The organism is Mycobacterium sp. IEC1808 (genome assembly GCF_002101935.1).
GTDB lineage: Bacteria > Actinomycetota > Actinomycetes > Mycobacteriales > Mycobacteriaceae > Mycobacterium.
Map to the genome: position 1 here is coordinate 55654 of NZ_LQPV01000015.1, position 57113 is coordinate 112766.

Genomic DNA, 57113 nt, shown 5'->3' on the forward strand with positions numbered 1-57113 from the left:
GCACGCTATGAGGATCTCGCCGCAGCCGTCACCGCCCAAGCCCGATCGTTCGGCGAGGACGGCGTTTCGGTCGAGCACGCCGCCAAAGTGATCGTAAAGGCCGCGACTGCGTCGCGCCCGCGGACTCGCTACACGATCGGCCGGGACGCCGCGGTCCTGCTGCGGATCAGCCGTGTCGTATCGGACCGGGTTCTGGATCGCATTGTGCGCCTGAACCTTCGGTCCTTCGCGAAAAGCTCAGCCCCCCACGGCCGCCGCGCGGCGATTGGCGCCTGAGCCCGTGTTGACCCCGAAGAACTGGTATTCCTCCGGCTTCACCGCGCGGGTCGCTCGCCAGTACTCCCAGGTGTAGCCACCCCAGAGCACCGTGTTCTTGCCGTGCTCGTCGAGGTACCAGCTGCTGCAGCCGCCGCTGTTCCACACCGACTGCGAAAGCCTTTGCTGCAGTTCGTCGTTGAACTGGTCCTGCGCGGCGCGGGTCGGGGCCAGCGCCTGGGCGCCCAGCTTGTCGCATTTCGCGATCGCGTCGGCGACGTAGTGGATCTGGGATTCGATCATGAACACCACGGAGTTGTGGCCGAGCCCCGTGTTGGGCCCCAGCAGGAAGAACAGGTTCGGCACGTCGGCGACGGTGATGCCCCGGTGCGCGCCGATGCCCTCCCGGTTCCAGCGGTCGACCAGGTCCTCGCCGTTCCGCCCCTTGATCTGGACGTAGGTGTAGGAGTCGGTGACGTGGAAGCCGGTGCCGTAGACGATCACGTCCACCTTGCGCTCTTTGCCGTCCGCCGTGACGATGCCGTCGCGCGTGATCCGGGTGATGCCGTCGGTGACCAGTTCGGTCTTGGGGTCGGCGACGGCGCCGTAGTACGTGGAGGAGTTCAGGATTCGCTTGCAACCGATGCGGTAGTGCGGGGTCAGCTTACGGCGCAGCTCGCGGTCCTTGACCGAGCGCCGGATGTTGTATTTCGCGTAGGCCTCGATGATCTTCAGCGCGTTCGGCCGCTTGGTCATGCCGAAGGCCAGCGCCTCCTGGCCCCAGTAGATCGCCAGGCGTACCGCCGCGCGCAGGCCGGGAACATTCTCCATGGCCCGGCGCAGCGCCACGGGCAGCTCGGGGTTGGACCGCGGCACCACCCACGGCGGGGTGCGTTGGTAGAGCTGAAGTTCGGCGACCTTCCCGACGATCTCGGGCACGATCTGGATCGCGCTGGCGCCGGTGCCGATCACGGCCACCCGCTTGCCGGTCAGGTCGACGCTGTGGTCCCACTCCGCGGAATGGAAAGCGGGACCGGCGAATTCGTCGCGGCCCTCGATGTCGGGGAACGACGGAATGTGCAGCGCGCCGGCCCCGGAGATCAGGAACTGCGCGACGTACTCGCGCCCGTCGGTGGTGAAGACGTGCCAGCGGTTCTCGTCGTCGTCCCAGTGGCCCCGGTCGACCAGCGAGTTGAACACGATGTGGCGGCGCAGCCCGTATTTCTCGGTGACCCCCTTGAGGTAGTCCCAGATCTCGGGCTGATACGAGAACGGGTTCTTCCAGTCGGGCTTGGGCTCGAAGGAGAAGGAGTACAGGTGCGAGGGGATGTCGCAGGCACAGCCGGGATAGCTGTTGTCGCGCCACGTGCCGCCGACGTCGTCGGCCTTCTCCAGGATGACGAAGTCAACGCCCTGCTGTTGCAGCTTGATGCCCATGCCCAGGCCGGAGAATCCGGTCCCGATGATCAGGGCGCGGGTGTGCACCGGCTCCTGCGCCTGTTGTGTCGGATCGGCTTGTGTCATGGCATCGGTCACGGCGGATCGGTCTTCCTGTTGGTTAGCGCAAATACCCAGTACCCAGGGTATCGAATAGGGCGAGTTTTGACGATCGCCGGGACGATGTCAACGTGCCGAAGGTCCTCAGCTGGCGGCGGGGTTGCTGGGCACCACGCTGTGAATCGGCTGGTCGGGGTCCATCGCGATGCCCAGCGCGTCGGCCGTGCCGACGAGGACGCCCATCATGATGGTCGTCAGGTGGGCGACGAACTGCTCGCGAGGCATGCGCCGCGGGCTGTCGGCTTCGGGGCCCAGCCACCACTCGGTGGCCGACGCGGCCGATCCGAAGGCCGCGTGCCCGGCCAGTTCGATCGCCGCGTGGTCCAGCTCCATCTCCCGCAGCTCGTTGTCGAACATGTCGGCCACGGCCAGGGTGATCCCGCGGCCCTCCTCCAGGATCTTGGGGCTCGCCGCGGAACGGCCCTGGATGAAGACCCGAAGCACGTTGGGGTGCTGGTCGACCAGGTTGACGTACTCCTCGACGGCGCGGCGGATCACCTCGCGGGCCGAATCGGTCTTGAGGTCGATCGACGGGAAGATCGCCGCCCACAGCATGTCGCGCAGCCGCTCGCCGATCGCCTGAAACAGGTCGGATTTGTCGTGGAAGTGCCGGTAGATCTTGGGCTTGGCGGTGCCGGCCTCCTCGGCGATCTCCCGCACGCTCAGCTCGGGGCCCAGGCGGTCAATGGCGCGGAACGCGGCATCCACGATTTCGCCGCGCACCTTCTTGCGGTGTTCGCGCCACCGTTCGCTGCGCGCGTCGACCTTGACCCCGGGCTTCACGCTGGGATGGGGCCTGGACGGTCGAGCGATTCTCACCACGTCAAGCACTTTACCCCCGTGGGCCGCTGACCTGGGCAGACCGGAAATGCCGCGCGTCGGAGCTGGCTCAGCCGGCCATCGCGCGGCGCTTGACGGCGTCGGCGAGGCGGTCCGGCAACCGCGTGAAGACCGCGACCAGTCCCTTGGCGCCGATCGGCACCACGTATCTGGTGCGCGGGCGGCGCGCTTCGGCCGCGTTGGCGATCGTGCGGCCGAGCGCCGACGCCGGCATGGCCTGCTTCATTTGCTTGGCCAGGAACCTGTCGGCCCCTTCGATCAGCGGTCCGTATCCCTCGGCGGCGCCATCGGTAGACACCGCGACGTCCCCGCGTTCGCGCGTCGACGCGTCGACGATGTCTGTCGCGACAAAGCCCGGTTCGACGAGGACAACCTCGATGCCGATCGGAGCCAATTCCATGCGCAGGGAATCGGACAGCGCCTCGACCGCATACTTGGTTGCCCCGTAGACGCCCATGGCGGGAAAACTCGTGCGCCCGACGATCGAGCTGATGTTGATGATGCGGCCGGCGCGACGCGCCCGCATGCCGGGCAGGACCGCGCGGGTCACCGCGAGCAAGCCGAACACGTTGGTGTCGAATTGCCGTTTCACTTCCCGGCCAGGCAGCGTCTCGATCGGACCCGTCAGCGCGTAACCCGCCGCGTTGACCAGGACGTCGACGCCCGCGCCCCGAGTCGCCGAATCGATCAGCGACCGCGCGGTCGCGATCGACTCCTCGTCGGTGACGTCCAACGGCACGGCCACCAGGCCGCGGTGGGCGGCGGCGAGATCATCGAGGGCGGCCTTCCGGCGCGCCGCGCAGAACACCGTGTGCCCGCGCCGGGCCAGCTCGATCGCGACCGCGCGACCGATCCCGGAACTCGCTCCCGTGACAAGGATGTTGAAGTGGTCAGCCATCGGCCCGCGCTCCATCGTAAACAGGTCTGTGTACCATGACGTACCGGTGATGGTACACAGACCTGTTTCCTTTGGCTAGACTCGAATCATGCCCGCTTTACCGACCGCTCGACGCAAGCTGCTGGACACCGCGGCCGACCTGTTCTACCGAGAGGGCATCGGTGCGATCGGCGTCGACCGCATCAGCGCGGACGCCGGAGTCTCCAAGCGCAGCCTGTACCAGCATTTCGGCGGCAAGGACGCCTTGGTGGCGGCGGCGCTGGCCGATCAGGGTCCGGCCATCCTCGAGCGCTACATTCCCGTCGGCGACGGCGCGGCGCCGCCCCGCCAGAAGATCCTTGACGTTTTCGACGCGCTGACCCGATGGTCGAAGGCGCCGGACTTCCGCGGCTGCCCGTTCGTCAACGTGGCTACCGAGCTTGCCGATCCGCACCATCCGGCACGCGACGTGGCGCGTGATCACAAGCTGCGCCTCAACCGGTATTTCGCTCGCCAGGCTCGGGCCGGGGGGGCGAAGAAGCCGAACGTGCTCGCCGAGCAGCTGCTGATGCTTTTCGACGGCGCGATCTGCCAGGCGGTGATGAAGTCGGCGCCGGTCCCTCCCAGTACCCGCGCCGCGGCCGAGATCCTGCTGGACGCGCACGGCCTCACCGCGCACTGAGCGGGTCGGGCCCTGGCGTCACAGCATGCAGGAGACGCAGCCCTCGACTTCTGTTCCTTCCAGCGCCATCTGGCGCAGCCGGATGTAGTACAGCGTCTTGATTCCCTTGCGCCAGGCGTAGATCTGCGCCTTGTTCACGTCGCGGGTGGTGGCGGTGTCCTTGAAGAACAGGGTCAGCGACAGCCCCTGGTCCACGTGCTGGGTGGCCGCGGCGTAGGTGTCGATGATCTTCTCGTAGCCGATCTCGTAGGCGTCCTGGTAGTACTCCAGGTTGTCGTTGGTCATGTAGGGCGCCGGGTAGTAGACCCGCCCGATCTTGCCCTCCTTGCGGATCTCGACCTTCGACACGATCGGGTGGATCGACGACGTGGAGTGGTTGATGTAGGAGATGGACCCGGTGGGCGGCACCGCCTGCAGGTTCTGGTTGTAGATGCCGTGCGCTTGGACCGATTCCTTCAGCCGCTTCCAGTCGTCCTGGGTGGGGATGCGGATCTCGGCGTCGGCGAACAGCTGGCGCACCTTGTCGGTCGCCGGCTCCCACACCTGCTCGGTGTACTTGTCGAAAAACTCGCCGCTCGCATACTTCGACTTCTCGAAACCCTTGAAATGCGTGCCGCGTTCGATCGCGATGCGGTTCGAGGCCCGCAGCGCGTGGTAGAGCACCGTGTAGAAGTAGATGTTGGTGAAGTCGATGCCTTCCTCGGAGCCGTAGAAAATGCCCTCGCGGGCCAGGTAGCCGTGCAGGTTCATCTGCCCGAGGCCGATCGCGTGGGAATCGTTGTTGCCCTGCTCGATTGAGGGCACCGAAGTGATGTGCGTCTGGTCGCTGACGGCGGTGAGCGCACGGATCGCCACCTCGATCGTCTGGGCGAAGTCCGGTGAGTCCATCGTCTTGGCGATGTTCAGCGACCCCAGGTTGCACGAAATGTCCTTGCCCACCTTGGCATACGACAGGTCGTCGTTGAACAACGACGGCGTGGACACCTGCAGGATCTCCGAGCACAGGTTCGAATGCGTGATCTTGCCCTCGATGGGGTTGGCCCGGTTCACCGTGTCCTCGAACATGATGTAGGGGTAGCCCGATTCGAACTGCAGCTCGGCCAGCGTCTGGAAGAACTCGCGCGCCTTGATCTTGGTCTTGCGGATGCGCGCGTCGTCGACCATCTCGTAGTACTTCTCGGTCACCGAGATGTCGGCGAACGGCACCCCGTACACGCGCTCGACGTCGTACGGCGAGAACAGGTACATGTCCTCGTTCTTCTTGGCCAGCTCGAAGGTGATGTCGGGGATCACCACGCCGAGGCTCAGCGTCTTGATCCGGATCTTCTCGTCGGCGTTCTCCCGCTTGGTGTCCAGGAAGCGGTAGATGTCGGGGTGATGCGCCTGCAGGTACACCGCGCCGGCGCCCTGGCGCGCGCCCAGCTGATTGGCGTAGGAGAACGAGTCCTCGAGCAGCTTCATGATGGGGATGACGCCCGAGGACTGGTTCTCGATGTTCTTGATCGGCGCGCCGTGCTCGCGAATGTTGGAGAGCAGCAACGCAACTCCCCCGCCGCGCTTGGACAGCTGCAGGGCGGAGTTGATCGATCGCCCGATCGACTCCATGTTGTCCTCGATGCGCAGCAGAAAGCAGCTGACCGGCTCGCCGCGCTGCTTCTTGCCCGAGTTCAGGAACGTCGGAGTGGCCGGCTGGAACCGCCCGTCGATGATCTCGTCGACCAGCTTCTCGGCCAGCCCGGTGTCGCCGGACGCCAACGTCAGCGCCACCATGACGACGCGGTCCTCGAAGCGCTCCAGGTAACGCTTCCCGTCGAACGTCTTCAGCGTGTAGGAGGTGTAGTACTTGAACGCGCCCAAAAACGTCGGGAAGCGGAACTTCTTGGCATAGGCGCGGTCCAGCAGCGACTTGACGAAGTTGCGCGAGTACTGGTCGAGAACCTCACGCTCGTAATAGTTTTCGCGGATCAGGTAGTCGAGCTTCTCGTCCTGATTGTGGAAGAACACGGTGTTCTGGTTGACGTGCTGCAGGAAGTACTGGCGCGCCGCGAGAACGTCCTTGTCGAACTGAATCTTGCCGTCCGCGTCGTACAGATTCAGCATCGCGTTCAGCGCGTGGTAGTCCGTCTCCGGCGGGCACCCCGGAAGGGAGGGGCGAGCGGCGGCGGTTACAGGCTCTGCAGTGACGGTTGGTGGCACGTCTGTTCCTTCCAGAAGTCGGCGAGACCGGCGCGGACGGCATCCACGTCGTCCGGGGTCCCCATCAGTTCGAAGCGGTAAAGGTAGGGAACGCCGCACTTGCGGGAGATGACGTTTCCCGCGTAGGCGAATTCGGTACCAAAGTTGTTGTTGCCCGCAGCGATGACGCCGCGGATCAGCGACCGGTTGTGCTCGTCGTTCAAAAAGGCGATGACCTGTTTAGGGACATACCCCCCGCGCTCCATGTCAGCGATGCTCGGGTTGCGCAGGCCGCCGCCGTACGTCGGCACTATCAGCACATACGGCTCATCGACCTCGATGCGCCCGTGCAGCGGTATCCGCGTGGCGGGAACACCCAGCTTCTGCACGAAGCGGTGGGTGTTCTCCGACACGGAAGAGAAATAGACCAGTGACGATCGCAAGCTCGGCGCAGCCGGGCGAAGCGGGTCGTCACTCATCCAACCGAGGTTGGGCCCAGTGATCCCCATGGCACCGCAACCTTCCTTACCTAACGTCTGCCGCTATTGCTCAGGCGCTCAGCGCCGACTCCGCGAGCGCCTTGATGCGGTCGGGGCGGAAACCCGACCAGTGGTCGTTCCCGGCAACCACGACGGGAGCCTGCAGGTAGCCCAGCGCCATCACGTAGTCCCGCGACTCAGCGTCCAGCGTGATGTCGACCTTCTGGTAGGCGATGCCCTGCTTGTCCATGGCCTTGAAGGTGGCGCTGCACTGCACGCACGCGGGCTTGGTATAGACGGTGATGCTCATGGATGCCGCTCCTTTGCGGAAGGGGAGAACCTGTAACGGACTGGCAACTACTCGGGTACTGCAACGAACTGCGTCTTCGCTGTGTTTCAGCGGCCCGCCAGGGCCCCAGATTCCCGTCTTGCGGCGCTGGAAGCCGAAGGCGCTGCTTCGACCTCTTCGAGCCGATTCGGGGAGGTCCCCAAGCCCGGCCAGCGTGGGGATCCTGGGATCTGCCGGTGCCTCGAAACACTACACCTAGTGGCCGACAAGTTGTCTAGATACAAGATGTTCTGAATAACAATTTTGAAATTCCCTGGTCGTAAGGCTCCACACGACATCCGCTCGGCGTGTCGCAGATCACAGATCGGTCTCGGGAAGCCCACGCCATCCGGTATATCAGCGGCCACCGACAACGAGCGGGTGAAGGCGGCACGAGCGGCGACCCCGCCTATCCCCGTCCGATCACCAGCAAAGCCGCCAGCGCGGGCTGGCGGCTTTGGCTATTCGGTTAGCGAAACGTCGCTGGTGGCCGGCGAGCGGCTTGTGGGTTCTCGCTAAATTCAGCCGACTTCGGCCGCCAGTTTGCCGACGACGTCGCGCACGTTCTCCGAGAGCTCGGCGTGTTCGCCGGGCGCCTTGCCGTCCAGGGTCTTGAACGGCACCGAGAGCTTGAGATCCTCGATCACCCGGGCACCGGCGATCCCGAACGACTTGCGGGTCGCGTCGTGCGCCCACACCCCGCCGTACTGGCCGAAGGACCCCCCGATGACTGCCAGCGGCTTGCCCTTCAGCGCGCCGTCGCCGAAGGGGCGCGACAGCCAGTCGATCGCGTTCTTGACGACCGCCGGGAAGCTGCCGTTGTACTCCGGGGTGACCACCAGCGCCGCATCGGCGTCGGCCGCCGCAGCGCGCAGCGCGCTCACCGCGGCCAGCGGCGGGGCGTCGGGGTTCATCGCGTCGTCGATCTCCTCGTTGTAGAAGGGCACCTCAGCCAGCCCCTCGAAGATCGTGACGTTGACGCCGTCGGGAGCGACCGCCCCCGCCAGCTCGGCGATCTGGCGGTTGATCGATGCCGCGCGCAAACTACCCACGAACGCCACGATTTGGATCTCTGCCACCTTAGTTCCCTTCGGCCGTTGGTCTACCATCCTTGCACGCCCCAACCGGACTATGGTCCGGTTTATTCCGGCAGCGTTAAAGTGCGGATGTGAGCAGTGTCGAGCGGTCGCGCGAGTTGCCCGTGTCGGTTCCCCAGGAACGGGGCGATGCGGCGCGCAACCGCACGCTCCTGCTTCAGGCCGCCCGCAGGCTGGTCGCCGAGCGCGGCGCTGACGCCGTCACAATGGACGACGTCGCCGCCGCCGCGGGGGTCGGCAAGGGCACGCTGTTCCGCCGCTTCGGCAGCCGCGCGGGCCTGATGATGGTGCTGCTCGACGAGGACGAGCGGGCCAGCCAGCAGGCGTTTCTGTTCGGCCCGCCGCCGCTGGGACCCGACGCGCCACCGATGGACCGGCTGGTCGCCTTCGGCCGGGAGCGGATTCGCTTTGCCCATGCCCACCACGAGCTGCTGTCGGCGGCCAACCGCGATCCGCAGCTGCGCCACGCCGGGGCGGGCGCCGTGCAGCGCACGCACGTGCGGGTGCTGCTGGCCTCGGCGGGCACCACCGGTGATATCGACGTCCAGACCGACGCCCTGCTGGCGCTGCTCGACGCCGATTACGTGGAGCACCAACTCAATGGCGGTGGGCACACCATGGACACGCTGTGCGACGCGTGGGAAAGCCTGGCGCGCAAGCTCTGCGGGCGGTGAGGACCGGATGAGCTGGGTCCTGCACGTCGACCTCGACCAGTTTCTGGCATCGGTCGAACTGCGCCGCCACCCCGAGCTGGCCGGGCTGCCGGTCATCGTCGGCGGCAGCGGTGATCCGACCGAACCGCGCAAGGTGGTCACCTGCGCCTCGTACGAGGCCCGGGAATTCGGTGTGCACGCCGGCATGCCGTTGCGCACCGCCGCCCGCCGGTGCCCCGACGCCACCTTCCTGCCGTCCGACCCGGCCGCCTACGACGCGGCCTCCGATCAGGTGATGGGCCTGCTGCGCGACCTGGGGCACCCGGTCGAGGTGTGGGGCTGGGACGAGGCGTACATCGGCGTGCGGGGCGGGGACCCGGCCGAGGTGGCCGAACAGATCCGAACGGTCGTCGCCTCCGAAACGGGACTGTCCTGCTCGGTCGGCATCAGCGACAACAAACAGCGGGCCAAGGTCGCCACCGGCTTCGCGAAACCGGCCGGCATCTTCGCGCTCACCGACGCGAACTGGATGACGGTGATGGCGGACCGCCCGGTCGACGCGCTGTGGGGCGTCGGCCCCAAGACGGCGAAAAAGCTTGCGGCCCTTGATATCACCACGGTGCGTGACCTTGCGAACGCCGACGCGGAACTGCTGACGTCCACGTTCGGCCCGCGCACCGGCCTGTGGCTGCTGCTGCTGGCCAAGGGCGGCGGGGACGCGGAAGTCAGCGCCGAGCCGTGGATACCGCGCTCGCGCAGTCACGTCGTCACCTTTCCGCGCGACCTCACCGACAGGGCCGAAATGGATTCGGCCATAACGCGATTGGCGCGCCAGGCATTGGACGACGTGCTGGCGGGGGGCCGGATCGTCACCCGCGTGGCCGTCACCGTGCGGACCGCGACGTTCTACACCCGCACCAAAATCCGCAAGCTGCCCGCTCCCACCACAGACGCGGACACCATCACGCAAGCCGCCCTGCGCCTCCTGGACCTGTTCGAACTGGACCGGCCCATTCGCCTACTCGGCGTGCGACTCGAGCTGGCCATGCCGGACTAGCGGCGCCGGGGCGGGACGCAGCGCGCGCGTGAAGATCACGTTGACCTGACGCATCGCCACGCTGTACGGCCACCAGGCCAGCCGTTTGAACGCGTACAGCGCACGGATGTCGCCCGACGTGTAGATCAGGTAGCGGTTCTTCGCGACGCCGGCCAGGATCTTCTCGGCCGCCCGTTCCGGCGACACCGCGTGACCGCTGAAGCGGTCCACCCAGCGGGCGACCCGCGGGTCTTCGCGGTCCACCCCGGCGATCTCGACCGTGTCCACCAGCGGGGTCTTCACCGCGCCCGGCACCACGACCGACACCCCGATACGGTGGCGCGCCAGGTCGAAGCGCAACACCTCGGACAGGCCGCGCAACCCGAACTTGCTCGCGCTGTAGGCCGCGTGCCACGGCAGCGCCACCAGCCCCGCCGCCGACGACACGTTGACCACGTGCCCGCCCCGGCCGGCCGCCAACATCGGGGGAACGAACGCCTCGATGACGTGGATCGGACCCATCAGGTTGATCGCGATCATCTTGCTCCACTGCTCGTGGCTCAGCCGGTCGACGGTGCCCCAGGCCGACACGCCGGCGATGTTCAGCACGACATCCATCGTCGAATGCTCGGCGTGGATGTCGGCGGCGAAGGCAGCCACCTGGTCATGGTCGGCGATGTCCAGTGCGCGGTGGGCGGGCACCGCAGCGCCGAGGGCGCGGGCGTCGGCCACGGTCAGTTCGAGGCCGTCGGCGTTGCGATCGGTCAGGTACAGCTCGGCGCCCTGCGCGGCCAACCGCAGGGCGGTCGCGCGCCCGATCCCGCTCGCCGCGCCGGTGACCAGGCACCGCTTCCCCGCGAAATACCGCCCCGACGTCCTCGGAAGCCTTGGCCCCATGGCCGTGACCCTACCGCGTTACTTCGGGCCGCCACCCCAGAGCGAATTCAGCCACAGCTGCTCGAGCACGCGCACCCGGCGCTCCAGGTCGTCTTGGTGACCCTGGCGTCCGGCGAGCAGCGGGTCGCCGCTCAGCGTCAGGGAGGTGGTGCCCGCCAGGGTGCGCACCAACGCCGGGATGTCGTCGCTGATCGGGTTCGCCGTCCCCGCCTTCATCTCCGCCTCGACGATCGCGGTGATCTGGCCCAGCACCACCTCGAACTGCCGCTCCAGGAGCTCTTGAATCTGAACGTCGGTGTGGCGGGCCACCTCACAAGCCGCCATCACGGGGTCGTTGTGCGCGTAGACCGCGGCGGCGCTACGGACCATCCGCTTGGCGAACTGTTCCGGCGACTCGCCCGGCTGGCGGGGGGCGAAGTACTGCGTGAGCTCTTCGAGTTCCTCGGCGGCGTCAGCCATGATCTGGGCGAGCACCGCGTACTTGGAGTCGAAGTAGAAGTAGAAGCCCGAGCGGGCCACCCCGGCCCGCAGGCTGATGGTGCTCACCGACAGCTCCGAGAAGGGCTGTTCCTCGAGCAGGTCGCGCACCGCCTGCATGATCGCCTGCCGATGCTTGTCGCCCCGGCGGCGAATGGCCGGTTCGCCCGGGTCCGAGTCGGCATGGCTGCTCACGCCATCGACCTTGCACCACGCCACAGGAAAAGCAAACTTGACAGCCGTCAAGTTTTTCCCGAAGGTATGAATCAGTGACCGCTGTCACCCGCCCCGGGCCCGCAAAGGAGCGCGAAGGAGTTTCATGGCCGCCACTATCAGCACCCCCAACTACCTGCTCGATCAGGCGCGCAGGCGGCTGACGCCGTCGTTCAACAACTTCCCCGGCATGGGCCTGGTCGAACGCAGGCTGTTGAACACGCAGTTTCCGGAGCACAAGCTCGCCGACCCGCCGCCGGGCAGCGGACTCAAGCCGGTCCTCGGCGACGCGGGGCTGCCGGTCCTCGGGCACATCATCGAGATGCTGCGCGGCGGACCCGACTATCTGTTGTTCCTCTACCAGACCAAGGGCCCGGTCGTGTTCGGAGACTCGCCGGTCCTGCCGGGGGTCGCGGCGTTGGGCCCTGACGCGGCACAGGTCATTTACTCCAACCGCAACAAGGACTACTCCCAGCAGGGCTGGGTGCCGGTGATCGGGCCGTTCTTCCACCGCGGGCTGATGCTGCTCGACTTCGAAGAGCACATGTTCCACCGGCGCATCATGCAGGAGGCGTTCGTCCGGTCCCGGCTCGTCTCCTACGTCGAGCAGATGGACAAGGTCATCACCAAAACGGTCGCGAACGACTGGGTGGTCAACGACGCGCGATTCCTTCTCTATCCGGCGATGAAGGAGCTGACCCTCGACATCGCCTCGATGGTGTTTATGGGCCACGAGCCGGGCACCGACCGCGAGCTGGTGACCAAGGTGAACAAGGCGTTCACGGTCACCACCCGCGCCGGGAACGCGATCATCCGCACGGGTGTCCCGCCGTTCACCTGGTGGCGCGGCCTGAAGGCGCGCGAACTGCTGGAGAACTATTTCCGCGAGCGCGTCAAGGAACAGCGCGGGAAGGACGGCAACGACCTGCTGTCGGTGTTGTGCCAGACCGAGGACGAGGACGGCAACAAGTTCTCCGACGAGGACATCGTCAACCACATGATCTTCCTGATGATGGCCGCGCATGACACGTCGACGTCGACCGCCACCACGATGGTCTACCAGCTGGCCGCCCACCCGGAGTGGCAGGAGCGCTGCCGCGACGAGTCGGACCGCCTGATCGGCGACGGGCCGCTCGACATCGACTCCCTCGAGAAGCTCGAGTCGCTGGACCTGGTGATGAACGAGTCGATCCGGCTGGTGACACCGGTGCAGTGGGCGATGCGTCAGACCGTGCGCGACACGGACCTGCTGGGCTACTACATTCCCAAGGGCACCAACGTGATCGCCTATCCGGGGATGAATCACCGGCTGCCGGAACTCTGGACGGACCCGCTGAAATTCGACCCGGACCGGTTCACCGAGCCGCGCAGCGAGCACAAGCGGCACCGCTACGGGTGGACTCCGTTCGGCGGCGGCGCGCACAAGTGCATCGGAATGGTGTTCGGGCAGTTGGAGATCAAGTCGATCCTGCACCGCCTGCTGCGCCGCTACCGACTTGAGCTGCCCCGCCCGGGCTACCAGGCCGAGTGGGACTACGGCGGCATGCCGGTGCCCAAGGACGGCATGCCGATCGTGCTGCGCCCGCTCTAGTCCCCTCGCCACCAGACGCAAAAGTCCCCATTTGAGGCGGCGGATTCCAGTGAACGCCGAAACTCGGGGCTTTTGCGTCTGCTCGGCACCGTCAGGCGATCAGCCGGTTGGCGCACGCGATCACCGCGCGCAACGCCGACTGGGTCGGATCCTCCGACAGGCCCATCGCCCACTCGGCGCGAATCCCGTTGCTGCCGCGGATAAACGTGGCCGTGGCCGCGCCGCAACGGATCTGGTGAAACCGCAGCATCTCCACCGTGATCCCGCGCTCGTGCAACATCGCGGTGAGGGCGGCGATCGGACCGCTGGCGGCGGCGGTCGACGTGCTGATGTGGTCACCGACGGCGATCATCGCCCGAAAGTTGCGGGCCTGGGGCCCGAGCCGCCCGGCGGGCCGCTCGGTGTCGGTGCAGGCCCAGTGCCCCAGTCGCAGCGGGCCGGCCGTGCGGCCGTAGGTGGCGACGAAGGCCTCCCACGACATCGCGCCGGCCTCCTCGCGCAGCCCGCGCGGCAGGGCGGCGCCGAAGTGCTCGCTTAAAGAAGGAAGGGATTTGGTAAGAGCCACGGTCTCGGTCTTCTCTGATCAGCAGGAGCGACCGACGGTAGTAGCTTCCGACCCACAGCGGGGGGTCGGTCTGGGATCAGACCCCGCTGCGGGTGCTGGCTACTACGGCACGCTGAAGAAGACGCACGAGCGCCGAGATTAGACGTCGCGGGCCGGCAATGCAAATCCGTTTCGCGCGGCCCGGTAACTCACTGCCGGACAAGCGCTTTCGTGATGATGCCCTATCCGTTAGGCCCGGGCGCCGCGTCGAACCGCAGGTAGGCCTGGATCGTCGTCCCGGCCGGCGTGGTGTGCGTGCGGACCAGGTCAGATATGGCGTTGACCAGATACAGACCGCGACTGGCCGGGCCGCTCGGGCCGGGGTCCAGGCGGCCCACCAGCGGGTTGCCCAGCCGTCCGGTGTCGCGCGCCTCACAAACCAGGTGCTCGTCTTCGCGCCAGAACGCCAGCCGGCAGGCTCCGTCGGTGTACATCAGGCTGTTGCTGGCCAGCTCCGTCGCGATCAGTTGCAGATCCTCGATGCCCTCCTGGGACATTCCCACCCAGCCGGCGTAGTCGACGGCGAACGAGCGGGCGGGCCGCAGGTCCGCCGACTTCCTGACCATGTACGTGACGGCGCCCGGCTTGGCGACGAGCGGTTGGTTGCAGCGATCCAAGACCTCGTCGGGCGCGTATTCGGCGCTGCGGTGCAGCGCGCCACGGCTCCACAGCAGCGGGTGCGTCGCGCGGGCATCCGCCAGCACCGAGTCACCGAGCTCGCTCGCGTCGTAAAGACACAACACGGTCGCCGGGTATCCGTCGAGGGCCGAGTTCACCAGCGCCTCGTGCTCGGAGCAGGCGACGATTTCCTCGTCGGTGCGTTCGGGCCAGGCGAGCTCGCTCACAATTCGCACCCGCTTGCCCTGGTGTTCGTCGATGAAGGAACCCTCCATGGCCATGAAGCGGCTCGGGTTGCGGCCGATCTCGGCAATGTCGACCATCCGCAGTTGCGTCGGGAATCCGCCGCCGGGACCGGCCAGCGCGTCCCGCAGCCCGCCCAGCTTGGCGCCGGGCACCGCCACCAAAACGTCCTCGCCCCGCGCCAACCCGTCGGCGACGAAGCGAACCGCAAAGTCCAGATACTCCGCCTGCGAACTGTAAAGAAGCCCGGAATGAACGAAACCCGAGTGGTCGGTGTACGTCCCCCCGAAGCCTCCCGTCACCGGTGCGCGCTCGCTTTCGATCACAAGTGCCAACCCCCTGCTGGACCGGCCATTCGTTACTTCCCTTGCCAGTACCCAAGACGGGCTTTCGCTATGCCGCCGAACGCGTCACATCCGAAAAACGGCTAGAGCCACCACGAGGCCGCCGCGTCGAGGTGGCGACGGATGCGGTAGCGGGCGAGGCTGTCGTCGCCGGCTTCGATCGCCTGCAGGATCCGCAGATGCGCGTGCTCGACGGCGACGACGTCGGCCCAGTTCGGCTCCGTCTGCGCGGTGCTGGACCAGTGCCGGCGAAACAGCTCGATGATGATGCGAAGGAACAAATCCAGCAGTGCGTTGCCGGCCAGCTGGGCCAATCCGAGGTGGAAGCGGGCCTCCTCGGCGACGGCCTTGCGCACGTCGCCCGCGTGGCTGTCCGGACGGGTCGCCAGAAACGCCGCCACCTCGGACTCGCTGCGCCGCTTGACGATTCTGGCGACGTTGTCGATCTCGATGGCGTCGCGAACACAGCGCAGGTCTTCCCGCGTCGGCCTGCGGTACTGCAGGTACAGCGCGATGGTGTCGATGCTGGCCTCGGCGTGCGGCGTGGCGACGATCAGGCCGCCGCCCGGTCCGCGCCGCATCCGCGCGACCGAGTGATATTCGAGCAGCCGCACCGCCTCCCGGAACACCGCGCGGCTGACCCGGTAGCGCTCCAGCAGGGCCGTCTCCGTCCCGAACACCGAGCCGACCTGCCAGCCGTCGGCGGCGATGTCGTCGCCGACGGTGACGGCCAGCATCTCGGCGAGCTTGCCGGAAGGCGCGTCACCTTCGAGGGACAGGCCCGCCGCCCGCAGCCGGCGCGCCCCGCGCGGCGGGGTGCCCTCGCCGGGGTAATGCCGCTGCAGCCAGGAGGTCACCGCTTCGACATGCCGTTCGGAAAGCGTCTTGGCCCGGGCCGCGTCGCCGGAGGTGACGGCGGCGACGAGTCGCGAGTGGTCGCGGTGCATGTGCTCGACCGCCTCGATCGCCTCGGTCGACGAGTCGGCCCGCGACTGCAGGGCGTAGCGCGTGGTGAGCCGCATCAAGATGTCGATGAACAATTGCAGGACGGGGCTTTTCGATTGCTCCGCCAACGCGATGTGGAACTCGTCGCGCGGCGCCGGCAGGCCCGGTCGCCACTGCTCCTCCGCCCGCAACACCGACCGCAACCGGTCGATGCCGGCTTCGTCGATGCGCTCCGCCGCAAGCGAGGCCGCCAGCGGCTCGAGGACCAGGCGCGCGTTGAGCAGGTCGACCAGCGTCGTGCCCAGATACTCGAGGTAGATCACCACGGCTCGGGTGGCCGGGCCGGCGTCCGGCCGGCAGATCAGCAGCCCGCCGCCCGGTCCGCGGCGCATCCGGGCGACCTGGTGGTGTTCGACCAGGCGAACGGCCTCCCGCAGCACCGATCGACTCACGCCGTACCGCTGTTGCAGGGCGTGTTCGGAGCCCAGCGATTCGCCGACGGTCCAGCCGCGGCGGACTATGTCCGCCTCGATGCGGCGGGCAATTTGCGCGGCGAGTTTGTCCGCGGGACTCCAATCGCGCTGTGCCACAAGCTATCTCAACAGGTGAGCAACATGCATCCGGCGACGGGGCCACCGCCCACGGAAACCACGCCGACCTCGGGGCGTTTCGACACCTGGCGCTTCCCCGCATCGCCGCGCAGCTGCAGGCACCCTTCGTGCAAGGCCCAGTAGCCGTGCATGCGCCCCGCCGACAGCTGGCCGCCGTAGGTGTTCAGCGGCAGTTGGCCGTCGCGGGCGATGCGCGCGCCGCCCTCGACGAACGGCCCCGCCTCGCCGTCGCCGCATACCCCCAGCGCCTCGAGCCACGCGAGGGTGAGAAACGTGAAACCGTCGTACAACTCGGCCAGTTCCAGGTCGGCGGGCGTCAACTGGGTGCGCGACCACATCTGCGCGGTCGCGTCCGACATCGCCATCTTCGGGTAGTCGTCGCGGTGGAACCAGCCGCCCGCACCGTCGGATCCGCCGATCGCCTCCACCGCCACCGCGCGGTGCGGACAGTCGCGGGCGTACTCGGCGTGCGACACCACCACCGCGATCGAACCGTCGATGGGGACGTCGCAGTCCAGCAGGCCGAACGGCGTCGAGACCGGCCGCGCCGCAAGGTAGTCGGCCATGGTCATCGGTTCGCGGTAGACCGCAAGGGGATTCAGCGCGGCGTTGCGTCTGCCGTTGAGCGCCAGCCAGCCCAGCTGTTCCTTGGTGGTTCCGTACAGCTCCATGTGGCGGCGGCAGTTCAGCGCCAGCCAGTTCGCGGCGGAATAGGCGTGGGCCGCGACCAGGTCGTTGACGTCGTCCATCGCGCCGACCGCCGGCTTCGGCGCGCCTTCGGGCGTCTCGAACATTCGCGCCAGTGCAGGCGCGGGCGCGTTTTCCTCCCGCTTGACCGGGACCGTCCCGCCGAGCATTTGTATCGTCCGGTAGATCGCCACGTGGTGCGCGCGTCGTTCGGCGACCGCGCGACACGCCGACATCACCGGGCTCAGCAGGCCGCCGGTGCCGAAGCCGGCCCCGCAGTCGGCCGCCTCGATGCGCAGTTCGGCGTTGACGTCCGCGGCGGGGGTGTCGCCGAGGGTGGCGATCCCGTCGATGTCGGCCGGCGACAGGCCGGCGTCGGCGATGGCACCGCGCACCGCCTCCATGGTCAGTTCCAGGCCCGGGATCCCGGTGCGACGGCCGATGCGCGAGATGCCGAGGCCGGAGATGATCGCGTCTTTTTCGAAGTAGGTCATGTGCACCATCCGTCCAAGCAACCCGCCGCCCACACCAAACCAATAGAGTGTACTGTATTGGCCGTGTCAGGCGAGTTGCTCATCGAACACTGCGACGCGTGCGCGCGCTGGGTGCACCCGGCGGCCGGCGAATGCCGGGACTGCGGCGGCCCGCTGGTGGCGCGGCCGGTGTCGGGACGGGGCACCGTGTTCACCTACACCGTGAACCACCACGCGTACAACCCGGACATCCCGAGGCCCTACGTGATCGCCATCGTCGAGCTCGCCGAACAGAGCGGGCTGCGGGTTGCCGCCAACATCGTTGGCTGCGAACCGGATTCGGTCACGTGCGGGATGCCGGTCGCGATTCACCCGGAGAAGGGCAGCGGCGGCGCGCCGCAATTCGCGCCGGCCTAACCCGCGCGAGCAGACGCAAAATCGCACGAATTTTTCGATTCCGGTGCGATTTTTGCGTCTGCTCGCCGAAAGAAAGCTAGTTGATCAGGGGGTCGCGCGGCATCCCGAGGATCCGCTCGGCGATCTGGTTGCGGGTCACCTCGGAGGTGCCGCCGGCGATCGACATGCCGCGCGCGCCCATGATCATGCGGGCCGCCAGCGCGGCCGGCCCGTCGGCCAGCGCGACCTCGGGACCCAGCAAGGCGGCCGAGATCGCGGCGCCCTCGACCATGTGCTCGGCCAGCTTCAGCTTGGTGACGTTGCCCTCCGGGCCCGGGCCCGACCCTTCGACGCTGCGGGCGACGCGGCGCAGGTTCAACAGCCGCAGCGCGTGATCGTCGGCCAGGAAGTTGCCCACGCGAATCTTGGCCCCCGCCAACTGATCCGGCCGCTGCTTGGCCAGGTCGATGAGCATTTCCGCCAGGCCCTCGTAGAACGACCCGCTGCCGCCGATGCTGACGCGTTCGTTGCCGAGCGTGGCCCGCGCGACGGTCCATCCGGTGTTGGGCTCGCCGACCACGTCCTCGTCGGGGACGAACAGGTCGTTGAAGAACACCTCGTTGAAATCCGAGCCGCCGGTGATCTGCCGCAGCGGCCGCACCTCGACTTCGGGCGCCTTCATGTCGATGATCACGGTGGTGATGCCGGCATGTTTGGGCGCGTCGGGGTCGGTGCGCACGGTGGCCAGGCCCCGCGCGCAGTAGTGCGCGCCGCTGGTCCACACCTTCTGCCCGTTGATCTTCCAGCCGCCGTCGACCCGGGTGGCGCGGGTCTTGATGGACGCCGCGTCCGACCCCGCATCCGGCTCGGAGAACAGCTGGCACCAGACCTCGTCTTTGCGCAGCGCCTTCTCCACGAATCGTTCGATCTGCCAAGGCGTCCCGTGCTGAATCAGGGTCAGGATCACCCAGCCGGTGATCCCGTAGTCCGGCCGCTTGATGCCCGCGGCGCGGAACTCCTCCTCGATCACCAGCTGCTCCACCGCGTCGGCGCCGCGCCCCCACGGCTTGGGCCAGTGCGGCATCACGTAGCCGGTCTCGATCAGCTTGTCGCGCTGCGCCTGCTTGTCCAGGGCCGCGATCTCGGCGGCGTCCGCGTGGATCCGGGTGCGCAGCTGCTCGGCCTCGGGCGGCAGGTCCAGGCTGTTCTCGCGCACGGCGCCGGCCGCGGTGCGCTCGAACGCATCGGCGGCCGGGGCGTCCCCGCCGAACAGCGCCGTGGTCACCAGCGCCCGGCGCAGGTGCAGGTGGGCGTCGTGTTCCCAGGTGAAGCCGATGCCCCCGTGCACCTGAATGTTGAGTTCGGCGTTGCGCGCATACGCCGGGAAGGCCAGCGCGCCGGCCACCGCGGCGGCAAGGCGAAACTGGTCCTCGTCCTCCCCCGCCGCGCGCGAGGCGTCCCACACGGCGGCGGTCGCCGACTCAGCGGCCACCAGCATGTTCGCGCAGTGGTGCTTGACGGCCTGAAACGTCGCGATGGTCCGGCCGAACTGCTGGCGCACCTTGGCATAGGCGACGGCGGCCTCGACGCAGTCCGACGAGCCGCCGACGGCCTCCGCGGCCAGCACCGTGCGGGCCCGGGCCAGCGCGGAGGGGCGCGCGCCCGGCAGGACATCGTCGGCGGTGACGCGCACGCCGCTCAGGCGCACGCGCCCGGAACGCCGCGTCGGGTCGAGGTTGTCCGGCACGTCCACCGACACGCCGTCGCGCGCCCGGTCCAGCAGCAGCACATCGTCACCGGCGGCGACCACCAGCAGCTCGCCACGACCGGCGCCCAGCACGATCCCGGCGTCGCCGTCGGCCACGCCGTCGTCGACCCGCACCTCGCCGTCCAGGCCGATGCCCGCGGTGACGGTTCCGTCGATCAGGCCGGGCAGCAGCCGCGACTTCTGCTCTGCGCTGCCCTCTTTGGCGATCACCGCCGAGGCGATCACGGTCGGCACGAACGGTCCCGGTGCCACCGCGCGGCCGAGTTCCTCGACGACGACGACGAGTTCGGGCAGGCCGTAGCCGGAGCCACCGTGCTCCTCCTCGACGTGCAGGCCGAGCCAGCCGAGCTCCACCAGGTCGTGCCAGAACGGGGGCCGGGACTCGTCGGGCGCGTCGAGCAGCGAGCGCGCCGCCCAGCGCGCCTTCTGCGCGGTCAGGAACCCGCGGGCCACCCCGGCGAGTTCGCGATGGTCGTCGGTCAGGGCGATACCCATGAGGGGCCTCCTCGCTACCGGGCTGACTGCCTGCCCCGCTCCGAGGGGGAGCGGGGCGGCTGCCTAAAGAGTGTACTTATTCCCCGGGCAGGCCCGCGGCGGGGTGGCTACTTCGGCGCGAAGCGCTGCCCGGCGTCCAACCGCAGGCACTGGCCGTTGAGCATCGGGTTGTCCACGATGGCCGCCGCCAGTTTGGCGTATTCGATGGGCCGGCCGAGGCGCTTGGGGAAGGCCGCGTCCTTGGTGAGCGCCGCCGCGAATTCGTCCGGAATGCCCTGCGTCAACCCGGTGGCGAACAGGCTGGGCGCGATCGCGAGCACGCGGATGCCCAGCGAACCCAGGTCGCGCGCCATGGTCAGGCACATGCCGGCGATGCCCGCCTTGGCGGCCGTGTAGGCGACCTGCCCGATCTGGCCCTCGAAGGCGGCGATCGACGCCGTGTTGATGATGACGCCGCGCTCCTCGTCCTCGGGCTCGTTCTTGGCCATGTGGGCGGCCGCCAGCCGGCTGACGTTGAAGGTCGCGATGAGGTTGAGATCGATGACGGACTGGAAGGACTCCAGGTCGTGCGGACCGGACTTCGTCATCGTCCGCTTGGCGATGCCGCCGCCGGCGGTCGTCACGATGACGTGCAGGCCGCCCAGCTGGTCGACCGCGGTCTGCAGCGTTTCCTCGGTGCCGGCGAAGTCGGTGACGTCGACGGGGTAGAACGCGCCGCCGAATCCCTCGGCGACGGCCTTGCCGTCGGAACCCTCACGGTCGAGCACGACGACGTCGGCGCCCCGCTCGGCGAACAGTTCGGCGCTGGCGCGACCCATGCCCGACGCACCGCCGATGACGACGGCTTTCTTTCCGTTGATCTCCATCCGGGCCTCCTTTAAGGCTTGTCAGAATCCATGAAATTTGTAACGTTTCCTAGGCACGCTAGCGTGTCCGTCCGGCGGGGTTGACCCCGCCTTGTTCAAGAGCCATGCCAAGCTGGTCGGCGTGCTCCTCCTCGACGTGGCAAGCACCTCGCTTAATGTAGGCGCGACGTCGTCGCGGCTGGCCAAGGTTGCCCACATCGCCGAGCTGCTGCGCCGCGCCGGCGCCGACCCGCAGGCGGCGGCGATCATCGTCTCGTGGCTGTCGGGTGAGCTGCGGCAGCGCCAGATCGGGGTCGGCTGGGCGTCGCTGCGGTCCCGGCCGCCGCCGGCATCAGACCCGACCCTGACCGTCACCGGAGTCGACGCCACCTTCGCCGAGATCGGGGCGGTGTCGGGCAAGGGAGCGCAGGCGCGGCGGGCCGAAATCCTCGATGCGCTGTTCGCCGCCGCGACCGAAACCGAGCAGGCCTTCCTGCTGCGCCTGCTCGGCGGCGAGCTGCGCCAGGGGGCGCTGGCCGGGATCATGGCCGATGCCGTGGCCAAGGCCGCCGGGCTCCCCACCGCGTCGGTCCAACGCGCCGCGATGCTGGGCGGGGACTTGCCGGCGGTGGCCGCGGCCGCCCTGTCCGGGGAAGCCGCTGCGCTGGACGCGTTCACCCTGCGGGTGGGCCGGCCGGTCAGCCCGATGCTGGCCCAGACCGCGCCGGGCGTCGCCGATGCGCTCGAAAGACACGGCGGCACAAGCATTTTCGAGGCGAAGCTGGACGGCGCGCGAGTGCAGATCCACCGCTCCGGCGACCAGGTCACGGTCTACACCCGAAGCCTCGACGACGTCACCGCCCGGCTGCCGGAGGTGGTCGAGGCGACGCTTGCGCTGCCGGCCACCGACCTGATCGCCGACGGCGAGGCGATCGCGCTGCGGGCCGACAACCGGCCACATCGATTCCAGGTCACCGCCTCTCGCTTCGGCCGATCCGTCGACATCGAGGCGGCCCTTGCCGCCCAACGACTTTCGGTGTTCTTCTTCGACATCCTGCACCGCGACGGCGTGGACCTGCTGGACGCGCCGACCGCCGACCGGTTGGCCGCCCTGGACGCCCTGGTGCCGCCCGCACAGCGGGTGGACCGGCTGCTGACGTCGGACCCATCGCGGGCCGCCGCCTTCCTGGACGCCACCCTGGCCGCCGGCCACGAGGGGGTGATGGCCAAGTCGCCCGACGCGCCGTACCTGGCGGGGCGCCGCGGCGCGGGCTGGCTGAAGGTCAAGCCAGTGCACACCCTGGATCTGGTGGTGCTCGCCGTCGAGTGGGGATCGGGGCGCCGCCGCGGCAAGCTCTCCAACATCCATCTGGGCGCCCGCGACCCGGCCACCGGCGAATTCGTGATGGTGGGAAAGACTTTCAAGGGCATGACCGATGCGATGTTGGACTGGCAGACCACCCGGTTCGGCGAACTCGCCTTAAGCGGTACCGACTCCTACGTCGTGCAGCTGCGGCCCGAGCAAGTGGTCGAGGTGGCCCTGGACGGCGTGCAGAAGTCGTCGCGCTATCCCGGCGGCCTCGCGTTGCGGTTCGCCCGGGTGGTGCGCTACCGCGACGACAAGGGCCCCGCCGACGCCGACACCATCGACGCGGTGCGGGCGCTGTACTAAAACTCCCTTGCAAACAGGAATTGTCAACCTTGCGCGCGTAGGGTTTTCGCCGTGGCAATCAAAGAGCACGACAAAGGCGTCAGCTTCATCCACACTCTCGAAGAACTACCGCCGGTCGCGATCATCGACCGGTCCCCCATCACCGCCCGGCACAAGGCCGTCTTCGGCGTGATCGCCGTGATCGGCGCCATCGCCTGGGCGATCATCGCCACCGCGCGCGGCGAGACGGTGAACGCTATCTGGTTCGTGGTCGCGGCGATCTGCACCTACATCATCGGGTACCGGTTCTATGCCCGGTTGGTCGAAATGAAGATCGTGCGTCCGCGCGACGACCACGCCACCCCGGCCGAGGTGCTCGACGACGGCACCGACTACGTGCCCACCGACCGGCGCGTGCTGTTCGGGCATCATTTCGCCGCCATCGCGGGGGCCGGGCCGCTCGTCGGCCCGGTGCTGGCCACCCAGATGGGCTACCTGCCCGGGACCATCTGGATCATCGCCGGCGCGGTGTTCGGCGGCTGCGTGCAGGACTACCTGGTGCTCTGGATATCCACCCGGCGCCGCGGCCGTTCCCTGGGCCAGATGGCCCGCGACGAGCTGGGCGCGGTGGGCGGGGCCGCCGCCCTCCTCGGGGTGCTCGTCATCATGGTGATCCTGATCGCGGTGCTGGCAATGATCGTGGTGCAGGCTCTGGCCAAGAGCCCGTGGGGGGTGTTCTCCATCGCCATGACCATCCCCATCGCCCTGTTCATGGGCTGCTACCTGCGGTTCCTGCGGCCAGGGCGGGTGTCGGAAGTGTCCGTGATCGGCTTCGTGCTACTGCTGCTCGCTGTGGCGTCCGGCAATTGGGTCGCCGAAACATCCTGGGGCGCATCCTGGTTCACCCTGTCCCCCGTCGCCCTGTGCTGGTGCCTGATCATCTATGGCCTCGCCGCGTCGGTGTTGCCGGTGTGGTTGCTGCTGGCGCCGCGCGACTACCTGTCGACGTTCATGAAGGTCGGCGCCGTCGGGCTCATCGCGGTCGGCATCTGCATCGCACAGCCGATGATGCAGGCGCCCGCGGTCTCACAGTTCGCCACCCGGGGCAACGGTCCGGTGTTCGCCGGATCGCTGTTCCCGTTCCTGTTCATCACGATCGCGTGCGGCGCCCTATCAGGATTTCACTCGCTGATCTCGTCCGGGACGACGCCGAAGATGCTGGAGAAAGAAAGCCAGATGCGGCTGATCGGCTACGGCGGCATGCTCACCGAGTCGTTCGTCGCGGTCATGGCGCTGATCACCGCGTCGATCATCAACCAGCACCTGTACTTCACCCTCAACGCGCCCGCCGCGCAGACCGGCGGCACCGCGTCAACCGCCGCGCAATACGTCAACAAGCTCGGCCTGTCCGGCGCACCGGCCACCGCGGACCAGATCAACCAGGCCGCCGCCAGTGTCGGCGAGAAGTCCATCGTGTCGCGCACCGGCGGGGCGCCGACGCTCGCGTTCGGCATGTCCGAGGTGCTGCAGCGGGTGTTCGGCGGGGCCGGGCTCAAGGCGTTCTGGTATCACTTCGCGATCATGTTCGAGGCGCTGTTCATCCTGACCACTGTCGACGCAGGGACCCGGGTCAACCGCTTCATGCTCTCCGACACGCTCGGCAACTTCGGCGGCCCGCTGGCCAAGCTGCGCAACCCGAGCTGGCGGCCTGGCGTGTGGCTGTGCAGCCTCGCCGTCGTCGCCGCCTGGGGTAGCACCCTGCTGATGGGGGTGACCGATCCGCTGGGTGGCATCAACACCCTCTTCCCCCTGTTCGGCATCGCCAACCAGCTGCTCGCGGCGATCGCGCTGACCGTCATCACCGTCGTGGTCATCAAGAAGGGCCTGCTGAGGTGGGCGTGGATCCCGGGGATTCCGCTGCTGTGGGACCTGGCCGTCACGCTGACCGCGTCGTGGCAGAAGATCTTCTCCGGCGATCCCGCCGTCGGCTACTGGACCCAGCACTCCCAGTACCTGGCGGCCAAACATGCCGGCAAGACCGCGTTCGGTGCCGCGAAGAACGCCCGCCAACTCGACGAGGTCATCAGGAACACCGCCATTCAGGGCACCCTGTCGATCCTCTTCGCGTTGGTCGTCGTGATCGTGTTCGTCGCGGGAATCGCCGTCGCGCTCAGGGCGATCGGCGGTGGCGGACGGCCGTTGACCGAGGACGACCCGGTGCCGTCGAAACGGTTCGCACCCGCCGGGCTGATCCCCACCCCCGCCGAGCGGGAGGTGCAACGCCAGTGGGGCGCGAAGTCTGCAGCCGGCGCCGTCGAGGCAAAGGGGTAGTCGACTACTCACGACGAATGCCGCTCGTCGCTCTTACGGTGATTTCACCAACGCCCGGTTCATCCGGTCACGGGACCACCGCATCGAAAAGAGATAGACGAAATGCCGGCATCACCAACGGGACTCGCGAGAACAACCGATCCCGTCAAACAGCGCACAAGCCAGCCGCCCACGGTCGAGGTGTCGTCCGCCGAAGTCCTGATCAGCACGCAGCAGGTGGTGTTCGGCACCGCCGCGGCGCTGGGGCCGCGCCGCCAGCGCATCGGCCGCCGGTTCGTCGCAATCGTGCGGCGCACGCTCATGACCTCGGCGGATGAACCGGGCCCGCCGCGAAGGCACTACCCGAGGCAGTACGGATTCCTCGAGAACTCGCTCATGGCACGAGAAATGGAACGACTGTGAACCTGATCGTCACCTTCGCCTCCGCGGTGCTGATGCTCATGATCGCGAAGGGGACCTACAGCCTGCAGTGGTGGCTCGAGCGCAGCGACTACAACCGTCACTTCGAGGATTGATCGCCCACGCCCGTAAAGGTTGATGCCTCCGGCCGTGCCGCGGTCCTAATATTGCGCGATGAGGCTCGGTATCGACTTCGGCACCACCCACACCGTCGTTGCGGCCGTCGACCGGGGCAACTATCCGGTCATCTCGTTCGACGGCCTGGACGCCTGGCCGTCGCTCATCGCGGCCCACACCGACGGGAGGTTGCGGTTCGGGCTGGACGCCGCCGCCGTCCGCCACGAGCCGGGGTGGTCGCTGCTGCGATCGTTCAAACGCCTTCTCAACGAGGCGGGTCCGCAGACCGAGGTGCACGTGGCCGGCCGTGACCATCGCCTGGCCGACCTGCTCAGCGGCTTTCTGGCGCAACTGAAGAGCGACCTGCAAACCCGGTCCAACGCCACCCTCGCGCCCGGCGAGACCATCGAGGCCGCGATCAGCGTGCCGGCCAACGCCTCCAGCGCCCAGCGCCTGCTGACCCTGGACGCCTTCGTCGCGGCGGGTTTCCATGTCGTCGCGCTGCTGAACGAGCCGTCGGCCGCCAGCCTCGAGTATGCGCACCGGTACCGCTCCACGATCACCGCCAAGCGCGAGCACGTCCTCATCTACGACCTCGGCGGCGGCACCTTCGACGCGTCGCTGCTGCGGATGACCGGGCACGAGAACGAGGTCGTGGTCAGCGAGGGCATCCAGCGCCTCGGCGGTGACGACTTCGACGAGGCGATCGTGGACCTCGTCCTCGACCGGCTGAACCTGAACGGGGCGGGCCCCGCCACGCGCGAGCTGCTCAAGGACGAGTGCGCCGCCCGCAAGGAGGCCGTCGGGCCGCAGACGCGCCGTTTCCTGGTGGACCTCACCGGAATCGACGCGGTCGACCGGCCCCCGTTCTCCTGCGGCATCGACGACGTCTACTCCGTGTGTGCGCCGCTCGTGGACCAGACGACCGAACTGCTGCAGCGCGTCCTGCAGGGGCCGACCCGGGACGGCAAGGACGTGGACTGGTCGGAGGTGGCGGGCATCTACGTGGTGGGCGGCGCCGGGGGCTTCCCGCTGGTTGCCCGGATGCTGCGCAGCGCCTTCGGTGAGAAGCGGGTCAAGCGCTCCCCGCACCCGTTCGCGGCCACGGCCATCGGCCTGGCGGTCTTCCTCGACAAGGAAGCGGGTTTCGCGCTGTCCGAACGCTTTTCGCGGCACTTCGGGGTCTTCCGCGAGGCGCAGGCCGGCACCGACGTGGTCTTCGACCCGATCGTGCCCAAGGACGCGTCGCTTCCGGCGGACGGGCGCACGCCGCTGGTCGTCAGCCGCACCTACCGGGCGGCGCACAACATCGGACACTTCCGCTTCGTGGAGTGCAGCCGCCTGATCGACGGGCGGCCCGACGGCGACGTCACGCCGTATGACCCGGTGCTCTTCCCGTTCGACCCAGCCCTGCGCGACCGCGACGACCTCGGCCGCCAGCCGGTCGGGCGGTGGAGCGAGGGCCCGGACGTCGAAGAACGCTACGTCGTCGCCCCGAGCGGCGCGGTCGAGGTGACGCTGACGACGCAGCCGGCCGGCTTCAAGCGCACCTTCCGGCTGGAGCGCTGCGCCGCCGCGGGTTGATGAATCGATGCCGCACCGGGAATACCCCGGACTATGGCAGAGATAGATCTGGACGCCCTTTCCACCCACGAACACGGCTACACGGTCAACGACGAGGACGACGACGACCCGGTCCTGCTCGACCGGGACGGCAACCACGTCGACACATGGCGCGAGCGCTACCCGTACGACCACCGCATGCCGCGCGACGAATACGAGCGGCTGAAGCGCAGGCTGCAGATCGAGCTGCTGAAGCTGCAAAACCACGCCAAGCGCACCGGCGCCCGGCACGTGATCGTGTTCGAGGGCCGCGACGCCGCCGGCAAGGGCGGGACCATTCAGCGGTTCATGGAGCATCTCAATCCCCGCAGCGCGCGGGTGGTGGCGCTGGAGAAGCCGAGCGATCGCGAAAAATCGCAGTGGTATTTCCAGCGCTACATCACCCACCTGCCGGCCGGCGGCGAGATCGTGCTGTTCGACCGCTCCTGGTACAACCGCGCCGGTGTCGAAAGGGTGATGGGCTTCTGCACGCCCGAGCAATACGCCGAATTCATGGAGCAGGCACCGCTTTTCGAGCGGATGCTGGTCGACAACGGGATCGACCTGACGAAGTTCTGGTGCTCGGTCTCGCCGGCCGAGCAACGCACCCGGTTCGCCATCCGGCTGGTCGACCCGGTGCGGCAGTGGAAGTTCTCGCCGATGGACATGGAGTCGGTGACCCGATGGGACGACTACACCGCGGCCAAGGAGGCGATGTTCACCGCGACCGACACCGACGCCGCCCCGTGGATCGTGGTGCGCAGCAACGACAAGAAGCGCGCCCGGATCAACGCGATGCGCTACGTTCTGGCCAAGTCCGACTACGACGACAAGGACCACGAAGTGGTGGGCGAGCCGGACCCGCAGATCGTGGGCCGCGCGTTGCTGGACTGAGTTGCGCCCCGACGGAAGGAGACACGTCATGTCCACCTGGCTCATCACCGGCTGCTCGACCGGGCTCGGCCGCGCACTCGCCGAGGCCGTCATCGCCGCTGGGCACAACGCGGTCGTCACCGCGCGTGACGTCGCGAAGGTGTCCGACCTGGGGCCGACGGAGCGGGTGCTCGCCGTCGCGCTCGACGTCACCGATCCCGCGCAGGTCGCCGCCGCGGCGCGGCAGGCCGACGAGCGGTTCGGCGGCGTGGACGTTCTGGTCAACAACGCCGGCTACGGCTATCGCGCGGCGGTGGAGGAAGGCGAGGACGCCACGGTGCGCGAGTTGTTCGAGACGCACTTCTTCGGCGGCGTCGCGATGATCAAGGCCGTCCTGCCTGGGATGCGGGCCCGCCGCAGCGGGGCGATCGTGAACATCTCCTCGATCGGCGCGACCGTTACCCCGGTGGGATCCGGGTACTACGCGGCCGCCAAGGCCGCCATCGAGGGGATGAGCGGGGCACTGCGCGGGGAGCTCGCGCCGCTGGGCATCTCGGTGACGGTCGTCGAACCCGGCGCGTTTCGCACCGACTTCGCCGGGCGCTCGCTCGCGCAGACGGCCACGGTGATCGACGACTACGCGGGCACCGCCGGGCAGCGCCGCAAGGAAAACGACACGATGCACGGGAACCAGGCCGGCGACCCCGCCAAGGCGGCCGCCGCAATCATCGCCGCGGTCGAGTCGGGTGAGCCCCCGGGATTCCTGCTGCTGGGTCCCGACGCCCTGGGCCTCTACCGCTACGTCGCGGACGCCCGCGCGGCCGAGATCGCGAAGTGGGAACACCTCACCACCGGCACCGACTTCGCCTGAGGCTCAGCCGCGTAGCGCGGGCAGCACGTCGCGCTCCCACGCCGCGAAGAACCCGTCCATGTCGGGGCCGATCTGCTGCACGTAGACCTCGTCGATGTCGGCGTCGAGGTACTTGCGCACCTGCGCGACGTGCTTGTCCGGGTCCGGTCCGCACGCGACGCTCTCGGCGACCTTGTCCGGCGGAACCAAGGACATCAGCGCGGCGAAGTCCTTGGGCCGCGGCACAATCTGCGACGTCTGCCCCGGCAACCCTTCGTTGGCCCACAACCGATGCGCCACCTTCAGCGCGGCGTCGGGATCCTGATCCCAGCTGACCTTGGTGCCGGCCTGCACCGGCTTGTCGCCACCGCCGGACTCGCGAAACACCTTGACCAGCTCCGCCTCGGGCATTGCCAGTGCGAATCCGTCACCGATCCGCCCGGCCAGCTCGGCGCCCTGGGGCCCGAACCCGGAGACGTAGATCGGCACCGGCCGCTCCGGCCGCGTGTAGATGCGCGCCTCCTGCACCTCGAAGTGCTTGCCGTGATGGCTCACCTCGTCGCCCCGGTGCAGCTTGCGGATCACCTCGACTGCCTCTTCGAGCATCTCCTGGCGCACGCCGACGGACGGCCAGGGGTCGCCCAGGATGTGCTCGTTGAGCGCCTCCCCGCTGCCCACCCCGAGCACGAAGCGGCCGTCTAGCTGCACGGCCGCGGTGGCCGAGGCGTGCGCGATGATCGCCGGATGCGTCCGCATGGTCGGGCAGGTGACGGCCGTGCTGACCGGCAGCGACGTCGCCTCCGACAGCGCGCCGATCACGCCCCACACGAACGGGCTCTGGCCCTGCTCGTCGTTCCACGGGTGAAAGTGGTCGGAGATCCACAGCGCGTCGAAGCCGGCCGCCTCGGCGCGCTTGGCCTGATCGACCAGTTCCTTAGGGCCGAACTGCTCACTGGACAGGAAGTATCCGATCTTGGTCATGGCGGCGGGCTACCCGCTGCGCGACGGATTATGCGTCATTATCGGCCATCATCGACCCGTCCCGAATTAGGTTGCGATCCAAGGCGTTCCGCTTCATGGCCACATTCGTCACACCAGTCACGCCGCCGGAGGACCATCCTTTGTGCCCGCCTCATAGCGACAACGGCTGCGCACGGCGGCCAACGTGACTGGCGGCCAACTCGTCGCGTTGTCGCTGTGAGGCGGGCAGAAAGCCGATCCCTTCTGCGCTGGGACTGATGTGACGAGAATAGCTTCGCGATTTCGGAGAAGGTTATTCTCCTAGACCGAGAGACGCTTTACGATCGGTGGGTGCCACACATGCTCGAACTCGACCGGCCCCGCGACGGCGTCGTCGTCGTCCGGTTGAGCCGCCCGGAGCGGCTCAATGCGATTAACGGGGTCATGCAGACCGAATTGGCCACGGCGCTGGGCGATTTGGGGGTCGACCGGGCGGTGCGCGCCGTTGTCCTGACGGGCGCCGGGCGCGGCTTTTGCGCCGGGATCGACATGCGCGACTTCGGGCCGAACGTGCCGGAGGCGACCGCCCCGGCGCTGGACCGGATGCGCTTCCAGGAGGGCATGGCCGCGCTCGCCGACGGGGTGCACCGGTTGCCGCAGCCCGTCATCGCCGCGGTCAACGGCCCGTGCGTCGGCGCGGGGTTCGCGCTGTGCCTCGCCGCCGACATCCGGATCTGTTCGGCGCAAGCCTCTTTCGGCAACGCCGCCATCCTGCTCGGGCTGTCCGGGGCCGAGATGGGCATGAGTTATCACCTCCCCCGCATTGTCGGCACCAGCGTCGCGGCCGACTGGATGCTCACCGGGCGCACGGTCTCGGCCGCCGAGGCCGATCGACGGGGGCTGGTCAGCGAGATCGTCGAATCCGATCGGTTGCTCGAGCGTGCAACGGAGTTGGCGGTGCTGATCTCCGACCTGGCGCCGCTCGGCGTCCAGCTGACAAAGCGTGCGCTGCAGGTGAATACCGACGCGACGAGCCTGTCGTCGGCCCTGGAGCTGGAGAACCGCAACCAGGTGCTCGCGCACGCGACCGAGGAAGCGGCCGAACGCCGAAAAAAGTGGTCCCAGTGACCGAACCGAGAGGGGACGACGGATGTCGTGGGACTTCTCCACCGACCCGGAGTGGGCCGAACAACTGAAATGGGTCGAGGAGTTCGTGCGCAGCGAGTGCGAACCGATCGACCTGATCGTCAAGGAGTCGCACGACCTGGGCGATCCGGTGCGCCAAGCGCTCATCCCGCCCCTGCAGGAGATCGTGAAGGAGCGGGGGCTGTGGGCCACCCACCTCGGTCCGCACCTGGGTGGTCCGGGCTACGGCCAGGTGAAGCTGGCGCTACTCAACGAGATCCTGGGCCGCTCGGAATGCGCGCCGATCGTCTTTGGCTCGCAGGCCCCCGATTCGGGCAACAGCGAGATCCTCGCGCACTACGGCACCCCCGAGCTCAAGGCGCGCTACCTGGAGCCGTTGCTGGACAACCGCATCGTGTCGTGCTTCTCGATGACCGAGCCGCAGGGCGGCGCGGACCCCAAGGTGTTCCGCACCACCGCCGTGCCCGACGGCGACCACTGGATCATCAATGGAGAGAAGTGGTTTTCGTCGTTCGCCTCGATGGCGTCGTTCATCATCGTGATGGCGATGACCGACCCCGAGGCGCCCCCGTATGAGCGTTACTCGATGTTCGTCGTGCCGGGTGGCACGCCGGGCATCAACGTGATGCGCGACGTCGGGCTGGGATACCAACCGCTGGGCGGCGGTGGGCGCGAAGGTTATGTCCGCTACGAGGACGTGCGGGTGCCCGCCGATCACATGCTGGGCCCGCGCGGCGGGGCGTTCGTCGTCGCCCAAACCCGCCTGGGCGGCGGGCGCATTCATCACGCCATGCGCACGGTGGGCCTGGTCCGGCGCATCTTCGACATGATCTGTGAGCGGGCGGTGTCGCGCTACACCCAGGGCGAGGTCCTGGCCAACAAGCAACTGGTCCAGGAGATGGTCGCCGACTCGTGGATGGAGATCGAGGCCTTCCGGCTGCTGACCCTGCAAACCGCTTGGAAGATCGACCAATTCAACGACTACAAGGCGGTGCGGGCGGACATCTCGGCGGTCAAGGCGATGATGCAGAAGGTGTTACACGACGTGTCGGCGCGGGCGCTTCAGCTGCACGGGTCGCTGGGCACCACGCACGAGATGCCCTTCGTGCAGTACCTGGTCGAGTCGTTCGTGCTCGGCCTTGCCGACGGTCCGACCGAAGTGCACAAGGTGACGCTGGCCCGCCTGTTGCTGAAGGACCGTCAACCCGCGCCCGACCTGTTCCCCTCCGAACACCTGCTCCGCCTGCGCGCGGCCGCCGAGGCGAAGTTCGCGGACAAGCTGGCGGGCATCGCTTATAGCTAGGCGATCGCGAGCGCGGCGGAGCCGGGCGAAGCAGGTCTCCACCATCGGCCCTAGACGGCTTTGGTGACGCCGACGTAGGACAGCACCACGTCGGATTGATCGGTTTCGCGGGTCAGCGTCGCATAGGAGCGGATGAACGACTGCCCCACGCATCCGTCGATCTTGACGTGGAAGTTGCTGATCATCACCCAGGGACTCGGGCCCTTGAACTGCTTCTTGACCACCGGCACCACGATCACTAGCCCCGGCTTGAGCCCCACGGTGATCACGCCGTTGATCGGCACGGTCACCAGCGGGATGAAACCACCGGCCAACGGAAAGCCGACGCCTGGGTTGACGCCGGCGCTACCGGCCATCGTGACGCCGTTGGACGTGCTCATGTCGATTCCACAACCGATCTCGTAGCCCACCTCGAGGGTGCCCCGGGGTGGCTCCGAACCGATCAGGGAGCCGACGAACGTTCCGCTAGCCAGGTATTCACGAGACGAGACCGCGGTGGTCAACGGCGCCACGGGGATCTGCGACTCGTCCTTAGCGCCGAGGCCGAGCGTCCAGCCGTCGGGAGTGGTCAGGGTTGCGGGAGGATTCGATGGCACGCCGCCTTCCGGTGCCGGGGCCGTTGCGGCAACGGGGTCGACGTCCGGGTCGGCGCTTACCGCCGGTGCCGAGGTCACCATCGTGGCGAGACAAACCGCGATAACCGCGGTGCAGCGTACGACTGCGGTTACCGTTCTCACGCGCGACACCGTAGGCGTTGCGCGCATCGGATCATGGAATTTGCTGCGCGCCCGGTCGAAGTCGTTGTCCGTCCGTAACTGGTCCGCGATATCGCGTCGGGACGCTGGAGAAATCCGTGCCGCTTGATTTGCCGCAGCGCTAGACTGCGCAGAAGACAGGGAGGGCAACGATGAAGCTTCGCACGTTCGCTTGGGGTTCGCTGGCTGCAGCGATGAGCTTCATGGTCCTCGCGGGCGGCACCGGCGTAGCGCACGCCGATTCAGACCCGTTGGTGCCGGCGGGCCCCGGAATAGTCGATCTCATCGTCGCGGACACTCCAGCGCTGTCGGCGGATCCGCGCGACGAAGGCGCCCCGTCAGCCGATTGGGGTGGCGCCGGGATGTACTGCGAAAACATGTTCGTGCGGTGCCGCTAATCCAGTGCTAGCCCAGCATTAACAGCGCTCGCTCCAGCAGCCTCGGCAACACGGCCGCCATCGCTTCCAATTCGGTTCGCGGAGAGCGTCTTCGGCGATTGTGCTTGACGATCAGCGCCCAGGTGGCGGCCGACTTGAAGCACGCCAGCGCGCTGAACCAGCTCAAATCGGCTATCTTGCAACCCAACTCGCTTTGGTAGGTGTCGGCAAGCTCGCCGGTAGGTGGCGCGATGCCGGGCGATCGCACGCGGCGGTAGGTGTCCGGGTCGGAGTTGATCAGGAACCAGCCCACGTCGATGCGCGGGTCACCGATCGCCCAAATCTCCCAATCGATCACCGCGTTGATCCGGTCGCCGTCCGCCAGCAGGTTGCCCAGCCGAAAGTCCCCGTGAACCACGCTCGCGCCCACGGCCGTTGGGGCGCACGCCAACAACGCGTCCCGCACCGCCGGCCAGCCAGGCACCAGCGCCGCGTCGACGGTCTGCAGGGTCCCCGACCAGCGCCGCACTTCCGCGGCCGGCTCCATGACCGGTTCGCCCCCCAATCCGAGGTCGGCCGGTGACAACCGGTGCAGGGCGGCCATGACGCGGCATGCGTTGCGATAACGCCCGGCCAGGTCGGCGGCCGGCGGGCAACCGTCGAAAAGCGGCTCCACGCAGTCGCCTTCGACGCGCGACATGACGAAGAGCGGTGGGGCGCCGGCGTTCTCCCAGAGCACCTCGGGGACCGGAACTGGGCTCCCGGCAAGCGCTTTCATGACGCGCGCCTGGCGCAGCACGTCGCGGTGTGCTACCGGCGCCACCCCGGGTGGGGCAACTTTGATCACCACCGCCCGGCCGTCGCGCTCACCGGAGAACGTGAGGCTGGACGCGCCACCGGCCAGCGGGGCGAGGCCGGCAACGCCCGCGGCCGCGAGTCGCCCCCGCAGCTCGTCCAGGTCGAGCTCGGTCACCTAGCCGACCGGCTTCGACCAGCCGACTTCCGCCAGGAAGGGCTGGGTGTGCGCGATGCGCCCGGTCATCGTCTTCGGGTCGCAGGTGCACAACCGAAAGGCGGTCTCGGTGATCAGTTCGATGTCCTCGGTGTCGGTCTTGGCCAGGTCCAGGGTGCCGGCCCCAGGGGTCGCGACCGGGTTGGACGGGGCGGCGGCGTTGACCGCGATGCCGTCGTCATACAACTCGGCGGCGAGGCTCTTGGTGAGCCGGTTGAGCGCGGCCTTGGCCGTGCCGTAGATCCCGAAGCCCGCGGTCCGGTCGAATTCGGAGAACGGGGGCCCCGGCGGCAGGTCGCCGCCCACCGACGTCAGGTTGAGGATCCAGCCCCGCCCCCGCTCCCGCATCGCGGGGATCGCCAACTGGCTCAGGTGCAGCGGGCCGAGGACGTGCATCTCGATCATCAGCCGGGCCCGCCGCTCGGGGAAGCCGTCGAGCGGCCGCAGGAACGTGACCGCGGCGTTGTTGACGAGGATGTCCGGGGAGCCGACGGCGCTCACCACCTCCGCGAAAAGCCTTTTGCGCTCCTCCGATTGCGAAAGGTCCGCCTGGACCGCGACGGCGCGGCCACCGGCGGCCACGATCTCGTCGCGGGTCTGGCTCAGGGATCCCTGGTACTTGGCGTCGGGTTCCATCGTGCGGGCGGTGAGCGCCACCGTGGCACCGTGCGCGGCGAGCCGCTCGGCGATCGCCTTGCCCAGCCCCCGGCTGCTTCCAGTGACGAGCGCGACCAGCCCGTCGCATCGTCGGTCTGCGCCCATTCGGATGTCCTCTCCTGCGCCCGCGGAAACAGCTTCTCGAATACAGAGAATGCCATTATCACCGGATGAAATAAACCTGTCGATGACAAGATTCCCTGGTCATCGAAACGGGAACCTGATGGGGCATGGCCACACCTCGCGAGGTCATCGAACTCATCGACGCGCTCGCCGAAGACATCTATGACGCCTACGACAACCCCCGCCTTTACCCCGCGCCGGAGAAAGCCAAGGCGCTGACGGCGTCGCGCTACCTGGCCAGAAAGCTGGTCCGGAAAGGCTGGCGGAAAGGCGGCGGAATCTACCTGCCGCGCTGCCCGTACGGAACCGTCACGTGTTTCGACCCGGAACCGCACCCGCACTGCGCGGTGTAGCGCGCCCGGCGCGCAGGGCGTCGATCGAGTAGCGCCCGCCGCCGGTGAAGACCAGCAGGAAGAACGCGAAGCAGAACAGGATCGCCAGCAGCCCACCGTTGCCCGCAGGTGGTTCGCCGACCGGCCACAGCGCCTTCGGTTGGTGCATCCAAAAGTAGGCGACCGCCATCTGCCCCGACGCGATGAAAGCGGCGGGGCGGGTGAACAACCCGGCCCCGATCAAGAGCCCCGTGACGAACTCGATCAGGCCGGCATACCAGGTGGGCCAGGTACCGAACCCCGCGGGAAAGGCCGGACGGACGGGCCAATCGAAGAGGATGATCGAGCCACAAGCGGCGAACAGCAAGCCGTAGACGAACCGAAAAAGGCTGAGCACCGAGGGCGTAAAACGGGCGAGCCGTGCATCGAGAGTCTGGGTCACGACGCACACCTTACGGTCGCGGCCCAATCGAGCACGCGCCTCCACAGCAGCTGGCGGCTCGACGCCATGTTGTGGCAGTGCGCGCTTTCGGGAAGCACGACGGTCGTGAGGTCGGGGCTGCGGCGATACAGGCCGGCCTCCGCGCGTGGGTCCGGTGAGCCGTCGACGACACCGAAGCCGACGAGCACCGGAACGTCGATCTGTGCCGCGTGCTCGGCGACCACGCCGGGGATCATTGCGGTGCCGAATACCCGCGGTACCACCGACTTTGCGGTGACACAGTCCGCCGCCACGACGTCGGCGGGCACATCGGCCAGGTGAAACCAGCTCTGCAAGTACTCGCGCGGGCCCTCGGCATAGGGCTCGGGAAGGGCGGCGACGATCTGCCGGGCCAGCTCGGCGCGGCCCTCGGCGGTGGCCGCCCGGGCGATGAAGCCGGCATCCAGGTTCAGCGGCGCGACGTACTGGTTGGTGCAGCCGAGGACCGCCAGGCCCGCGTAGCTGGAAAACAGCGATTGCTGAACGATCGCGAGGTAACCGCCCAGCGAGTGCGCCACGGCGAGCACCGGCGCGCGCTCGCCGGTCGCCTCCGGCAGCGCGGAGACGGCCCGCGCGAGCGCGGCGGCGATGTCGGTGAAATCGAAATCTCTTGCCGGCTTGGCACTTTCGCCGGTGCCCAGCGGATCGATCGTCACCACGCCGTAGCCGTTCTCGGTGGCGAAATCCGCGAAGCTGTAGCCGCTGCGGCCGGGGAACTTCAGGTCCCAGTAGTCGCGACTGTAGGTGCCGCCCGGCAGGCAGACGAGTAGGGCGTCGGCGCCGCGGAGCGCCGGGTAGTAGGTGCCCGCCAGCCAGGCCTGCTCGCCGACGGCGTCGCTGACGTCGAAGCGCATCGGACGTGGCATCTCAACAAAGTAACGCCGCGCCACTCTCCTCAGATATTCACGGCATGATCGGCACCCGCACTGCGACCGCGGCCCGGGCGGCGGGCGTGGCCCTGCTGGCGGCCGCCACCGCGCTGGGCCCGGCGGTGGTCAGCGCGCACGCCACGCCCGACCCGCCGCGCGGCGCGGGCACGCTGTACGGCAACCCCGCGGCGGCCGCCCCGTTCTGGCGCTACCAGGGATACGACGACGACTGCGTCGAGATGGCGGTCGCCGACGTGGTCGGTGAATTGACCGGCAAGCCGCCCTCCGAGCAGGCCATCGTCAAGCTGGCCCAGGCCGCGCCGAGCACCGTCCATGCCGGACCGATCTACACCAAGCCGAAGAAGCGCAAACCCGGCGCCGGCACCTCGTTCGACGACGAGCCGGCGCTCCTCGCGCACTACGGCATCCGCGCCACCTCCACCGACGAGGAGAGCGCCGCGAAGACCGGTGTCCCGACCGGTATGTCGGCGCTCGAGCAAGATCTGGCCAAGGGCCGCAAGGTGATCGTCGGGGTCAACTCCGAAGTCATCTGGCGCGAGCCCGTCGAGGACAAGACCCCCGACGGCCAACCGGAAGCCAACCACGCCGTCGTGGTCACCGGCGTCGACACCGCGGCCGGCATCGTGCACCTCAACGACAGCGGCAGCGAGGAGGGCCGCGACGAACAGGTGCCGATCGACCTCTTCGCCCGGTCGTGGGCCAGCAGCAACGATCAGATGACGGTCACGGGTTAGGGACGGGGGCCGCATTCAGCAGGGTGACCAGCGCGTCGGTCACCTCGCGGGGGCGCTCCTCCATGACGTAGTGGTCGGCGCCGCGCAAGTGAACCAGCCTGGCGGTGGGAATGCGGTCGGCGAGTTCGCGCGCCGTGCCAAACGGGATGTAGGGATCACGCTCACCCCAGATGACCGCGACCGGGCACCGGATACTCGCGAGCCCGTCGGCAAGCCAACCGACGGCGGGCACCGGGTAGTGGGCGAAGAACTCCCAAAACGTGCGCCGGCCTTCCGCTGTCCTCATCCAGCCCAGGTACTCGGCTTCCAGCGCGGTATCGAAACAGCCGAGTCTTCGGTAACGGGACAGCGCCAGGTGATGAAGCGCGGCCAGCGGCAGCCGCCGCGCGGCCGCGGCCAGCACGGGACGGGTCGCGATCCGGTGCTCCCCCAACGAGAACCGGTAGAACCACGGACGGAAGATTCCGTGCGCCCTGGTGTTCAGCAGCGCGAGCCGTCGCACCCGGTCGGGGTGGCGGATGGCGTAGCCGAGTCCGATGAAGCCGCCGTAATCGTGCGCGCACAGGTTGAATCGTTGCCACCCCAACCGTTGCACCAGCCGTTCGATGCGGTCGACCTCGTTGTCGTAAGTCGGCGGCGTCGACGGCGGATCGGACCGGCCGAATCCGGGCCAGTCGGGCGCCACGACGTGGTGCTTCTCGGCCAGCGCCGGGATCTGGTGGCGCCAGCAGGACGCGCTCTGCGGGTACCCGTGCAGCAGCAGCACGGGCTCGCCGCTGCCGGCGGCCACGGCGAACACCTTGCGTCCGTCGACGTCCAACATGCTCGAAATGTATTCGGAAACCGCTCTGCGCCACCCCCACACATCGAGACGGGTGGCGCCCCATTACGGCCAGCGCGACATTACGACGGGGCCGGCCCAGTTAGTAGCTGCCGAAAGACCGGACCCGCCCAGCGGCTGAGTTCTTCGCGGCTGAGGTTGGCTATCGGTGTGCCGAGCACGGATCGCGTCGCGGCAAGCCCAATGACGAACGCATCCGTCAACGCAATCCGCTGCAGGTGATGGTCCGGCGTGGCGCCCCTCAGCGTCGGCGCGACATGCGTGGCCAAAGTTTCGTTGAGCGTGTCCGCCGCGACCCGGCTTGTCATCGCCGCCCGCAGCAACGCGAGGAACGACTGGTCGTCTTCCCACACCGCGAAATAGCGCGGCAGCAACATGTCCGCGATGTCGCCAGGGTCGGCTTTGGTCAGGTCGGGCAGCTTGATGGTGAATTCGGTCGCCGTGGCGAACAAGTCCTGCTTGCTGCCGAAGTAGCGGATCACCAGCGCAGCGTCCACGCCGACATCCGCAGCGATGGCCCGCAAGGTGGTGCGCTCGAAACCTTCCGTCGCGAAACGGCGGCGCGCCGACGCGAGGATGTCGGCGCGGGTCTGAGCTGCGTTTCGAGGCCTCTTCGTACCCATCCCCAGACTCTATGTCAGCCGCTGTTGACTTGAGGCCGCGACCCGGCGTACGCTTCAAGTCACCCATTGTTGACAAAAGTCACCGACCGTTGAGATCGGAATCTTTTAAAGGGCGGGTGGTCCCCATGGCGGGCGACATCGGACGGTCTGGAGCCGCGACCCGTAGGACGGCGGTCACCGACACCACCCGTGCATTCCGGGGCGGCCTGCTGCGCCGTATCGCAGGGCTGGCCATTGCCGCCCCGGCGCGGACGATCGCTATCGCAGGGCTCGTGATGGTGGCCGCAGGCATCTTCGGGATCCCGGTCGCCAAGAGCCTGTCGGCCGGCGGGCTGCAGGATCCCACGTCCGAATCGGCAAGGGCAGCAAAGCTTTTGACCGACAAGTTCGGCCAGGGCGACGTGCAATTGCTGTTCATCGTTTCCGACCCGGACGGCGCCACGAGCACGGCGGCCCGCGCGGTCGGCACCGATATCGCCGATCAGCTGAGCCGGTCTGCGCACGTGACGAGCGTGACCTCGGCATGGACCGCGCCGCCGGCCGCCGCCACGTCGCTGGTGAGCAAGGACGGAAGGTCCGGGCTGGTCGTCGCGGGTATCGGTGGCGGCGAGACCGACTCACAAAAGTACGCCGACGCCCTGTCGCACCGGTTCGCGCATGACCGCAACGGGGTCGGCGTGCGGTCAGGCGGGGTCGCAATGGTCAACGCGCAGATCACGGAGCAGGCGCAGCGCGACGTGCTGGTGGTGGAGGCGATCGCCATCCCGCTCAGCTTCGTTGTGCTGGTGTGGGTGTTCGGCGGCTTGTTCACCGCCGCCTTGCCCATCGCGATCGGTGGAATGTCGATCCTGGGCACGCTCGCGGTGCTCCGCCTGATCGCGTTCACCACCGATGTGTCGATCTTTGCGCTCAACCTCAGCACCGCGTTGGGCCTGGCCCTGGCGATCGACTACACGTTGCTTATCGTCAGCCGCTTCCGGGATGAGATGGCCGGCGGAGCAAGCCGCGACGACGCGCTCATTCACACCATGGCGACCGCGGGCCGTACGGTGTTGTTCTCGGCCACGACGGTCGCGCTGTCGATGGCCGCGATGATCCTGTTTCCGATGCACTTCCTGAAGTCGTTCGGCTACGCGGGAATCGCGACGGTCGCGTTCACCGCGACGGCGGCGGTGGTGATCACGCCCGCGGCCATCGTCTTACTCGGGGATCGATTGAACGCGCTGGACGTGCGCCGGCTAGCGCGCCGCGTGCGCGGCCGGACGGCGCCGGCCCGCATGCCCGTGGAAGAGGAATTCTGGTATCGTTCAACGAAATTCGTCATCCGGCATGCGATTCCCATCGGATTGAGCGTGGTTGGGTTGTTTTTGCTGGTCGGTATGCCGTTCCTTGGGGTGCGGTGGGGATTTCCCGATGACCGGGTGCTGCCGGACTCCGCTTCGGCTCGCCAGGTCGGCGATCAGTTGCGCAGCGATTTCGCCAACGACTCGGCCACCTCGATCAGCGTTGTCGTCCCGGACATCGACGGCGTGCCGGATTCCGAAATCGCCAGGTACTCAGCGGATCTGTCGCTGGTGCCCGATGTGTCGGCCGTGTCGGGTCCGGTCGGCACCTTCGTGACCGGGGCGATGGTCGCACCCCCCTCGGCGCCGACCGGCCGGGTACAGGGCAGTGCGTTTCTCACTGTCAGGACCACCGCGCCGCTCTTCTCCGACCGGTCCGAGGTGCAGCTGCGTCGCCTGCACGGGATACCGCGCCCCGACGGGAGGGCGGTCGAGTTCGGCGGGACCGCCCAGACCAATCGCGACAGCGTCAACGCGATCACGTCGCGCCTGCCCCTGGTGCTGGGCCTGATAGCCTCGGTCACGTTCGTATTGCTGTTCCTCCTGACGGGCAGCGTCGTTATGCCGCTCAAAGCTCTTGTCCTCAACATGCTTTCGCTGACGGCGGCGTTCGGCGCGATGGTGTGGATCTTCCAAGATCACCACCTCGGCGGCCTCGGGACCACATCCACCGGGACGCTGGTGGCCAACATGCCGGTGCTGCTGTTCTGCATCGCCTTCGGCCTGTCGATGGACTACGAAGTCTTCGTCGTTTCGCGCATCCGTGAATTCTGGCTCGCCTCGGGACGCACCCGCGCCGACAACGACGAAAGCGTCGCGCTCGGCGTGGCCCGCACGGGTCGCGTGGTAACGGCGGCGGCGCTGGTGATGTCGATCTCGTTCGCCGCGTTGATCGCCGCGCAGGTGTCGTTCATGCGGATGTTCGGAGTGGGCCTGACACTGGCCGTGGCCGCGGACGCCACCCTGGCCCGCATGGTGCTGCTGCCGGCGTTCATGCATGTGATGGGACGGTGGAACTGGTGGGCGCCTAAGTGGCTGGCGCGGCTGCACGAGCGGTTCGGAATCAGTGAGGGTGGCGCCATCGCGCACGAGACGACCACGCCGAGAAGCCGCGACCTCCCCGAAGCGCTTTCCGCATTCCCAACCTAGGCCGCGTCGTCGGCGAGGCCCGGGCGCCGCGTGCACGGGTCCTGGCAGGCGTGATTGATGCCGGGCAGCATCTGGTGGGCGAAGTCTCCGCCGGTCCGGACGGTCAGCGCCGCTATCAATGCGCCGACCACGCACGCGACGGCGGTGATGATCATCGCCACCGAGAAGCCGGGACCGAGCGGCTGTCCTGGCCCGGCGGTGATGCCGGCCGCAGCCGGCAGCACGGCGACGGCAAGCAACCCGGCGAGGCGCGCGACGGCGTTGTTGACGCCGGAGGCGGTGCCCGCGTAGCCGTCGGGAACCGCGGAGAGGACGGCGGCGGTCAACGGCGCCACGGTGATTGCCAGCCCGACGCCGAAGACGACGACGGCGGGCAGCACTGCGCCGAGATAGGTCGCCCCGGGCGCAATCCGCGCCATCAACGCCAAACCCGCCGCGGCGATCAGCGGCCCGACCGTCATGGGCAACCGCGGCCCGGCCCGCTGCCCGAGGGCGCCGGCCCACGGCGAGCCGACCAGCATGATGATCGTCATCGGCAGCATCGCCAGGCCCGCGGCGAGCGCGGAGTAGTGCAGGCTTTGTTGCAGCTGCAGGGCCAGCAGGAACAGCGCCCCGCCGATGGCGGTGTAGACGGCCAGGGTCGCGAGGTTGGCGCCGGTGAATTGCCGGGATCGCAAGAGCCGCAACGGCAGCAGCGGCGATTGCGCGCGTCGTTCGATCACCGGAAAAGCGAGCAGCGCAGCCACGCCGACGGCGGCGAACACCGTCGTGACGAAAGTCCAACCGCGCGAAGGCGCCTCGATGAGCGCGTAGATCACGCCGGACAGCCCGACGGTGACGGCGGCGGTCCCCAGGACGTCCGGACCGCCCCGCGCGGTGGGATCGCGCGATTCGGGGATGCGCCGGGCGGCGATCCACAGCACCGCCACGGCCAGCGGAAGGTTCAAGAAGAACACCCAGCGCCACGACGCCGCATCGACGAGCCAGCCGCCGATGAACGGACCCAGCGCGGTCGTCACCCCGGACATGCCCGCCCAGATCCCGACTGCCCGGCCCCGGTCGTCGTCGACGATGCCGGCGTCGATCAACGCGAGGCTGCCCGGAACCAGCGCCGCCGCGCCGACACCCTGCACCAGCCGCGCTCCGACCAGCCATCCGACCGTCGGCGAAAGACCGCAGCCGACGGAGGCCGCGGTGAAGACGACCAGCCCGGCGACGAAAACCCGTCGGCGCCCATAGCGGTCGCCCGCCGCGCCTCCGGTGAGTAGCAGCGCACTCAGCGTCAGCAGGTAGCCGTCGAGGACCCACTGTTGGCCGGTCAAACCCCCGCCCAAGTCGCGCCCGATGGCCGGCAGCGCCACGTTGACGACGGTGCCGTCCAGCAGCGCAATGCCCGAACCGAGGACGGCCGCGGCGATCAGCCAGCGCGCACCGTCCGACGCCAACGGCAGTTGGCTTTGGTTCATGGTTGACGATTCTGCGCCTAGGATCTCCGCATGCCGATTCTTGGGAACGCGACGGCCGTCGCCGCGAAAGTGTCCCGGGCGACGTCCAACGCGTTGCGGATTGAGCTCACCACCCCCGACGGCGCCGAATTGGCGCGGGCTCAAAAGAAGGGCGGGGTCGGGATCTTGCTCGGATTCAAGAACGGCGGCAAGAGCGACTACACCCTGTCCAGCCCGGCCGGCGAGGAATTCAGGCTATCGGTGGCCGGAACGACCACCGTCACGAACCAGGGCACACCGGTGGGAAAGATCGTCCCGTCCGACGGTGCGGCGCGGTTGGAGGACGGCGGCGGCACCGTCCTGGCGGCAATTCGGCCGCACACCGGGGCCAAGGCCGACGACGCCTGGCATCATGCGATCCTGTCCCCCACCGGCGACCAATTGGGCGTCCTCACCCTGATGACGGTCCACACCGGTTGGCGCGACATCGAATTCGAGGCCGTCCAACTGCTGGCCAACACGAACATCGCCACGCTCAAAGCGCCATCGGCCGGTGCGATGCTCGAACTCCGCGCGCCGGCCCATCCCGTGCTGGGCGACATGCTGGCCGCGGCGTGCGTCGACTTCTCCGTACTGCCGCGCGGATACATCGCCTGACCGCCTCCCCGTTTCGTCGCCGGCGCGTGGGCTGGCGTTCACTTCGCGGACGGCAATTGCGCTCCTGATGTGCAAAAATCGCTGCCACACTGACTCTCCTGCCGCCCACCCCTAGGGAGTAGGACCACCCACGATGACCGATGTCGAGCAGACGCCCTCCGACGGAATTTCGCCCAGCCCCACGCGGGCCGATCTGGCCGAGCACTCCCGCACCGGGATGAGCGCGGCGGCGCTGCAGCGGGCGATCACCGACCACCTGCGCTACTCGATCGGTCGTCCGGCCGCGGCGCTGCGGCCGGAGCATTACTACCGGGCACTGGCCCTCGCCGTGCGCGACCGCATGCAGGACCGTCGGGTGGCCTCGACGCAGACCTCGCTGGACCTCGGCCGCAAGGTGACCTGCTACTTGTCGGCCGAATTTTTGATGGGTCCGCAGCTGGGCAACAATCTGCTGAACCTCAACATGGAGCTCGCGGCCAAGACGGCGCTCGCGGCGATGGGACAGAATCTCGAGACGGTCCTGGCTTGCGAAGAGGAACCGGGACTGGGCAACGGGGGCCTCGGGCGGCTCGCGGCGTGCTACCTCGACTCGCTGGCCACGCTCGAGCGGCCCGCGATCGGCTACGGCATCCGCTACGAATTCGGCATCTTCGACCAGGAGATCCGCGACGGCTGGCAAGTCGAGCAGACCGACAACTGGCTGGACCACGGAAACCCTTGGGAGATCCCGAAGCCCGACGTCAACTACCTGGTCAAGTGGGGCGGCTACGCCGCGCACTACACCGACGACTCCGGCCACGATCGCGTCCGGTGGGTGCCGGGGCGCGTGCTCAAGGGCGTCGCGTACGACACGCCCATCCAGGGTTACGGCGTCAACACCTGCAACGTGCTGACGCTGTGGAGCGCGCGGGCCGTCAAGTCGTTCGCGTTGGATGCGTTCAACACTGGCGATTACTACGGGGCGGTCGAGGACGAGGTCATGTCCGAGACCGTCACCAAGGTGCTGTACCCCAACGACGAGCCGGAGGCCGGCAAGCAACTGCGCCTGCTGCAGCAGTACTTCTTCGTGTCCTGCTCGCTGCAGCACGTGCTGCACATCATGGACGATCTCGCCGACGCCGGCGTTCGGGAACTCCCGCAACGATTCGCCGTGCAGCTCAATGACACTCACCCCTCCATCGGGGTCGCCGAGTTGATGCGGTTGCTGGTCGACGAGCGCCAGCTGGACTGGGACGAGGCGTGGGAAATCACCGTCGCGACGTTCGGCTACACCAACCACACCCTGTTGCCTGAGGCGCTGGAGACCTGGCCGCTGGACATGTTCTCCGAGGCGCTGCCGCGCCACATCGAGATCATCTACGAGATCAACCGCCGATTCCTCGACGAGGTGCGCGCCCGCTTCCCCGGCGACGAGGACCGGTTGCGTCGGATGTCGCTGATCGGCGAGGACGGCGGCAAGAGCGTCCGGATGGCACACCTCGCCACCGTCGGCAGCCATGCGATCAACGGTGTCGCAGCGCTGCACTCCGAGCTGCTGAAAAGCAGTGTCTTGAAAGACTTTTACGAGCTGTGGCCGGAGCGGTTCAGCAACAAGACCAACGGCGTGACGCCGCGCCGCTTCCTCGCCCTGGCCAATCCCGGGTTGCGCGAGCTGCTTGACCGCACCGTCGGCGACGGCTGGCTGACCGACCTCAGCCGCCTGCGCGGGCTGGAGCCGTTCGTCGACGACGCGGCCTTCCGCCGGGAATGGCACGACATCAAACGCAACAACAAGGCGCGCCTGGCCAAGTATGTCCGGTCGGTCGCGGGCGTCGAGCTGAACCCGGACTGGATGTTCGACGTCCAGGTCAAGCGCATTCACGAGTACAAGCGTCAGCACCTCAACGTCTTGCACATCGTCGCGCTGTATCACCGGCTCAAGCAGGACCCCGGATTGTCGATTCCGCAGCGTGCCTTCATCTTCGGCGGCAAGGCCGCCCCTGGCTACTTCATGGCCAAGCGGATCATCAAGCTGATCAACGCCGTCGGTGAGACGGTCAACGCGGACCCGGCCGTGAACCGCTTCCTGCGAGTGGCGTTCGTGCCGAACTTCAACGTGCAGAACGCGCACTTGATCTACCCCGCCGCCGACCTGTCCGAGCAGATCTCCACCGCGGGCAAGGAAGCCTCGGGCACCGGGAACATGAAGTTCATGATCAACGGCGCCCTGACCATCGGCACGCTCGACGGGGCCAACGTGGAGATGCGCGATGAGGTCGGGGCGGATAACTTCTTCCTGTTCGGCCTCACCGAGCAGGAGGTCGAGGCACTCAAGACGAACGGGTACCGCCCGGCCGACTACATCGACGGTAACGACGAGCTGCGCGCGGTGCTGGATCTGATTGGGGGCGGGACGTTCTCGCATGGTGACACTGAGGTCTTCCGGCCGCTGGTGGACAACCTATGGCATGACGACCCCTTCCTGGTCTGCGCCGACTTCGCGTCTTACCTGAAGTGCCAGGAACAGGTCAGCGAGGCCTGGCGGGACACCGAAGCGTGGACGAAGATGTCCATCCTGAACACCGCTCGAAGCGGCAAGTTCTCGTCTGACCGTGCCATCACCGAGTACTGCGATGAGATCTGGAACGTGTGGCCGCTGACCGTGAAGATGTGAGCGGTCAGCGGTAGCCCGGCAAATCCGGCACTCCACTGGCGGTAAGCCAACCGCCGCCGTCGACAACCAGCACGGCTCCGGTGACATATGAGGCCGCGTCGCTCGCCAGGAACAGCACGGCTTCGGCGACCTCGGTGGTGGAACCGGGACGCCGCAGCGGGTTCTGGGTGGTGCGGTGCTGGGCATCGCCGGTGATTCTCTTCACTCCCTCGGTGCCCGACATCGCGCCCGGGGCAACGACATTCACCCGCACCCCGTCGGGTCCCCATTCGATCGCACAGGCGCGGCTGAACGCGTCGACGCCCGCCTTAGCGGAAACGACGTGCGCCTGCAGGGCCATGCCGCGGTACTGGATCGCGGCGCTGATGTTCACCACCGCGCCGCCGTGCTCGCGCAACCAGAGGTCATACGCAACCTTCGACACGTTGAAGGTCCCGAGTAGGTCGATGTCGACGACGGCCTTGAATCCCTTTGCGCTGAGGCCGCTTATCGGCACCGGGAAGTTCCCGGCGGCATTGTTGACGACGATGTCGAGTTGGCCGAACGTTCGCAGCACCTCTTCGACGACGGCCGTCACCTCGTCGTCCCGACGGACGTCGCAGACGCCGTATGCCGCCTCGATCCCCTCTTCCCGCAACGCGGCAACGGCCGCTTCGAGATTGGGTTCCTTGCGGCTGCAGATCGCGACGCGGGCGCCGTGGTTGCCGAGGACGCGGGCGACCTCCAGGCCGAGTCCGGTTGCGCCCCCGGTGACCAACGCGACCTTCCCTTGCAGGAGGTCGGCCCGGAAAGGGCTGCGGCTGTTGGTCATGGCACGTCCGTCAGCTGTCCCAGCTCGGCATCAGACCCAACGCGCGCATCAGCTGGCCCTCGAACCCGGTCAGCAGCGAAACCCCGGTGACCGACGACTGCGGCAGCGGGAAGTTCAGGCCCGGATCGAGCACCGGGTTGAACGGGTAGCCGGTCGGCATCATCGACGGCGGCAGGAGCCCGAGATCCACCAGCGCCGCCTGCGGGCCCTGGACCGCGCCGTGCACCAGGTCCGGGACGATGGTGAAGGGGTTCGGCAGCTCGAACAGGCTGGCGGGAGTGGGGATGTCGGCGTACTCGCCCGACCCGTAGCCCATGTCGACGATCACTCGCAGGTCCGGCTGCAGCAGATCGGCCAGCGCGTTGCCGAACGGCTGCGGCACATACAGGCGCAGCGGCGCGACAAGCGGGAGGTTCTGCGTCAGCAGCTCGTAGTAGTGGGTGGCCCCGGTGTATCCCGGCGAGGTCGGCAGCTCGATCGCGTTGGCAATCTGCCCCGGTGTCAGGTCGACGTAGTCATGCGTCCCGTGGTAGAGCGCGAACCCCATGAACGCGTTGAGATCGCTGACCGGGTTGAGCACGTACTGGGGCAGATTCGTCACCATGTCGTACTGATTGGTGAAGATCACGGTTGGATACGGCGAGTTGGGCGGCGTCGCGCCGTTCATCAGCACGTCGACCAACGGGATGTAAAGGCCGGGGAAGCGTTCGAAGAACCCCCCGTTGGGGTTGCCCGGATCGCCGGTCAAGAAGAACGACAGGCTGGTTGGGTCCGGCGGGTTGGCCATGGCCATGAGGTTGCGGATCTCGTCGGTGGCAACGAGCGAACTTTGCGAGGTGCCGTAGACGACCACCTTGTTGCCCGCCGCGAGTTCGGTGTTGATGGCGGTGTTGAGCAACTGCACGCCCTGCGCCACCGACTGGCCTAGCGTCAGGTTCCCGAGTTGCGGGGTGAACGGCCAGAACTGCTCCGGCGTGTAAAACGACTGCCCCGACGCCCCGAGGAGCGGCGACAGGGTGGGGTTGTTGAGGAAGTTGGCCATGATCGAGCTGACGTACTTGGCGTCCGGCAAGGGGAACGTGGTGCCGCCGACGATCAGTGCCACCGAGCTGTTCGACGGGACGATCAGCGGCGGGATGCTCGTGGGGGCGGGGTTCTCGGCCTGCGCCGCGAACGAGGCAAGGGGCGCTTCCAGCTCGCCGACCGTGTCGCGCAACGCCTGCAGCGCGGCCTCCTCGGTCTGCGTGTAGGCCGCGCCGGCCTCACCCAGCAGCTGCATGAACCGCTGCTCGAACGCCTGGCCCTCCGCGGCCAGTTCCCGATAGATCCTCGATTGATTGATGAACAACGGCGTGACCGCCGCGCTCACCTCGTCGGCGCCGGCGGGCAGGATGTTGCTCGTCCGCAGCGCCGCGATCGCGTTGGCCTCTTCGAGCGCGGTGCCGATGTTGCCGACGTCCTCCGCCGCCGACACCAGCCCCTCGGGAACGACCTGCACCCGGACCATTCTGGCCAACGACGGCGGTCGCCGAGCGCTCTTCGATGAATTCCTGCCGTCGCCGCGTCTTACACTGGGCCGTCGGAGGCACGACTGAAGGTGAAGTACCCGTGAGGACCCCCACGACGATTGCTGCCGGCGGGCTGGCTGTCCTGGCCTTGCTGGTGGGCTCGGGCGTCGCCCATGCCGATAGCCGCCAGGAAAAAGAAAAAGAGGCGTGCCAGCTGATGGACGATCCGGCCGGCCCCGAATCGGGTTACGCGCCAGCCGAATATGCATTCATGACGCTGCGCGCCAAGATGTCGGCCGAGGACGCACGGAACCTCATGTCGCTGGCGGCCCAGGACTTTTGCCCAAACCACATAATCGACCTGCCCGCGAGCTGGCGGTAATAGCCGAGTAACTCCCACCATTGCCGCTTCGAGCCCACGGCAATCAAGATCGGCGATCTTATTTTTTCGCAGTTCAGCCCTATCTTTACTCCTTCGAAATTCATAGGGTTCACCAGAGATAGTCACCGAGACCGCAAAGGTGGCTGGATATGCACAGTTCGCGTGGTCCGCCCAGAACTCGAATGAGTGGTCACCGCCCGGAGACCCGGGCCGCGGTACCAATCTGTCCCGCATCACCCGGCGCCTTATCTTGCGCCGTCAAAAAAAGGGGGGTTTGCCACTGAAGTCAAGCTAAGGAGATGTGACACAATGGATTTCGCGATATTGCCACCGGAGATCAACTCCGCGCGCATGTACACCGGCCCGGGGTCGGGTTCGCTATTGGCCGCCGCGGGCAGCTGGGACTCCCTGGCCGCCGAATTGACCACTACAGCCGAGACATACCAGTCGGTGGTTTCGGGCCTGACCACCTTGAACTGGCACGGCCCCGCATCGGAGTCGATGGTCGCCACCGCCATCCCTTACATCGGTTGGCTGAACATGACCGCCGAGCAGACCAAGCAGACCGCCATGCAGGCCAGAGCGGCCGCGGCGGCCTTCGAGCAGGCATTCGCGATGACCGTGGCCCCACCGGTGATCGCGGCCAACCGCTCCCAGCTGGCTTCGCTGATCGCGACCAACTTCTTCGGCCAAAACACCGCGGCCATTGCGGCTACCGAGGCGCAGTACGCCGAGATGTGGGCCCAGGACGCCGCGGCGATGTACGGCTACTCCAGCGCCTCCGCGGCTGCGGCGACGCTGTCGCCGTTCACCCCGCCGAACCAGACCACCAATCCGGCCGGCGTGGCCACGCAGGAGAACGCGGTCAACCAGGCCATATCTAAGGCAGACCACGTTGTGCAACGACTCGCATCCGGGTCTGTCCCTCAGTGGCTCCAAAGCCTATGGAGCAACACGGGGATTGGGCCCGACGCCCAAATATGGAGCGACCTATGTTCGGCTGGTGTCTTCCAGCTACCGACCGCGCTGAACATCGCGGGCTTTGTCGGCAAAGACGCCATCGACGAGGACGCAATTGCGGGCAGCTTCGGAGGCTTGACTAATCCAATTCCCATCACGCTGTTGCCTAGCGCGACCACGAGCGCATTCACCAGCGGCGGAGGCGGCGTGTCCGCGGTCCTCACCGGCGCCAAGTCGATCGGGCCCCTGTCTGTACCGGCGAGCTGGTCCACCCCGGCGGTCAGCCACATATCGGCCCTGTCGGGCACCGGCCTAACCACACTCCCGGGAACCGAAGAGGCAGTCGGCGCAGGTATGCCGGGCGTACCCGGGATGCCGGTGGGGACGCTGACGCGAGCCTCGGGCGTCATCCCCCGGTACGGGACGCGGCTGACGGTGATGCCACGGCCGCCGGCGGCCGGGTGACACAGCCCTCGTTGTCAACGATTGGCCTTCGCGTTGTGAGCGCGTCCGGCCGGTGTACGCCAATTCGAGCGAATTGGAGTAGTCGACTACTCGCGATCAGTACTGCACATCGTCCCTAGCATTTGCCCACAGGATACGGAAATTCGCCCGGCATCCAGCCGGCGGCCGTCGGCATGCGGGACAAGGGAAACATCATGGTGCGGATTGAAGAGGCATCCATGTCGGAAACTTTGGCAACTGAACAGACTTCACAGTCGCAAACTGAGGTAACTGAAGAGGTTTCCCCGTCGGCAATCGAGGCAGCCAAACGGGCGTCTCGCCGGCGAGTCCTAACGGCCGCGGCATTTGCACTTGCAGCCGCCGGTGCGGTATTGGCGTGGTATTCGTGGCCGGGCCCGGCAGGGTCGAGCTTCGCGAGGTACATCTACGGTCACGGCTCGCAATTCCCAGTCGTGGTCGATCGGGTCCGGGCAGCGATTTACTCGGATTTTTTCTTCGTCCTCGGCTACACCCTCACGCTGGGCGGGCTAGCGGGGGTCTTCCTGCTGTGGGCGATCTCGGCGGCTGGGCGACTAGCGGCTATATACGTCGCTGCGGCCGTGGCAATTGCCTCTTTGGCCGGGATTATTGAGGCTTCGCTGATTTGTTGGGCGCTCGACGGTCACAACTCGACCGCCTGGATCAACGCTATCGCGACGGCAGCAACCATCCAATGGTGCGCCCTGCTGCTAGCCCTCGGCGGGATACCCGCGACTCTGGGAATCGTCCTGCGGTGGGCGGCGGCGGGTTGGAGATCTTGTCGGACGCGGTCCTCGGACAAGACCACCGCGGAGTGGTGGAACGAAGTGCTGTGGACGTCACCCAAGCCGACCGAGGCTGTCGACCCCGATGAAGCGAGCTGGGTCGAAGCGTATAACGTCCCGGATGCCGGGAACGTCATCAAAGCCCGGAATGGCGAGCGGGTGCAAGCGATCTGCTTGTCCGGTGGCGGAGTGCGGTCGGCATGCATCGCGATGGGCGTCATGCAGGAATTCTCAAAAGAGGATCCGATCAAACCAGGCGCAGGTGTTCACGAAAAGTTCGGCGGCAGGGCAAAACTCATCGACACCGTCGACTACGTGATTTCGGTATCCGGCGGCGGTTATACGGCCGGCGCGCGGCTGCTGGCCACACAGGACACCGAGAAGAAGCCCTTGGTTTCCGAGCGCTTCGAGGAAGGGTCGCCCGAGCTCGATCATTTCCGAAGGGGCTCAAGCTATATCGCAGACTCGCCCGGAGAACTGGTCTACGCGTTGGCCGTGGTCTTTAAGAATCTGCTCGCATCGATCACCATCCTCTTCACCCTCCCCGCCTTGCTGGGGTGGGTGTTCGGATATCTGCTATCGCGCCCTGCCTTTTCCTTCGCCCAGATCATTCCCGTACTCAATCCGAACGTTAACGACGCGTTCGTGCACGAGCACCCGGACTACCTGATGTGTCTGACAGACCATCCCGCGTCTTGGATAGCAGTGGCTGTCTTCGCCGGCTTGGCCGCGTTCCTCACCAGTATCGCAATGGGTATCGAGATGTTTCTCTGGGAGAAACGTAGCGAGCGCGCGAAATTGTGGGTGCAGCGCTTCGCGGTGGGCAGCGCGGTCTTCGCAGCGCTGGTGCTGATAGTGGTCGTCGGGCTACCGACGCTGATGCGGCTGTGTTCATCGCTCAGTGCGCACGCTACCCATAACCAGGGCGACGCCGCCGCGGCCGTTTCCGGGCTGGTGGGTCTGAACTACCTCGCGGCGATTACCGCGATGGCTTGGAAAAAGCGCAGCACACTGTCGGAAGAGGCGAAAAAGCTCTCACTATGGAAGCGACTACTCCCCCCGGGCGTCATCGCGATGATTCTGGTGGTGGTGACCCTTACCGTCCTGCTGGTCGCGTGGCTGATCATCCTGGGATGTTTTGCTGCCGGCGTATTTCGCTCGTTGACCACAGGCGGACTAGAGGGCGGGCTTCGCCAGATGCCTTTCTCCGCCTTGTGGCCCTCGTTGGTATTGGTCCTAGCAATCGCATGGATCAGCTCGGTGGATGTCGCGTCGATAAGCCTGAATCCGTTCTATCGCTATCGCTTAGGGCAGACGTTCGCGGTTCGGCGCAAACGAGTTTCGGGCCTCTGGCGCGCAGAAGCCTACGACCGGAATGAATACACCTGGTTGCCTGAGTTTGGCAGCGTTCCCGCGGGCGGACCCAAGTTCATTTTCGCCGCCTCGGCCCCCATCAGCGGAAAGCACAAGCCTGCACCGGGATTGAACGCGGTGTCCTACGTGATGAGCCACGATTTCATAGGCGGCCCGGAACTCGGGTGGCTGCGGGCACCCCAGCTGCACGACCAATCCCCACCCCGAATCAAGCGGGATCTCACGGTTTTGACCGCTGTTGCGGCGAGTGGAGCCGCCTTCGCGTCGGCGATGGGCCGACAACAGAAGGGATTTGAAAAACTACTGGCCGTCTCGGGTGCTCGCCTGGGGACATGGCTGCCGAACCCGAATTTTGTTGCCAACCTTGCTGCCTCCAAGAAAGGGGCCTGCCTCGATCCGAAGGACAACGAGAGGCCGTGGCCAAAGTCATTGCCTTACATTCGCGGCGCCGGCTACTACTACCGCGAACTCATCGGCCTCAACTACCCCGACGCGCGGTTGGTACAAGTCACCGACGGCGGCCACTACGAAAACCTTGGACTGGTCGAGGCGCTGCGCCGGCGCAGCCGACTGATCTTCTGCATCGATGGGGGCGGCGATGCACCCCCGTTGGCCAGCGGGCTGGCCGACGCGATGCGATTGGCCGAATACGAACTGGGTGTGACGATCGATTTCGACTATTTCGCAAAGTTCCCCTTGGCGGAGCTCACCCCCGGTTCCGGCGAAAAGTTCGAAGAGACCGAGGCGTTTTACGGCCTGAACAGCCGCCTCGCCAAGAGGACCGTCGCGGTCGGGCTCATCACCTATCCATCGGCAGCCCCTGACTTGGGGCATGGCCCACATGAGCGTCAAGGCCTTCTCATTTTCGCGAAAGCGGTGCTGTGCAAGGGATTCCCCCAGTGGCTCTTGACCTACGCGGCCTCGAGCGACATGTTTCCCCATGACCCAACATCCGATCAATGGTTCAACGAAGGGCAATTCGCCGCCTACACCCAGCTGGGGCGGATCATGGGGCAGCAAGTGCGAGAATGCATCCACGATCTCCAGAAGGACTCGACGCTCTAAGAAATGTAGCCGCTCAGTTCTCCACAAGATCTGGGATAGGCTCCGCTTCGATCAACCAATGCCGCCCGGCCCGGCGCGCAGCCTCCCACTTGGGGATGCTCACCGCATCGTCCTGACCCAGGTCCGCCGGGGTCGGGCCGATGCGCTCGACCAGATCCGCGAGCGCAGCCACATCGAAGTTGTACACCTCGGCTGCGGTAAGCCCGAGGATTTGTCGCGTCTCGTCTATTGGAATGTCCCAGAACGAGCGCCGCAGCCAGTCCCGGGTATGCGGCCATGTTCCTTCCGGATGAGGATAGTCGTTGCCCCACAGCATGTTTGGTACACCGATCTCGTAGCGACGGGCCAGTTCCCGGCGCTCGGTCGTGGTGGCGCCGATGAAGCAGTTCCGGTCGAAGTACGCCGAGGGCAGCATTGTCAGATCGCCCTCCAAGAGGCGGCTCATCTTCTTGGCCGAGTGCTCACGCATGAACCGGGTGTCCATCAGCCACAACAGGTCGTTAGCCCAGTAGGCACCGCATTCGGTAGCCCCCCAGCGCAGGTTCGGGAAGCGCTCGAACACGCCGGCCCACAACGCGAACCACAGCGGCCGGACTCCCCACCAGCGCACCTCGGTCGTGTAGATGCCCAGGTGCGGGCCGTACTGCTCACTGGGCGCGGCACCGACGTGGGTGTGAACTGGCATCTGCAGGTCCTGGCAGGCGGCCCACACCTTGTCGTAACGCCGGTCATGGTAGGGCGGATAGTCACCCCAGAGCACCGGAATCATGATGCCGCCGCGCAACCCGGCTTTGGCCGCTCGAGCGATCTCGGCCACCGCCGCGTCGATGTCCGCCAGTATCGGCACGACGGCGACGCCGGCCCGCCGCTCGGGGCTGTGGCTGCACAGCTCGGCCAGCCAGCGGTTGTGGGCCCGCGCCCCGGCCATCGCACGTCCCGGGTCCAGGTCGCCCGACTGCCCCAGGCCCGCGCCGAACGGAGCCCCGGCGACACCGGTGACGGCGTCGGCGTCGGGAAAGATGACCTCACCGGCGACGCCGTCGCCGTCGAGTTCGCGGTCGCGCTGGGCGACGTCCCAGCCGCCCGCGATCCCGTCTCCGTGCTCGTCGAACCACGCTTGCGCGAACTCCTCGTCGATGAAGGCGCCGGCCTGCGCCGCGGCGGCGGTTTTCTCGGCGAGGAACGTCTCGAAGTCCTCCCGGTATTCCGGGTCGATGTACTCGCGATACTGCTCGGTGGGCAGCTCGGCGTGGGTGTCCGCGGAGATGATGAGGTAGGGCGCCGCGTCGTTCATGGAGGTCCTCTCGCAATTACCAGGTACGAATCGGGTCGGGCTCGAAGACGGTGCTGCTCGCATCGGCGGGCGCGGCCGCCAAAGGCTCGGCAACCTCCGCCACGGTCGGGCCGATTCGCTCAACCAGGGGCGCCAACGCATCGAGGTCGAAGCCGTAGACGGCCGCCGCATTCCCGCCCACGATGGCCGCCACCTCGTCAGCCGGCACACCGCTGAAGGTGTAGCGCAACGCTTCTCGGGTGTATGGAGCGGTGCCCTCCATGTGCGGGTAGTCGCTGCCCCACATGATCTTCTCGACGCCGATCCGGTGGCGCTCGGCGCATTCGACGGGCCGCATGAAACTGGCGCCGACGTAACACTGGCGGGACCAAAACTCGCTGGGCCGCAGGCTCAGCGAGCCGGCGGTGGGCCCGGCGAAGCGGGCGATCGCCGAGTTCGCCCGTCCGTAACGGGCCGCCGCCACGTCGAGCGAGTCCAGGGTTGCCGGTATCCACCCGGCACCCTGCTCGGTGAAGACGACGGTGAGGTCCGGATGCCGATCCAGTGCGCCGCTGAAGATCAGGTGCCATAGCGCCCGGTGCGCAAACCAATGCGTCTCATACACCCACACCGCGAACGAGCTGCCCCATCCGTCCGTGGGGTTCGGTCCGGCGTTGCCGCCGTGGTGGTTGACGACCAGGCCCGCCTCCGCGCACGCCGCCCACAGCGGCTCCCAATGCTCGGCGTAGAGCTGGGGAATGCCTGCGCCGGGCGGGATCCCGGGCAGCAGCACGCCGCCGCGCAGGCCCAGCTTGGCGATCTGAGCTATCTCGGCGACGGCCTCGTCGAGGTCCCCGAGCAGGATCTGGCCCACCCCGGCGCGCCGCTCCGGCGACAATGAGCAGAAGTCGGAAAGCCAACGATTGTGCGCGCGCAGGCCGGCCCAGCGCAGCTCGAGCTCCCGGGCGTCCACGGGTTGGGGGGCGGCCAGACTCGCCTGGGGAAAGAACGGCGGCACGGTGTTGGGGAAGATGACCTCCCCCGCGACGCCTTCGGCATCCAGGTCCGAGTTTCGGCGCGCGCTGTTCCAATTGCGCTCCGCGTCGGCCTCGGTGAGGTCGCCGAACGGGTTGACGTATGTCTTTGCCCAGCCGTCGAATTCGTCCCTGAACTGAGGATCGAGGTACCGGCGATAGTCGAGCAGATCAGCGCCGGCGTGGCAGTCGGCCGAGATGACCGTGTACCGGTCCATGGTGCGCTATACCCGCGTCGGCTCGGGGCGTGGCGCGGCGAGCAGGGCCACGTCGTCGTAGCGTTGGTGCACGTACGGCAGCAGCCATTCCTGCGGTACCCGCGACGCGATCCGCCCTACCTGGATGGTGCGCCGGCGACACCACGTGATCGATGTGATCTGGCGGATCGCGATGTCGGCCACCGGGTCCAGCGGTGACTCGCCCAATTCCACTGTGCCGTCGATGTTCTCGAGCAGCTCGTAGTGGCGGTGGTATTCGCCGTAGACCAGGTGGGGGTCGGTGATGCCGGTGCCGTCGGGGGCGCGCAGGAACTTGAAGTAGAACTCGGTGTTCACTTGGTCGGGCGGCAGCTCGGCGGCGCCGGTGATCTGGCCGGTCACCCTGATGAGCTGATAGCCCAGCCGGTCGACGACGGCGGCGACGCGATCGTCGTCGCGCTCCACCTCGATGTGGGCGAGTTTCTTTGGCTCACCGAATGTTTCGCGCCCGCCCGTGACCGACTGTTCGGTCGACTGGGGCATGAAGAGCGGGTAGTCGCCCGCGAGGTCGCCGTGGCGCGCGGTCACCGAGAACACCGCGGACCCGAACGGCGGTCTGCCTTCGATTTGGACGCGCTGAAGCTGAACCCGCACCAGCGGTTCGGCCGCCGGCTCCAGCGGCTTGGGCAGCACGGCCGCGACGATCTCCGGATCGGTGAGGTACGTGACGGTGATCGCCTCGGTGGCGATG

52 protein-coding genes (2 of these 52 only partly in view) are annotated in these 57113 nt (G+C 67.5%); 23 read left to right on the plus strand and 29 right to left on the minus strand.

Annotated features, from left to right (window positions below; genetic code table 11):
• On the plus strand, window positions 1-276 hold the 3' portion of the coding sequence (locus AWB92_RS08900) for an SDR family NAD(P)-dependent oxidoreductase (RefSeq protein ID WP_085185003.1). 633 nt of this gene lie to the left of the window's left edge; 276 of the gene's 909 nt are visible here — the last part of the coding sequence; the start codon falls outside the window, past its left edge; its stop codon occupies window positions 274-276.
• On the opposite strand, the gene AWB92_RS08905 is transcribed toward AWB92_RS08900, so the two are convergent.
• The 3 genes from AWB92_RS08905 to AWB92_RS08915 all read right to left on the minus strand — a co-directional run bounded on the left by AWB92_RS08905 (window position 238) and on the right by AWB92_RS08915 (window position 3550).
• A complete protein-coding gene (locus tag AWB92_RS08905; protein ID WP_142282020.1) occupies window positions 238-1779 on the minus strand; it encodes an NAD(P)/FAD-dependent oxidoreductase in 1542 nt (513 codons plus the stop codon). The two genes, AWB92_RS08900 and AWB92_RS08905, sit on opposite strands and share 39 nt — an antisense overlap.
• A gap of 117 nt (window positions 1780-1896) precedes the next feature.
• A complete protein-coding gene (locus tag AWB92_RS08910) occupies window positions 1897-2625 on the minus strand; it encodes a TetR/AcrR family transcriptional regulator (RefSeq protein ID WP_142282021.1) in 729 nt (242 codons plus the stop codon).
• Window positions 2626-2701: 76 nt separating this feature from the next.
• The gene (locus AWB92_RS08915) at window positions 2702-3550 is read right to left on the minus strand and encodes an SDR family NAD(P)-dependent oxidoreductase (RefSeq protein ID WP_085185160.1); all 849 of its coding nucleotides are present in this window, start codon (window positions 3548-3550) and stop codon (window positions 2702-2704) included.
• Between the two features lie 88 nt (window positions 3551-3638).
• On the opposite strand from AWB92_RS08915, the gene AWB92_RS08920 reads away from it, so the two are divergent.
• Window positions 3639-4211 carry a TetR/AcrR family transcriptional regulator gene (locus AWB92_RS08920; protein WP_085185006.1) on the plus strand — a complete coding sequence of 191 codons (573 nt, stop codon included), beginning with the start codon at window positions 3639-3641 and terminating at the stop codon, window positions 4209-4211.
• An 18-nt stretch (window positions 4212-4229) separates the two neighbouring features.
• Here AWB92_RS08920 and nrdE read toward each other — a convergent pair whose 3' ends face one another.
• The 4 genes from nrdE to AWB92_RS08945 form a co-directional block, all read right to left on the minus strand.
• Window positions 4230-6407 carry a class 1b ribonucleoside-diphosphate reductase subunit alpha gene (nrdE, locus tag AWB92_RS08925; protein WP_085185007.1) on the minus strand — a complete coding sequence of 726 codons (2178 nt, stop codon included), beginning with the start codon at window positions 6405-6407 and terminating at the stop codon, window positions 4230-4232.
• Window positions 6377-6865 (minus strand): class Ib ribonucleoside-diphosphate reductase assembly flavoprotein NrdI, encoded by a 489-nt coding sequence (gene nrdI / locus AWB92_RS08930; protein ID WP_085185008.1) that lies wholly within the window; start codon window positions 6863-6865, stop codon window positions 6377-6379. The genes nrdE and nrdI overlap by 31 nt, the downstream gene beginning before the upstream one ends.
• 70 nt (window positions 6866-6935) lie before the next feature.
• Window positions 6936-7175 carry a redoxin NrdH gene (locus tag AWB92_RS08935; protein WP_068100267.1) on the minus strand — a complete coding sequence of 80 codons (240 nt, stop codon included), beginning with the start codon at window positions 7173-7175 and terminating at the stop codon, window positions 6936-6938.
• Between the two features lie 539 nt (window positions 7176-7714).
• On the minus strand, window positions 7715-8302 hold the full coding sequence (locus AWB92_RS08945) for an NADPH-dependent FMN reductase (RefSeq protein WP_085185009.1): 588 nt from the start codon (window positions 8300-8302) through the stop codon (window positions 7715-7717).
• Between the two features lie 59 nt (window positions 8303-8361).
• Here AWB92_RS08945 and AWB92_RS08950 point away from each other — a divergent pair, with 59 nt between their 5' ends.
• Together AWB92_RS08950 and AWB92_RS08955 are read left to right on the plus strand one after the other, a co-directional pair.
• Window positions 8362-8964: a TetR/AcrR family transcriptional regulator gene (locus AWB92_RS08950; RefSeq protein WP_085185010.1), complete on the plus strand. Its 603-nt coding sequence runs from the start codon at window positions 8362-8364 to the stop codon at window positions 8962-8964.
• A gap of 7 nt (window positions 8965-8971) precedes the next feature.
• Window positions 8972-10000: a DNA polymerase IV gene (locus AWB92_RS08955; protein ID WP_085185011.1), complete on the plus strand. Its 1029-nt coding sequence runs from the start codon at window positions 8972-8974 to the stop codon at window positions 9998-10000.
• Here the strand turns inward: AWB92_RS08955 and AWB92_RS08960 are convergent.
• Together AWB92_RS08960 and AWB92_RS08965 are read right to left on the minus strand one after the other, a co-directional pair.
• Window positions 9962-10876, minus strand: coding sequence for an SDR family oxidoreductase (locus tag AWB92_RS08960; RefSeq protein WP_085185012.1), 915 nt, complete (start codon window positions 10874-10876; stop codon window positions 9962-9964). The two genes, AWB92_RS08955 and AWB92_RS08960, sit on opposite strands and share 39 nt — an antisense overlap.
• 18 nt (window positions 10877-10894) lie before the next feature.
• The gene (locus tag AWB92_RS08965) at window positions 10895-11548 is read right to left on the minus strand and encodes a TetR/AcrR family transcriptional regulator (RefSeq protein ID WP_085185161.1); all 654 of its coding nucleotides are present in this window, start codon (window positions 11546-11548) and stop codon (window positions 10895-10897) included.
• A gap of 124 nt (window positions 11549-11672) precedes the next feature.
• Here AWB92_RS08965 and AWB92_RS08970 point away from each other — a divergent pair, with 124 nt between their 5' ends.
• Entirely contained in the window at window positions 11673-13157 is a 1485-nt protein-coding gene (locus AWB92_RS08970) for a cytochrome P450 (protein ID WP_068175962.1), read from the plus strand.
• A gap of 91 nt (window positions 13158-13248) precedes the next feature.
• On the opposite strand, the gene AWB92_RS08975 is transcribed toward AWB92_RS08970, so the two are convergent.
• The 4 genes from AWB92_RS08975 to AWB92_RS08990 form a co-directional block, all read right to left on the minus strand.
• Window positions 13249-13722: a homocitrate synthase gene (locus AWB92_RS08975; RefSeq protein ID WP_085185013.1), complete on the minus strand. Its 474-nt coding sequence runs from the start codon at window positions 13720-13722 to the stop codon at window positions 13249-13251.
• 221 nt (window positions 13723-13943) lie between these two features.
• Window positions 13944-14924, minus strand: a complete 981-nt coding sequence (locus AWB92_RS08980; protein WP_142282023.1) for a sensor histidine kinase — start codon at window positions 14922-14924, stop codon at window positions 13944-13946.
• Window positions 14925-15049: 125 nt separating this feature from the next.
• A complete protein-coding gene (locus tag AWB92_RS08985; RefSeq protein ID WP_085185015.1) occupies window positions 15050-16501 on the minus strand; it encodes an FCD domain-containing protein in 1452 nt (483 codons plus the stop codon).
• Between the two features lie 8 nt (window positions 16502-16509).
• Window positions 16510-17703 carry a thiolase family protein gene (locus AWB92_RS08990; RefSeq protein ID WP_085185162.1) on the minus strand — a complete coding sequence of 398 codons (1194 nt, stop codon included), beginning with the start codon at window positions 17701-17703 and terminating at the stop codon, window positions 16510-16512.
• A gap of 57 nt (window positions 17704-17760) precedes the next feature.
• On the opposite strand from AWB92_RS08990, the gene AWB92_RS08995 reads away from it, so the two are divergent.
• Window positions 17761-18099 carry an OB-fold domain-containing protein gene (locus AWB92_RS08995; protein WP_085185016.1) on the plus strand — a complete coding sequence of 113 codons (339 nt, stop codon included), beginning with the start codon at window positions 17761-17763 and terminating at the stop codon, window positions 18097-18099.
• Between the two features lie 76 nt (window positions 18100-18175).
• Here AWB92_RS08995 and AWB92_RS09000 read toward each other — a convergent pair whose 3' ends face one another.
• Together AWB92_RS09000 and AWB92_RS09005 are read right to left on the minus strand one after the other, a co-directional pair.
• Complete coding sequence (locus tag AWB92_RS09000) at window positions 18176-20341, minus strand: acyl-CoA dehydrogenase (protein WP_085185017.1); 2166 nt, start codon at window positions 20339-20341, stop codon at window positions 18176-18178.
• A 107-nt stretch (window positions 20342-20448) separates the two neighbouring features.
• On the minus strand, window positions 20449-21207 hold the full coding sequence (locus AWB92_RS09005) for an SDR family NAD(P)-dependent oxidoreductase (protein WP_085185018.1): 759 nt from the start codon (window positions 21205-21207) through the stop codon (window positions 20449-20451).
• Between the two features lie 121 nt (window positions 21208-21328).
• On the opposite strand from AWB92_RS09005, the gene AWB92_RS09010 reads away from it, so the two are divergent.
• The 6 genes from AWB92_RS09010 (at window position 21329) to AWB92_RS09035 (ending at window position 29030) form a co-directional block, all read left to right on the plus strand.
• Entirely contained in the window at window positions 21329-22858 is a 1530-nt protein-coding gene (locus AWB92_RS09010) for an ATP-dependent DNA ligase (protein ID WP_085185163.1), read from the plus strand.
• A 51-nt stretch (window positions 22859-22909) separates the two neighbouring features.
• Entirely contained in the window at window positions 22910-25168 is a 2259-nt protein-coding gene (locus AWB92_RS09015) for a carbon starvation CstA family protein (protein WP_085185019.1), read from the plus strand.
• A 102-nt stretch (window positions 25169-25270) separates the two neighbouring features.
• A complete protein-coding gene (locus tag AWB92_RS09020) occupies window positions 25271-25570 on the plus strand; it encodes a hypothetical protein (protein ID WP_085185020.1) in 300 nt (99 codons plus the stop codon).
• Between the two features lie 171 nt (window positions 25571-25741).
• Window positions 25742-27268: an Hsp70 family protein gene (locus AWB92_RS09025; protein ID WP_085185021.1), complete on the plus strand. Its 1527-nt coding sequence runs from the start codon at window positions 25742-25744 to the stop codon at window positions 27266-27268.
• A gap of 33 nt (window positions 27269-27301) precedes the next feature.
• Complete coding sequence (gene ppk2, locus AWB92_RS09030) at window positions 27302-28180, plus strand: polyphosphate kinase 2 (protein ID WP_085185022.1); 879 nt, start codon at window positions 27302-27304, stop codon at window positions 28178-28180.
• Between the two features lie 28 nt (window positions 28181-28208).
• Entirely contained in the window at window positions 28209-29030 is an 822-nt protein-coding gene (locus AWB92_RS09035) for an oxidoreductase (protein ID WP_085185023.1), read from the plus strand.
• A gap of 3 nt (window positions 29031-29033) precedes the next feature.
• On the opposite strand, the gene AWB92_RS09040 is transcribed toward AWB92_RS09035, so the two are convergent.
• Window positions 29034-29990 (minus strand): LLM class F420-dependent oxidoreductase, encoded by a 957-nt coding sequence (locus AWB92_RS09040; protein ID WP_085185024.1) that lies wholly within the window; start codon window positions 29988-29990, stop codon window positions 29034-29036.
• A gap of 339 nt (window positions 29991-30329) precedes the next feature.
• On the opposite strand from AWB92_RS09040, the gene AWB92_RS09045 reads away from it, so the two are divergent.
• The gene (locus tag AWB92_RS09045) at window positions 30330-31097 is read left to right on the plus strand and encodes an enoyl-CoA hydratase-related protein (RefSeq protein WP_085185025.1); all 768 of its coding nucleotides are present in this window, start codon (window positions 30330-30332) and stop codon (window positions 31095-31097) included.
• A 22-nt stretch (window positions 31098-31119) separates the two neighbouring features.
• Window positions 31120-32418 carry an acyl-CoA dehydrogenase family protein gene (locus AWB92_RS09050; protein WP_085185026.1) on the plus strand — a complete coding sequence of 433 codons (1299 nt, stop codon included), beginning with the start codon at window positions 31120-31122 and terminating at the stop codon, window positions 32416-32418.
• Window positions 32419-32468: 50 nt separating this feature from the next.
• On the opposite strand, the gene AWB92_RS09055 is transcribed toward AWB92_RS09050, so the two are convergent.
• Window positions 32469-33095, minus strand: a complete 627-nt coding sequence (locus AWB92_RS09055) for an MspA family porin (RefSeq protein WP_068139662.1) — start codon at window positions 33093-33095, stop codon at window positions 32469-32471.
• Window positions 33096-33325: 230 nt separating this feature from the next.
• Between AWB92_RS09055 and AWB92_RS09060 the strand changes: the two genes are divergently transcribed.
• The gene (locus tag AWB92_RS09060) at window positions 33326-33571 is read left to right on the plus strand and encodes a hypothetical protein (protein ID WP_142282008.1); all 246 of its coding nucleotides are present in this window, start codon (window positions 33326-33328) and stop codon (window positions 33569-33571) included.
• Window positions 33572-33578: 7 nt separating this feature from the next.
• Here AWB92_RS09060 and AWB92_RS09065 read toward each other — a convergent pair whose 3' ends face one another.
• Entirely contained in the window at window positions 33579-34523 is a 945-nt protein-coding gene (locus tag AWB92_RS09065; RefSeq protein WP_085185029.1) for a phosphotransferase family protein, read from the minus strand.
• Complete coding sequence (locus AWB92_RS09070; RefSeq protein ID WP_085185030.1) at window positions 34524-35324, minus strand: SDR family NAD(P)-dependent oxidoreductase; 801 nt, start codon at window positions 35322-35324, stop codon at window positions 34524-34526.
• A gap of 125 nt (window positions 35325-35449) precedes the next feature.
• Between AWB92_RS09070 and AWB92_RS09075 the strand changes: the two genes are divergently transcribed.
• The gene (locus AWB92_RS09075) at window positions 35450-35695 is read left to right on the plus strand and encodes a hypothetical protein (protein ID WP_085185031.1); all 246 of its coding nucleotides are present in this window, start codon (window positions 35450-35452) and stop codon (window positions 35693-35695) included.
• Here AWB92_RS09075 and AWB92_RS09080 read toward each other — a convergent pair.
• Window positions 35652-36116, minus strand: coding sequence for a DoxX family protein (locus AWB92_RS09080; protein ID WP_085185164.1), 465 nt, complete (start codon window positions 36114-36116; stop codon window positions 35652-35654). The genes AWB92_RS09075 and AWB92_RS09080 overlap by 44 nt on opposite strands.
• Window positions 36113-37021, minus strand: coding sequence for an alpha/beta hydrolase (locus tag AWB92_RS09085; protein ID WP_085185032.1), 909 nt, complete (start codon window positions 37019-37021; stop codon window positions 36113-36115). Before AWB92_RS09085 ends, AWB92_RS09080 begins: the two co-directional genes overlap by 4 nt.
• 44 nt (window positions 37022-37065) lie before the next feature.
• Here AWB92_RS09085 and AWB92_RS09090 point away from each other — a divergent pair, with 44 nt between their 5' ends.
• Window positions 37066-37779 carry a hypothetical protein gene (locus tag AWB92_RS09090; RefSeq protein ID WP_085185033.1) on the plus strand — a complete coding sequence of 238 codons (714 nt, stop codon included), beginning with the start codon at window positions 37066-37068 and terminating at the stop codon, window positions 37777-37779.
• Here AWB92_RS09090 and AWB92_RS09095 read toward each other — a convergent pair.
• Window positions 37769-38602 carry an alpha/beta hydrolase gene (locus tag AWB92_RS09095; RefSeq protein WP_085185034.1) on the minus strand — a complete coding sequence of 278 codons (834 nt, stop codon included), beginning with the start codon at window positions 38600-38602 and terminating at the stop codon, window positions 37769-37771. The genes AWB92_RS09090 and AWB92_RS09095 overlap by 11 nt on opposite strands.
• An 80-nt stretch (window positions 38603-38682) precedes the next feature.
• Window positions 38683-39243, minus strand: coding sequence for a TetR/AcrR family transcriptional regulator (locus AWB92_RS09100; protein ID WP_085185035.1), 561 nt, complete (start codon window positions 39241-39243; stop codon window positions 38683-38685).
• A gap of 206 nt (window positions 39244-39449) precedes the next feature.
• Here AWB92_RS09100 and AWB92_RS09105 point away from each other — a divergent pair, with 206 nt between their 5' ends.
• The gene (locus AWB92_RS09105; RefSeq protein ID WP_085185165.1) at window positions 39450-41735 is read left to right on the plus strand and encodes an MMPL family transporter; all 2286 of its coding nucleotides are present in this window, start codon (window positions 39450-39452) and stop codon (window positions 41733-41735) included.
• On the opposite strand, the gene AWB92_RS09110 is transcribed toward AWB92_RS09105, so the two are convergent.
• Window positions 41732-43201 carry an MFS transporter gene (locus tag AWB92_RS09110; RefSeq protein ID WP_085185036.1) on the minus strand — a complete coding sequence of 490 codons (1470 nt, stop codon included), beginning with the start codon at window positions 43199-43201 and terminating at the stop codon, window positions 41732-41734. The genes AWB92_RS09105 and AWB92_RS09110 overlap by 4 nt on opposite strands.
• A gap of 30 nt (window positions 43202-43231) precedes the next feature.
• On the opposite strand from AWB92_RS09110, the gene AWB92_RS09115 reads away from it, so the two are divergent.
• Together AWB92_RS09115 and AWB92_RS09120 are read left to right on the plus strand one after the other, a co-directional pair.
• Window positions 43232-43837, plus strand: a complete 606-nt coding sequence (locus AWB92_RS09115; protein WP_085185037.1) for a hypothetical protein — start codon at window positions 43232-43234, stop codon at window positions 43835-43837.
• Between the two features lie 217 nt (window positions 43838-44054).
• Entirely contained in the window at window positions 44055-46490 is a 2436-nt protein-coding gene (locus AWB92_RS09120; protein ID WP_085185166.1) for a glycogen/starch/alpha-glucan phosphorylase, read from the plus strand.
• Between the two features lie 4 nt (window positions 46491-46494).
• On the opposite strand, the gene AWB92_RS09125 is transcribed toward AWB92_RS09120, so the two are convergent.
• Together AWB92_RS09125 and AWB92_RS09130 are read right to left on the minus strand one after the other, a co-directional pair.
• Window positions 46495-47301, minus strand: a complete 807-nt coding sequence (locus AWB92_RS09125) for an SDR family oxidoreductase (RefSeq protein ID WP_085185038.1) — start codon at window positions 47299-47301, stop codon at window positions 46495-46497.
• Window positions 47302-47311: 10 nt separating this feature from the next.
• Window positions 47312-48799 (minus strand): PE-PPE domain-containing protein, encoded by a 1488-nt coding sequence (locus tag AWB92_RS09130; protein WP_241523404.1) that lies wholly within the window; start codon window positions 48797-48799, stop codon window positions 47312-47314.
• Window positions 48800-48909: 110 nt separating this feature from the next.
• Between AWB92_RS09130 and AWB92_RS09135 the strand changes: the two genes are divergently transcribed.
• From AWB92_RS09135 to AWB92_RS09150, 3 genes are all read left to right on the plus strand, one after another.
• A complete protein-coding gene (locus AWB92_RS09135) occupies window positions 48910-49191 on the plus strand; it encodes a hypothetical protein (protein ID WP_085185040.1) in 282 nt (93 codons plus the stop codon).
• 309 nt (window positions 49192-49500) lie between these two features.
• Window positions 49501-50616: a PPE family protein gene (locus tag AWB92_RS09140; RefSeq protein WP_085185041.1), complete on the plus strand. Its 1116-nt coding sequence runs from the start codon at window positions 49501-49503 to the stop codon at window positions 50614-50616.
• A gap of 122 nt (window positions 50617-50738) precedes the next feature.
• Window positions 50739-53858 (plus strand): hypothetical protein, encoded by a 3120-nt coding sequence (locus AWB92_RS09150; protein WP_142282009.1) that lies wholly within the window; start codon window positions 50739-50741, stop codon window positions 53856-53858.
• 13 nt (window positions 53859-53871) lie between these two features.
• On the opposite strand, the gene AWB92_RS09155 is transcribed toward AWB92_RS09150, so the two are convergent.
• The 3 genes in view from AWB92_RS09155 to AWB92_RS09165 are tightly spaced (at most 16 nt apart) and all read right to left on the minus strand, a layout consistent with a single transcriptional unit that may run on beyond the window.
• Window positions 53872-55152, minus strand: coding sequence for an amidohydrolase family protein (locus AWB92_RS09155; RefSeq protein WP_085185044.1), 1281 nt, complete (start codon window positions 55150-55152; stop codon window positions 53872-53874).
• Between the two features lie 16 nt (window positions 55153-55168).
• Window positions 55169-56383 carry an amidohydrolase family protein gene (locus AWB92_RS09160; RefSeq protein WP_085185045.1) on the minus strand — a complete coding sequence of 405 codons (1215 nt, stop codon included), beginning with the start codon at window positions 56381-56383 and terminating at the stop codon, window positions 55169-55171.
• Window positions 56384-56389: 6 nt separating this feature from the next.
• Window positions 56390-57113, minus strand: the 3' portion of a protein-coding gene (locus AWB92_RS09165) for an acetoacetate decarboxylase family protein (protein WP_085185046.1). Its footprint extends 80 nt past the window's final position; the window shows 724 of its 804 coding nt (coding positions 81-804); its start codon lies beyond the right edge, outside the window — the gene reads right to left on this strand; its stop codon occupies window positions 56390-56392.

What these genes read in the sequence shown, in the direction of transcription:
- AWB92_RS09110 (WP_085185036.1), bottom strand. Translation starts at nt 43,201, where the DNA reads ATGAACCAAAGCCAACTGCCGTTGGCGTCGGACGGTGCGCGCTGGCTG.
- AWB92_RS08915 (WP_085185160.1), bottom strand. Translation starts at nt 3,550, where the DNA reads ATGGCTGACCACTTCAACATCCTTGTCACGGGAGCGAGTTCCGGGATC.
- AWB92_RS09115 (WP_085185037.1), top strand. Translation starts at nt 43,232, where the DNA reads ATGCCGATTCTTGGGAACGCGACGGCCGTCGCCGCGAAAGTGTCCCGG.
- AWB92_RS08960 (WP_085185012.1), bottom strand. Translation starts at nt 10,876, where the DNA reads ATGGGGCCAAGGCTTCCGAGGACGTCGGGGCGGTATTTCGCGGGGAAG.
- AWB92_RS08945 (WP_085185009.1), bottom strand. Translation starts at nt 8,302, where the DNA reads ATGGTAGACCAACGGCCGAAGGGAACTAAGGTGGCAGAGATCCAAATC.
- AWB92_RS08935 (WP_068100267.1), bottom strand. Translation starts at nt 7,175, where the DNA reads ATGAGCATCACCGTCTATACCAAGCCCGCGTGCGTGCAGTGCAGCGCC.
- AWB92_RS09070 (WP_085185030.1), bottom strand. Translation starts at nt 35,324, where the DNA reads ATGGGCGCAGACCGACGATGCGACGGGCTGGTCGCGCTCGTCACTGGA.
- AWB92_RS09050 (WP_085185026.1), top strand. Translation starts at nt 31,120, where the DNA reads ATGTCGTGGGACTTCTCCACCGACCCGGAGTGGGCCGAACAACTGAAA.
- AWB92_RS09045 (WP_085185025.1), top strand. Translation starts at nt 30,330, where the DNA reads ATGCTCGAACTCGACCGGCCCCGCGACGGCGTCGTCGTCGTCCGGTTG.
- AWB92_RS08920 (WP_085185006.1), top strand. Translation starts at nt 3,639, where the DNA reads ATGCCCGCTTTACCGACCGCTCGACGCAAGCTGCTGGACACCGCGGCC.
- AWB92_RS09090 (WP_085185033.1), top strand. Translation starts at nt 37,066, where the DNA reads ATGATCGGCACCCGCACTGCGACCGCGGCCCGGGCGGCGGGCGTGGCC.
- AWB92_RS08990 (WP_085185162.1), bottom strand. Translation starts at nt 17,703, where the DNA reads ATGACCTACTTCGAAAAAGACGCGATCATCTCCGGCCTCGGCATCTCG.
- AWB92_RS09160 (WP_085185045.1), bottom strand. Translation starts at nt 56,383, where the DNA reads ATGGACCGGTACACGGTCATCTCGGCCGACTGCCACGCCGGCGCTGAT.
- AWB92_RS08905 (WP_142282020.1), bottom strand. Translation starts at nt 1,779, where the DNA reads ATGACACAAGCCGATCCGACACAACAGGCGCAGGAGCCGGTGCACACC.
- AWB92_RS09005 (WP_085185018.1), bottom strand. Translation starts at nt 21,207, where the DNA reads ATGGAGATCAACGGAAAGAAAGCCGTCGTCATCGGCGGTGCGTCGGGC.
- AWB92_RS09000 (WP_085185017.1), bottom strand. Translation starts at nt 20,341, where the DNA reads ATGGGTATCGCCCTGACCGACGACCATCGCGAACTCGCCGGGGTGGCC.
- nrdI (WP_085185008.1), bottom strand. Translation starts at nt 6,865, where the DNA reads ATGAGTGACGACCCGCTTCGCCCGGCTGCGCCGAGCTTGCGATCGTCA.
- AWB92_RS09075 (WP_085185031.1), top strand. Translation starts at nt 35,450, where the DNA reads ATGGCCACACCTCGCGAGGTCATCGAACTCATCGACGCGCTCGCCGAA.
- ppk2 (WP_085185022.1), top strand. Translation starts at nt 27,302, where the DNA reads ATGGCAGAGATAGATCTGGACGCCCTTTCCACCCACGAACACGGCTAC.
- AWB92_RS09060 (WP_142282008.1), top strand. Translation starts at nt 33,326, where the DNA reads ATGAAGCTTCGCACGTTCGCTTGGGGTTCGCTGGCTGCAGCGATGAGC.
- AWB92_RS09155 (WP_085185044.1), bottom strand. Translation starts at nt 55,152, where the DNA reads ATGAACGACGCGGCGCCCTACCTCATCATCTCCGCGGACACCCACGCC.
- AWB92_RS09085 (WP_085185032.1), bottom strand. Translation starts at nt 37,021, where the DNA reads ATGCCACGTCCGATGCGCTTCGACGTCAGCGACGCCGTCGGCGAGCAG.
- AWB92_RS09140 (WP_085185041.1), top strand. Translation starts at nt 49,501, where the DNA reads ATGGATTTCGCGATATTGCCACCGGAGATCAACTCCGCGCGCATGTAC.
- AWB92_RS09025 (WP_085185021.1), top strand. Translation starts at nt 25,742, where the DNA reads ATGAGGCTCGGTATCGACTTCGGCACCACCCACACCGTCGTTGCGGCC.
- AWB92_RS09095 (WP_085185034.1), bottom strand. Translation starts at nt 38,602, where the DNA reads ATGTTGGACGTCGACGGACGCAAGGTGTTCGCCGTGGCCGCCGGCAGC.
- AWB92_RS09020 (WP_085185020.1), top strand. Translation starts at nt 25,271, where the DNA reads ATGCCGGCATCACCAACGGGACTCGCGAGAACAACCGATCCCGTCAAA.
- AWB92_RS09120 (WP_085185166.1), top strand. Translation starts at nt 44,055, where the DNA reads ATGAGCGCGGCGGCGCTGCAGCGGGCGATCACCGACCACCTGCGCTAC.
- AWB92_RS09035 (WP_085185023.1), top strand. Translation starts at nt 28,209, where the DNA reads ATGTCCACCTGGCTCATCACCGGCTGCTCGACCGGGCTCGGCCGCGCA.
- AWB92_RS09100 (WP_085185035.1), bottom strand. Translation starts at nt 39,243, where the DNA reads ATGGGTACGAAGAGGCCTCGAAACGCAGCTCAGACCCGCGCCGACATC.
- AWB92_RS09055 (WP_068139662.1), bottom strand. Translation starts at nt 33,095, where the DNA reads ATGGTGACCTCGGCACCGGCGGTAAGCGCCGACCCGGACGTCGACCCC.
- AWB92_RS09040 (WP_085185024.1), bottom strand. Translation starts at nt 29,990, where the DNA reads ATGACCAAGATCGGATACTTCCTGTCCAGTGAGCAGTTCGGCCCTAAG.
- AWB92_RS08970 (WP_068175962.1), top strand. Translation starts at nt 11,673, where the DNA reads ATGGCCGCCACTATCAGCACCCCCAACTACCTGCTCGATCAGGCGCGC.
- AWB92_RS08955 (WP_085185011.1), top strand. Translation starts at nt 8,972, where the DNA reads ATGAGCTGGGTCCTGCACGTCGACCTCGACCAGTTTCTGGCATCGGTC.
- AWB92_RS09125 (WP_085185038.1), bottom strand. Translation starts at nt 47,301, where the DNA reads ATGACCAACAGCCGCAGCCCTTTCCGGGCCGACCTCCTGCAAGGGAAG.